Here is a 57,671-nt window from a genome sequence, read left to right as displayed (position 1 = left end):
ACCACCGACCAGGGCACCAGCACGAACGCGCGCTCGTGCACCCGGGGATGCGGCAGCGTCAGCTCGGGGTCGTCGGACACGGTCTCGCCGACGACGATCAGGTCGACGTCGAGCGTGCGCGGCCCCCACCGCTCCTCACGCACCCGCCCGTAGGCGTTCTCCACGCCCAGCGCCCGTTCGAGCAGCGTACGCGGCGGCAGCTCGGTCTCGGCGACCACGACCGCGTTGAGATACGGCTCCTGCCCGGCGGGCCCTCCGACCGGATCGGTCTCGTAGACCGGGGACACCTTGACGAACTCCAGGCCCGGGGCGTCGAACATCGTGTCGATGGCCCCCTGCAACGTCTGGAACCGCTCGCCCAGGTTGCTGCCGAGCGCGAGGACGGCCTTCATGTGCGGCTCCTCTCGATCGTCACGATCACATCGTCGAACGGCAGCGGGATCGGCGCCGCCGGTTTGTGCACACTCACCTCGACCTTGTCGACCAGCTCACTGGCCAGGCAGACGTCGGCCAGCCGCTGCGCCAGCGTCTCGATCAGCTCGACCGGCTCACCCTCGACCACCTCGACCAGCGCCTGAGCCAGCTCGCCGTAGTGGACGGTCTTGGTGAGATCGTCGCCGGCCGCCGCCGGGGCGGTGTCGAGGAACAACGTCGCGTCGACCACGAACTCCTGGCCGAGCTCACGCTCGGCGGGCAGGACGCCGTGCCTGCCCCTGGCCCGCAGGCCCTTGAGAGCGATGCGGTCAGACCTCAAGCTCGCCCTCCTCGTCCTCGTCGTCGTCTCCCTGGAGCACCGGGGAGCCGTGGTGCATCCACAACCGCCAGCCCTGTGAGGTGCGGATGTAGACGTTACTGGCCACCACCTTGCCCGCGGCGAAGCTGGACTCACCCTCCTCGCCCGCCGTCAGGATGTTCTCCACGCAGGTGAGCACGGCCACGTCGCCCAGCACGGTCGTGTTGACGTCGGTCAGCACGAACTGGATGTAGGTGGTGTTGGCCATGATCAGCGCCCACGACCGCAGCACCTCCGACCGGCCGGTCAGCAACGTCCAGCCCGGGTGGACGCAGCTCACCTGGTCGTCGGCGGTGTCCTCGGCCCAGATCTCGGTCATCTTGTCGAGATCGGCGCTCTCGATCGCGGTGTAGAACTCCTGGTTGACCGTCTCGATGGCGGCGGTGTCGACGCTCATGTGCCTGCTCCGGCTCTCTTCCATGCGGCCGCCACGCGCACGGCATCGGCATTGGGACCTACCTCGTGCACGCGCACGCACCAGGCCCCCGCCTGCGCCGCCAGCGCGGTCACCGCCAGCGTTGCGTCGTCGCTCCTGCTGAACGGGCGGGGTGCGCCGTCGGGGCCGGCCAGCAGCCGCCCGAGGAAGCGCTTGCGGGAGGCCCCGATCAGCAGCGGGTAGCCCAGCTCGGCGAGCTGCGGGATGCCGGCCAGCAACGCCCAGTTGTGCTCGGCGTTCTTGGCGAAGCCGAGGCCCGGGTCGAGCACGATCTGCTCCGGCGACACCCCCTCGGCCAGCACCAGGTCGACCCGCTTGCTCAGCTCCTCGCGCACCTCTGTCACGACGTCGGCGTAGACGGCGCGGCTGTCCATGTCATGGCTGTGGCCACGCCAGTGCATCACCACGTAGCGCGCCCCCGTGGCGGCGACCACGCGCGGCATCGCGGGATCGGCCAGGCCGCCGCTCACGTCGTTGACGAGCCTGGCGCCCGCCTCGACCGCGGCCCTGGCCACCTCGGCGCGCATCGTGTCGACGCTCACCGCGACGCCCTCGGCGTCGAGCGCCCGGATCACCGGGACGACCCTGGCCAGCTCCTCCTCCAGCGACACCCGGGCGGCGCCGGGACGGGTGGACTCACCGCCCACGTCGACGATGTCGGCCCCCTCCCGCACCAGGTCGAGACCGTGCTGGACGGCGGCCTCCTCGTCGAACCACAGGCCGCCGTCGGAGAAGGAGTCGGGGGTCACGTTGACCACGCCCATGACGAGGCACCGCTCCGTACCGCCCGGCACGTTGATGGGCACGCTAGTCATGGGGCAAGCCTAGGCGTTCCCCCACACCTGCCGACATCTCGGGTCCCCAGTTGTGGATAACGATCGTCACCTGCCGAGGATCAGCGCCATCGCCTCGGAGCGGGTCTTGTCGCTGGTACGGAAGTCGCCGCGGACCGCCGACGTGACCGTCTTGGCCCCCGGCTTGCGCACGCCGCGCATCGTCATGCACAGGTGCTCGGCCTCGACCACGACGATGACCCCGCGCGGCTCCAGCACCCGCATGAGGGCGTCGGCGATCTGCGAGGTCATGCGCTCCTGCACCTGCGGACGGCGGGCGAAGACGTCGACCAGCCGGGCCAGCTTGGACAGCCCGGTCACCTGGCCGCGCTCGTTGGGGATGTAGCCCACGTGGGCCACGCCGTGGAACGGGACCAGATGGTGCTCGCAGGTCGAGTAGACCTCGATGTCCCTGACCAGCACCATCTCGTCGTGGTCGACGTCGAAGACCTTGTTGAGCACGTCCTCGGGCGTCTGGCCGAGCCCGGAGAACTGCTCGGCCATCGCGCGGGCGACCCTGGCGGGCGTATCGAGCAGGCCGTCGCGGTCGGGATCCTCACCGATGCCGTAGAGGATCTCGCGGACGGCCTTCTCGATCCGCCCCAGGTCGACCTCGTGCTGGGTCACGCACTGTCCCCGGACTGGAAGGCGTCCTGGTGGCCGGAGGTGAGCGAGCCGTTGGCCGACTGCTCCTTCGGGGTCAGGATCGGCGGGCGGTCGGACGGGAGCCGCTTGCCGTAGCCCGCGTACGAGGGCCTGTGCTCCTTGACGACCACCGGGGCGAAGATCTGCAGGACCTGCTCGCGGGAGAGGGTCTCCTTCTCCATGAGCTCCAGCACCAGGTTGTCGAGCACGTCGCGGTATTCGACCAGGATGTCCCAGGCCTGGTCGTGCGCCGTCTCGATCATCCGGCGGACCTCCTCGTCGATGGAGGAGGCGATCTTCTCGGAGTAGTCGCGCTCGTGGCCCATCTCGCGGCCGAGGAAGACCTCGGCCTGGCCGGTGCCGAACTTACGGGCGCCGAGCTGCTCGCTCATGCCGTACTCGGTCACCATGCGGCGGGCGACCGCCGTGGCCTTCTCGATGTCGTTGGAGGCGCCGGTGGTGGGCTCGTGGAAGACGAGCTCCTCCGCCGCGCGGCCGCCGAGCAGCATCGCGAGCTGGTCCATCATCTCGGACCTGGTGGCCAGGAACTTGTCCTCCATCGGCAGCGTCATCGTGTAACCGAGGGCGCGACCGCGGGACAGGATGGTGATCTTGTGGACCGGGTCGGAGTTGGGCAGCGCGTGCGCCACCAACGCGTGACCGCCTTCGTGATAGGCGATCATCTTCTTCTCCTTGTCGGACATGACCCGCGACTTGCGCTCGGGCCCTGCCATGACACGGTCGATCGACTCCTCCAGGACCTCCATCGTGATCAGCTTCTGGTCGGCCCGCGCGGTGAGCAGGGCCGCCTCGTTGATCACGTTGGCCAGGTCGGCGCCGGTGAACCCGGGTGTGCGGCGCGCGATGACGTCGAGGTCGACGTCGGGCGCGAACGGCTTGCCGCGACCGTGGACCTTGAGGATGCCCTTACGGCCCTCCAGGTCGGGGCGGTCGACGGTGACCTGCCGGTCGAACCGGCCGGGACGCAGCAGCGCCGGGTCGAGGATGTCGGGCCGGTTGGTCGCGGCGATGAGGATCACGCCGCCCTTGACGTCGAAGCCGTCCATCTCGACGAGCAGCTGGTTGAGGGTCTGCTCGCGCTCGTCGTGACCGCCGCCCAGGCCGGCGCCGCGGTGGCGGCCGACGGCGTCGATCTCGTCGATGAAGATGATCGCGGGGGCGTTGGCCTTGGCCTGCTCGAACAGGTCACGCACTCGGGAGGCGCCGACGCCGACGAACATCTCGACGAAGTCGGAACCGGAGATCGAGTAGAAGGGCACGCCCGCCTCGCCCGCGACCGCGCGGGCCAGCAGGGTCTTGCCGGTGCCGGGCGGGCCGTAGAGCAGCACGCCCTTGGGGATCTTCGCGCCGATCGCCTGGAACTTGGCCGGGGCCTGCAGGAACTCCTTGATCTCCTGGAGCTCCTCGATGGCCTCGTCGGCGCCGGCGACGTCGGCGAACGTCGTCTTGGGGGTGTCTTTGGTGATGAGCTTGGCCTTCGACTTGCCGAAGTTCATCACCCGGGAGCCGCCGCCCTGCATCTGGTTCATGATGAACAGGAAGATCAGCACGATGATGACGATCGGCAGGAAGCTCACCAGGATGCTGAGCAGGAAGTTCTCCTGGGGCACCTCGGTGGTGAAGCTCTTCGTCTTGTCGGCGTCGACCTGAGCCTGCAGCTCGTCGGTCAGCTTCGCGCCGTAACCGCTGACCCAGTTGGACTGGATCAGCTTCGCCGGGGCGTCACCCGGCCGGACGACGATCGGCTTGGCGAGGGTGAGCTCGACCCGATTGTCCTTGTCGACGACCTTGGCGCTGGTGAAATTGCCGGCGCGAATCTGTTGGAGAACCGTGGACGTGTCGGCCTGCTTGAAATTGCCCCCGCCGCTCCAGAGCTGGGTGACGAGCAGGAGCAGCACGACGATGCCCAGGATCCACAGCAGTGGCCCACGTGTAAATCGCTTGAGATCCATCCGATGCGGAACCCCTTGCGGGCCCGTCCCTTCCTGACCATGGCCTGGAACCCCGGGCTGGCCCGGGGCCGCGGCATCCGACACCGCGACTTCTGACTACCCGAAGGGGACTTGCGGTCACCCTTCCGGAGTCTGAAGGTACACCGGCACGGCGAGCGGAGGGACCCGCCCGCTACACCGGTCTTGCCCTATCAACGTACGTCACGTTGCGCGATGTTCCCGGCCATGGCCGGGATTACTACTTATAAACGTGCGGCGCGAGCGTTCCGATGAACGGCAAATTGCGGTAGCGCTCCGCGTAGTCGAGCCCGTAGCCGATGACGAACTCGTTGGGAATGTCGAAGCCGACGTATTTCACGTCCATCGGCACCTTCACCGCGTCGGGCTTGCGCAGCGCCGCGCAGATCTCCAACGAGGCCGGGTTGCGCGACTTCAGGTTTTCCAGCAGCCAGTGAAGGGTGAGGCCGGAGTCGATGATGTCCTCGACGATCAGGACGTGGCGGTTCAAGATGTCGGTGTCGAGGTCTTTCAGCACCCGTACGACGCCGGAGGACTTGGTGCCCGCGCCGTAGGACGACACCGCCATCCAGTCCATCTGCACGGGCACGTGCAGCGCCCTGGCCAGGTCGGCCATCACCATGACCGCGCCCTTCAGCACGCCCACGAGCAGGACGTCCTTGCCCGCGTAGTCCTCGTCGATGCGCCCGGCAAGCTCTTTGATCTTGGCCTGGAGGTCGTCCTCGGGGATGAGGACCTTCTCCAGGTCTTTGCCCATGTCGGCAGCGTCCACCTGTGGTTCCTTAAACGATGGGACTGATGGCGACTATCAGGGTGCCATACCGCCGAACTGCGGACAGACCTCCGGGTAGATCGACCGCCTTCTGGCCGCGCCATTGTGTGACCAGCCGATCGACCGCCAGCACGTGGGTGGCGGAAAGCGCTCCGGACGGCGTGCCCGCCGCGATGGCCGCGCGCCTCAGCACCCTCCGTCGTACGGCGTCGGGCAGTTTCTCCAACTCCGGTACGGACAGTGTGACGGACGGCCCGATATCGCTTAGAGCGCAATTCGGGAACGCCGTTTCGGCCCACTGATCGAGGGCGTCGGCGTCCTCCCGAGCCATTCTGGCGGTCCGCGCGAGCGCTTCGGCCACCCCCGGGCCGAGCTCTTCGTCGAGCATCGGCAGGACGCGCTTCCTGACGCGGACGCGGGTGTAACGGGGGTCGTCGTTGTGGGGGTCGTCCCAAGGGTCGAGGGACATCGCACGGCAGGCGGCGACCGTCGTGGCCCTGGACAGGTCGAGGAAGGGCCGGCGGTAGCGGCCCGCCCGGGCGGCCATGCCGGAGATCGAGCGCAGGCCGCTCCCCCTGGCCAGGCCCAGCAGCACGGTCTCGGCCTGGTCGTCGCGGGTGTGGCCGAGCAGGACGGCGGCGGCCTGGAGGCGGTCGGCCGCCTCGGCCAACGCGGTGTACCTGGCGTCGCGGGCGGCGGCCTCAGGGCCGCCCTCGGTGCCGACGGTGACGGTGAGCACCTCCGCCGGGGCCAGGCCGAGCCCGGCGGCGATCCCGGTGACCTGCCGGGCCCGGTCGGCCGAGCCCGGCTGAAGCTGGTGGTCGACCGTGACCAGGCCCGCGCGCAGACCGGCGCGGGGGGCGACGAAGGCCAGCGCCGCCGCCAGGGCGAGGGAGTCGGCGCCGCCGCTGCACGCGGCCAGCACCAGCGCGCCGGTGCCGCCGAGGTCGGCCAGCGCCTCGCGCACGGCCCTGCGCACGTCGGCTACGGCTGGATGGGGACCCACGAGAGCCATTGTCCCGGCTGCCGGAACCCGCCGCACGCCGCGGCGGGTTCGATGGGGGTTGAGGTCAGGCGGGCAGGGCGGGGGTGCCGATGACGCGGTGGATCCAGGCGTCGGGGTCGGCGATCTCGGCGATCGTGGGCAGGGTCTCAGGGGACGTCCAGACCTTGTTGAAGCCGTCCATGCCGACCTGGTCGACCACCTTGCGGACGAACGCCGAGCCTTCGGCGTACTGCTTCATCTTGACCTCGATGCCCAGCAGGCGCCGCACCGTGCGGTCGACCCGTGAGCCGCCCTCGCGGCGCTGGGCGAACTTGGCGCGGATCTCCGAGACGGACGGGACCACCGACGGGCCCACGGCGTCCATGACGAAGTCGCCATGGCCCTCGACCAGGGTCATCACGGCCGTCAGCCGGTCGAGGATCTCCTTCTGGGCGGGCGACTGGATGGCGTCGATCAGGTTGCCCTCGCCGCCCCTGACGACGTCGGCCACCGTGTCGGCGGCGTTGCGCAGACGGTCGAGCAGCGTGGGCAGGTCGAGGTCGGAGGCGAGCAGGAACTCGGTCATCTGCGACCGGACGTACTCGCGCAGCCAGGTCACGCCGGTGAACTGCACCCGGTGGGTCTCCTCATGGAGGCACACCCACAGGCGGAAGTCGCGCGGCACGACGTTCATCTCGCGCTCGGCGTGGACGATGTTGGGCGCCACGAGCGTCAGGCGGCCGGTCGCCTCCTGGCCGGTCGGGTCGGGCGGCAGGAACAGCTCGTACTGGCCGAGCACCCGGGAGGCGAGGAAGGCGAGGACGGCCCCGACCTCCACGCCGGTGATGCGGGAGCCCACGGCGGTGACGATGGCGGGCGGCGGGTTGGAGCCACCGCTCATGCGCTGGGTCAGCGGTTCGAGGACCACGCGGAAGCCCTCGACGTTGGCCTTGATCCAGCCCGGACGGTCGACGATGGTCGCGGGCTGCGGCGCGGTCTCGGTGTGGATCTTCGTGAACTCGCGCACGTGGCCCTCGGCCTCACGTGACAGCGTGCGGAGCTCGGCGACGGCCTGCCTGGCCTCCTCCTTGCTCACCTGAGGACCGGGGCGCACCAGGCGCGTGCCGGTCGTGACGGCCAGATCCCAGTCGATCACCTGCATAGCGTCCACCGTACGTTGTTCTCGTCACGCCTGCGAAGAAGCGGCGTTCAGGATCGCGCGACGATCGCGGCGAGCTTGTCGAGCACGGGTTCGGCGTTCACCGGCACGTCGTCGGCGAGGAAGGCGAAGGTGACCAGCCGGCCGTCCTTGGTGGTGGCCAGGCCCGCCAGGGTGTTGACGTTGTTGAGCGTGCCGGTCTTGGCGCGTACGAGGCCGACCTGGCCCTTGCTGTCGGCGCGGGTGAAGCGCCGGCCGTTGCCCAGCGTGCCGGAGAAGCCGGCGATCGGCATGCCCGAGTCGACGGCCCGCAGCTCGGGGTGCTGGGCGGAGCCGGCGATGGCGATGACCCTGGCCATGGCGTCGGCGCTGACCCGGTTGCGGATGGACAGGCCGCTGCCGTCGGCGACGCTGACGCCCTTCGTGACGCCGAGCCGCCGCATCACGCCGACCACCGCCTGCGCGGCCCCCGCGAACGACGCCTCCTTGCCCTCCTTGATGGCGACGTGCCTGGCCAGGGCCTCGGCCATGTCGTTGTCGCTGTGGGTCAGGGTGTGCTCGACCAGGGCGTAGAGGGGGGCGGAGTCGACCTTGCCCAGCTCGGCGGCGCCCGCCGCGGCCTTCTCCTGGCGGACGTCCTTGGAGACGGTGACGCCGTACTTGGGGAGGAGCCGGGCGAAGGCGGCGGCGGCGGTCGCGGCCGGGTCGGCCACGCGGGGCCGGGCGCCGGGGCGCTGGCGTCCCTCGTCGATGGCCAGGGCGTGGACGGGAGCCGCCTCGCCGTCGGGCACGTAGTTCGGCTTCCAGCCGGGCGCGAGGGTCGGCCCGGTGAACAGGCTGTCGTCGTAGGCGAGCGTGACCTTCCTGACGCCCTTCGCCTTCAGCGTGGCGGCGGTGCGGGCGGCCAGGGTGGCGAGGGACGCCTGCTTGGGGTAGCCGGGCTTGGCCGTCGGCCCGGCGAGCAGCGGGTCGCCCCCGCCCACCAGGACGATCGCGCCGGGCGCGCGGCCCTGGACGACGCGGGTGGAGAAGCGGGTGTCGGGGCCCAGCGAGGCGAGCGCCGCGGCGGTCGTGACGACCTTGTTCGTGGAGGCCGGGGTGATGCCCAGGTCGGGGTTGGAGGCGAAGATCTGGGCCCCCGTCCTGGCGTCGAGCACGACCGCGCCGACCCGGCCGCCGAGCGCTTCGTCACCCAGCGCGTCGGTGAGCTGGCGGGTCAAAGTACTCTTAGTCGGGAGAGGTCCGTCTCCTGACGTCGCCGAAAGCTGGGCCAGCACAGGCCCCGAGGTGACCACGGGGGCGGGGGGGATTCCCCGGGGAGACGCCGTCGGCCCGATCGGTGACGGCTGCCTCGTCAGCGCGCTCAGGTTGAAGTCGCTGGTCATGGCGTAAACGCCGATGACGATCGTGACGATCTGGAGCACGGCGAGAGTGGCCAGCATCACCGTACGCTCGTGCCGCGCCACGTCGCCTGACCTCTCTCCTGGTGTTCGCCTACGAGACATTAACGCCCAGCCGGGACTTCCCGGGGGCCTTGAGCGGAGGAACCGCGGTGGAGTTCGACGTTGTCGTTGAGATTCCCAAGGGGCAACGGAACAAGTACGAAGTGGACCACGAGACCGGGAAGATCAGGCTTGACCGGCTCCTGTTCACCTCCACGCAGTACCCCGCAGACTACGGCTTCATCGAGCACACCCTCGGCGAGGACGGCGACCCGCTCGACGCCCTGGTGCTGCTCCAGGAGCCGACGTTCCCGGGCTGCTACATCACCTGCCGTGCGGTCGGCATGTTCCGGATGACCGACGAGAAGGGCGGCGACGACAAGGTCCTGTGCGTCCCCTCGACCGACCCCCGGATGCACCACATCCAGGACATCCACCACGTGTCGGAGTTCGACCGGCTGGAGATCCAGCACTTCTTCGAGGTCTACAAGGACCTTGAGCCCGGCAAGTCCGTCGAGGGCGCCAACTGGGTGGGGCGCATCGAGGCCGAGGCCGAGATCGAGCGCTCGTTCAACCGGGCTAAGGACGCGGGTCACCACCACTGATCCTCACTGGGGCCTGGTGGCGCCCACCAGGTCCCCTCGCCAGATCGGGGCCACGCGCACCACGTCGCCGGTCTGCGGCGCGTGCACCATCTGACCCTGGCCGACGTAGATGCCCACGTGGTGGATCGTCCCGGGGTCGTCGGTGATGCGGCCGAAGAACAGCAGGTCGCCGCGGCGGAGCTGGTCCAGCGGCACGTGCGGGCCGGACGTCCACTGGGTTCCGGTCCAGTGGTCCAGATGCACGCCCACCTGTTCCCAGGCGCGCATCACCAGGCCCGAGCAGTCATAGGTGTCGGGGCCGGCGGCGGCCCACACGTACGGCTTGCCGAGCTGGGTCAGTGCCCAGTTGGCGGCCAGGTTGCCGCCCGCCGACCCCGCCGCCCCGGCCGCCGACAGGGCCAGGGCCCGACGCCTGGCCAGCAGCTCGGCGTGGCTGCGGGCGGCGTTCACCCGGCGTTGGAGCTGTCGCCTCTCCACCCGGAGGGTGTGCGTCTCGCGGCGCTGCCGGGCGACGGCCGCCTCCGCGGCGAGCTTCGCCTGCCGGGCGCGCTCCGAGGCCGCCTGCTGGGCGTCGTAGGCGTTCTGCGCCTGCTCCCCGAGGATGGCGGCGACCTCCTGGGCGTCGCTCATCCTGCGCAGGATGCGGGCCCGCTCGTCGCCGAGCTGGCTGAGCAAGCTCGCCCGGTGCAGGAAGCCGTCCACGCCGCCCTCGTCGATGAGCATGCCGATGACGGGGTCCATGGGCGTCATGCCGCTGTAGCTCTCCGCCGCGAGCAACGCGACGGCCTGCCGGGCGCGCTCGGCCTCGACGTCGGCCGCCGCCTGACGTTCCCGGGCCTGCCCGTACGCCTGCTCGGCCTGCCGGAGCCGGACCAGCTCGCCGTTGTACGCCTCCACCTGCCGTTCCACGCCGGACGCCAGCTCGTCGAGCCTGGACTGGGCCGCCGCCAGCCCGGCGCTGGCCACCCCCAGCTCCTTCGAGCGGTGGCGGGCGGTCTCTCGCGCCTTCTTCACGTCCTTGGCCGACGGCATGGGGTCGGCCGCCACCGGCGGGCACGGAGTGAGCGGACACAGAGCGACTAGCAGGGCGCACGCCAGGAGCCTGGCCCGAATTGAGCGCATAGGTCCCCCTGAAAACAGATGGTTACTCTATGCACACAGTTCCCAGCGCTCTCATGCACGTAACGTCATCACCGCAGGCGGAAGAGGCGCTCTATCCACGGACGGATGCCGGCGACCACCGGCTGGGCGGCTCTCGGATAGGTGAAAACGGGGGTTTGGCCGCCGTACGCGGCGTGCAGTTCGGCGGCCTTGCACCAGTCTGCGGTCACCCGGGCCGTGGCCCACGCCGCCGCGATGGCCGGCCTGGCCTCCGGATGGCGGTCGTAGGTCTGGTAGAGGGTCATGGTGGCGTCGGCGGCGGCGTGACCGTCGCCCGGGTAGGCGGTGCCCGCCAGGTAGGGGGCGGTGACCCGGCCGCCGTGGCAGGTGTCGAGCACCCAGGTCCAGTTGGCCGTCACCAGCCCGAGCACCGGATCGGGGACGTCGGCGGCGGCGCCGTACATGCGTTCCTGGCGCGGGCCGGTCAGGCGGCGGGCGTCCCACAGCCAGTCGAGCTCGTCCGGCTGCGGGCCGCCGGCCAGCCAGGACAGCACGGCCAGGCCGCGCGCGGTGCGCAGACGGGACAGGTCGAGCACGTGGCGCAGCATGCGGGGGCCGCGGTCGAGCCAGGTCGGCCAGTCGACGCGATGACCTCTGGGCACCAGCTCGGCCACCCGCCGCGGGACGGGCAGCGGGCAGACCCGGCGGCCCAGGTGCGGGTCCTGGCGCAGCTCGAACGCCTCCACGGCCCGTTCAGCCGCTCTCGACGGGCGTGACGGGCTCCTCGGTGGGCGTGTGCGTGGGAGGGGGCGTGTGGGTGGGCGTGGCCGTCTCCGTGGGCGTGGTGGTCGGCGCGGGCGTCTCGGTGGGCGTCGGGGCGGGGGTGGGGGTCGGCACCGGCGGCGTGCGGGTCGGCGGACGCGTGCCCGGCTCGCCGTGCGGCGGACGGCCGGGCGGGCGGCTCGGCCATCCGGGACGGCCGGGCTGGCCGGGCTGGCCGGGCTGGCCGTACGTCGGGTCGCCGGGGTTCTGGTCCGGCGGATCGGCCTGTGGCGGATCGTCGGGCGTCGGCTGCGGGTCGCCGGGCTCGGGTTCGGTGGTCGGCGCGGTCGCGTGCGTGGGCACGAGCACGGCCGGCGGCACCGGCGTCGTCGAGCCGAGCATGCCGAACGGCTCGGGCGCCGCGCTGTCGAGGATGGGCTCTACGGTCAACTGGACGTCCTGCGGGTCGGGTTGCCAGGGCAGTCTGATGCCGGGCGGCTCGCCGGTGGCGGGGAACGCGGCCGTCGCCACCCCGGCGAGACCGCCCCTTTCCTTGCCGAACTGGTTGAAGATCACTGCTATCGCCACCACGGTCGCGACCGCCGCCAGCGCGCCCGCCACCGCTTGAGGCCACCTTCGAGCCGCCGTCTGGGTGGGAACGGGAAACCCGGCGGCGTCCAGGGAGGCCGTGCGCCGGGCGACGTAGCGGCGGTAGGGCAGCAGCTCGGGGTCGGCGAAGCAGCTCATGACCCTGATGCGCAGCGCGTCGGGGAGCGCGGCGGCGGGCAGCAGGGCGAAGACCTTGGCGGCCGAGGCCTGACGGGTGCGGTGGGGGGCGCAGACCTCGCAGCGGGCGACGTGCCCGACCAGGTGCTCGCGCATCTCCCTGGTGAGCTCCCCGGAGAATCCGTCGAGGATCCGGGCCCGGCGCGGGCAGTCGTAGGGGCCCTTGCGCGCCAGGATCTCGGCGGTGACGGCGTCGGTGAGGTGCTCGCGTGCCTGCTCCCTGGCCTGCTCGACCTCGCGCGGCGACATCGCGAGCACCTGGGACAGGCCGGCGGTGTCCAGCTCGTGCCTGGTCGCGAGCTCCAGCACCTCGCGGTCGGCGACGGGCAGGCTGACGACGGCGTTCCAGGCCATGAGCCGCAGGTCGGCGTCGGCCGGGTCGTCGAGAGGCGGCGCCTCGGCCAGCGCCTCGTCGGCGCCGGGCGGCGCGGCCATCCGGCGCCGCAGGCATTCGAGCCGGGCCAGGGCGAGCAGCCAGACCCGGAACCTGTCGGGCTGGGACAGCGCGCCCGCGTGCGCCTCGGCGGCGATCAGCGTGTCGCGCAGCGCCACCTGGGCGCTGTCGGTGTCGAGGAGGAGGGACCAGCAGTAGCGGTAGACGCTCTCCGCGTAGGTGTCGTAGAGCGCGGCGAGGGCTCCCGGGTCACGGGTGCGGAGTGCCTCCACCAGGACGCGGTCATTCATGTGACCGAAGGTAATGGATCGGTAACTAGTAGTTCTACCGGTTCCGCCGCTTGTCTACCGCGACCCCGTCATTCCTCGACCTATTTGTTCGGACTAATACCGATTACTGCTTTACCTGCCCCATGACCTGGCTCCCCCGGTCGACCGCGAACGGCTCGGAGGTGGGCTTGACCGTGTGCTCCGGGATCGCGCCGCCCATGGCCAGATCCTCGTAGGGACGGCCGGTGGAGCCCCAGGTCCTGGCGGTGACGTCGGTCTTGGCGACCTTGCTGTCCTTGGGCAGTCCGGCCACGGTGAGGATGAACCTGGGCGGGCTGCCGGCCTTGACGTCGTCCACGAACGTGCTGCCGCCGCCGAGCAGTTTGCCGGCCCCGTCGCGCAACAACGCGTTCACCACCAGGCTGCTCGCCGGCAATTGATACGGATTCCCGACATAGCCGGTAATTAGGTAAGAGCCGTCTTTTTGGCGCATTGTCTGGACGCGGCTGATCGGGAACGACTGGAACGACGACGGGATGCGCGCGGCGGTCCGCCACTGCGCCGGACGGTACTGGATGGTCACCTTGACCGGCTTCTCGGCGGTGGACGCCTGGCCGGTGAAGGCCAGGGAGCCGCCCGGCGGCACGGCGTCGAGCGGCTGGTCCATGCGCACCACCTCGGTGCCGGCGGCGTCGCGGCCCACGATGGTGGCCACCACGTGCTCGCCGAAGTGCCACGGGTTGGCGTTGCTGAGCACGCCCGCCCAGTTGACGGCGTAGCCGTCGGAGGACTTGGCGATGTTCGAGACCTGCTCCTTGAGAACGAGCGGCTTGAGCGATTGGGCTGGCTGGTCCTCACTTGAACAACCGGCGAGGCAGATCGCCCCGAGTGCGAGGAGGCTGACGGTTCGGCTACGCAGGATCACTTTGCCGTGATAACCCGTGCATGGGCACGGCTGTCAGATGACACGCGCCGGGCGTACCAACTCTTTAACGCCGCCGGACGACCCTGGACTCGTCCCATACCGGCTCGGACGACTCGTAGACCATGCCGTCGGAGCCGAAGACCAGGAAACGGTCGAAGTCGGCGGCGAACCAGCGGTCGTGGGTGACCGCCATGACCGTGCCGTCGAACGCGTCGAGGCCCACCTGGAGCGCTTCGGCGCTGGCCAGGTCGAGGTTGTCGGTCGGCTCGTCGAGCAGGAGCAGCGTGGCGCCCGACAGCTCCAGCAGCAGGATCTGCAGCCGCGCCTGCTGGCCCCCGGACAGCGTGTCGAACCGCTGCTCGGCGATCAGCCCGGCCAGCTCGTAGCGGGCCAGCGTCTTCATGGCCTCGTTCTTGAGCCTGGCGTGCTCGTTCATCACGATCTCGACCGGCGTGCGGCCGAGCAGGTCGGGCCTGGAGTGGGTCTGGGCGAAGTGCCCTGCGACGACCCGGGCGCCGAGCCTGGCCACGCCGTCGTGCGTGACGGGCTCGCCAGCCAGCAGGCGCAGGAAGTGGGACTTGCCCGAGCCGTTGGAGCCGAGGACGGCGACGCGCTCGCCGTACCAGATCTCCAGGTCGAACGGGCGCATGAGGCCGGTCAGCTCAAGGCCCTCGCAGATGACCGCGCGCTTGCCGGTGCGGCCGCCGCGCAGCCGCATCTTGATGTTCTGGTCGCCGGGGGCCTGCTCGGGCGGGCCCGCCTCGACGAACCTGCGCAGCCGCGTCTGGGCCGCGTGGTAGGGGGCGGCCATGCCGTCGTTGTACCTGGCCTTGTTCTTCAACATGTTGACCAGGGCCTTGAGCTTGGCGTGCTCTTCGTCCCAGCGCCTGCGCAGCTCGTCGAGGCGCTCGTTGCGGGCCTTGCGGGCCTCGCCGTAGCCGGCGAAGCCGCCGCCGTGGATCCAGATGTTGCCGCCCTCGACCGTGATGATGCGGTCGGCGGCGTTGGCCAGGAGCTGGCGGTCGTGGCTGACCAGCAGGACGGTCTTGGACGTCTCGCGGAGCTGCTGCTCCAGCCACTCCTTGCCGGGCACGTCGAGGTAGTTGTCGGGCTCGTCGAGCAGCAGGGTCTGGTCGGGGCCGCGCAGCAGCGCCTCCAGGACGAGCCGCTTCTGCTCGCCGCCGGACAGGGTGGCCACGTCGCGGTACTTGACCCGGTCGTACGGGACGCCGAGGGCGGCGACCGTGCAGGTGTCCCAGAGCACCTCGATCTCGTAGCCGCCCGCGTCGGTGTAGTCGCTGATGGCCTGCGCGTAGCGCATCTGCGCCTTCTCGTCGTCGCGCTCCATCATGACCAGCTCGGCCGCGTCGAGCCGCTCGGCCGCCTGCCGCACAGCCGGCGGGGCCACGCCCAGCAGCAGGTCGCGGACGTTGCTGCCGTCGCGCACGCTGCCGATGAACTGGCGCATCACGCCCAGCCCGCCGGAGCTGGTCACGTTGCCCTCGACGGGCTCCAGATCGCCGGCGACCAGGCGCATGAGCGTGGTCTTGCCCGCGCCGTTGGGCCCGACGAGCGCCGCCTTGACACCGTCGCCGATCCGGAAGGAGACGTCGTTGAGCAAGGGCCGGCCGTCGGGCAGCACGTACGTCAGATGTCCTACTTCAACGTGGCCCATCCGGGCAGGCTACCGGCCGTTCTGCACCACCGGCACCCGATTTTCGTGCGGCGATACCGGAGGACTCTGGACAGCAAGTGATCTAATGACTAGAACTGTACGGGACCCCCAGCCCTAGGAACCGGTGATGACGCGATTCCGCTCCTCCCTCGCCCCCCTCGCCGTCGCGGTGCTCGGTCTGATCGCCGTGCCGCAGCAGGCGTGGGCCGCGCCGCCCAAGCCCGTGCCGCCGTCGGTCGGCGCGACGCAGCAACAGCAGTCCGGCCCGGTCTCGGCCTGCGCGCCCACCGTGCGCGGCGCGTCCGTGGACGCCCGGCTGACCAGCCTGTTCACCTCGTACGGCAACGACAACAACCGCCTGGACGACTGGACGGGAGCCGACGGCACCTACTCGGTCAAACTGCCGAACGGCCGTGAGCTGTGGGTGTTCTCCGACACCTTCCTCGGCCGGGTCAACCCCGACGGCTCCCGGCCGCCGGTCGTCGAGGAGGGCGGCAGCACCGTCTTCCTGAACAACTCCTTCGCCGTCGAGCGGGACGGGCGGCTGTCCACCGTCCACGACGGCACGGCCGCCGAGCCCGAGGCCGTGATGCCGCCGCGCGACGACAAGCACTGGTACTGGGCCGGGGACGCCACGCTGGCGGGCGGCCTGGTGGAGGTCACGTACCAGGAGTACGAGCGGTTCGGCTCCGGCGCGTGGGACTGGCGCTGGCACCGGAACGTGGTGGCCAGGTTCGCGCCCGGCCGGCTCGACCAGCCGATCAGCGTGCACGACCTGCCCTCGGGCCACGGCGTCTCCTGGGCCTCCGGCCTGCTGAAGGACGGCGGCTACACCTACGTGTACGGCGTCGAGGACCTCGGCACGGCCAAGTACATGCACCTGGCCCGGGTCAGGGGCCAGAGCCTGCTGGGCACGTGGGAGTTCCGCACGGCCGACGGCTCGTGGTCGCCGGACGAGACCGACTCGGCCCGGATCATGGGCGGGGTGGCGAACGAGTACAGCGTCACCCGGGTCGGATCCGGATATGTCCTGATCACGCATGACACGACCGAGGTGCTCAGCCCCAACATCGTGGCCTACTCCTCGTGCTCCCCCACCGGCCCCTTCACCGGCAAGCAGCACGTCTACACCACCCCCGAGACCAGCGGGAACGTCTTCACCTACAACGCCCACGCCCACCCCGACGTCGCCGGGAACGGCCTGGTGGTCTCCTACAACGTCAACAGCTTCGTCAACACCGACCACTACCGGGACGTGTCCATCTACCGGCCCAGGTTCCTGGACGTGACGTTCGAGTGAGGCGCAACTGGGCGGCGCGCCTGCGGCGGCTCACCCTCGACGGGCTGCGGGCGGTCACGCTGGAGAACGAGCGGCTGCGCGTGACCGTCGTGCCGGACAAGGGCGGCGACGTGGTGGAGTTCCTGCACAAGCCCACCGACACCGACTTCGTCTGGCTCTCCCCGCAGGGTCTGCGCGATCCACGCGACCACCGTCACGGCGCGGCCGACGACGTCGCCCAGTTCGTCGACCACTACGAGGGCGGCTGGCAGGAGGTCTTCCCCAACGGCGGCGCGCCCAGCGAGTACCGGGGCGCGCGCCTGGCCCAGCACGGCGAGGTCGCCGGGTTGCCGTGGTCGTGCGAGGTGGTGGCCGACTCCGAGGAGGAGGTCGCGGTGCGGCTCGGCGTGCGCACGCGGCGGCTGCCGTACCGGGTGGAGAAGGTGTTCCGGCTCCGGGCGGGGACGGCCGCGCTGGAGGTCGAGGGCCGGGTGACCAACGAGTCGGACCTCGCGCTGCACGCGATGTGGGGGCAGCACATCGTCTTCGGCAGGCCGTTCCTGCGGGCGGGCGCGCGGATCCGGCTGCCCGAGGGGGTGCGGGTGATCCCGCACGCCGGCCCGATCGACCCGGCCGGGCGCCGGGTGCGTCCCGGCGGGCCGTGGCGGTGGCCGGTGGTGCCCGCCGACGGGGGCGGGGAGACGGATCTGAGCGTGGTGCCCGAGCGGGGCGGGCCGAGCGACATCGTCTACCTCACAGGCTTCCCTCAGGGTTGGTACGAAATTTCGGGGGATATCGGTATGCGGGTGGAGTGGGATGCGGCGCTCCTCCCCTACCTGTGGATGTGGCAGGAGCTCGGCGCGTCCACCGGCTATCCCTGGTGGGGACGGGCCTACACACTGGGGCTCGAACCGTTCGCCGGCATGCCGACCGACGGCCTGGCCGCCGCCGTGGCCAACGGGAGCGCCCTGCCGCTCGGACCGCAGGAGACCAAGGTGTTGAGGTGGCGCGCGGAGGTGCTGGCGTGAGTGAGTTTTCCGGCAAGGTGGCGCTGGTCACCGGCGGCTCGATGGGCATCGGACGGGCGGTGGTCGACCGGCTGGCCGACGGCGGCGCGAACGTGGTGTTCTGCGGCGTGGACAAGGACGCGGTGCTCGACAGCGAGCACGTCACCGGTGTCGTCGCCGACGTGCGCCGGGCCGGCGACATGCGCGACCTGGTGGACCTGGCCGTGACCAGGTACGGCGGCCTCGACGTCGTCGTCACCTGCGCCGGCGTCCAGCGCTACGGCACGGTCGAGGACACCCCCGAGGAGGTGTGGGACGAGGTCATGGACGTCAACCTCAAGGGCGTCTACCTCACGTGCAAAGCCGCCGTGCCGAGGCTCAGGGAGCGCGGCGGCGGCTCGATCGTGGTCATGTCGTCGGTGCAGGCGTTCTCCTCGCAGGCGCAGGTGGCCGCCTACACCGCGAGCAAGGCCGCCCTGAACGGCCTGACCAGGGCCATGGCACTCGACCACGCGCCCGACGGGATCAGGGTCAACGTGGTCTGCCCCGGCTCGGTGGACACCCCCATGCTGCGCTGGGCGGCCGACCTGTGGCGGGGCGGGCTGTCGCAGGAGGAGCAGGTCCAGCAGTGGGGCAAAGCCCATCCGCTGGGCCGCGTCGGCCGCCCCGAGGAGGTGGCCGAGCTGGTGGCGTTCCTGGCGGGGCCGCGCTCGTCGTTCATCACCGGCGCCGAGCACCGCGTGGACGGCGGTCTGCTGGCCCGAAACCCCGCGGCGCTCCCCGACTAGGTCGAGTAAGTCCCCAGTCGCCTCCCAATCCTGGCAATCGTTGCGTCAACGCGACGAAGTGCCAGGTGGTGAGCCTGGTAACCAGAGTCTCTGCGTGTAATCCGAGGGTGGGTCCCGAGCCCCCTCACGCACGTAGGTACGGGTTCCGAAACGACTCACCGATCTAGGAGAGACCTGTGAGGCTCACCAAGAAGGCCGCCGGCTTCGTCGCCGCCGCGGCCGCGCTGTTCACCGTGGTCGTCCCGGCCGCCGCGGCAGAGGCCAGCCCACGTTCCACGTGCTACGGCGGCCGCGTCTGCCTGTACGCCGGTTTCGACTACAACCGCGGCCAGAGCGACCACTGGCGCGACTTCACGGCCGACGATTCCGATCTGGCCGACAACAACTGGCTGAACTGGGACTTCAGCAACACCTGGCACAGCATGGACAACGAGACCAGCTCCGTCAGGAACCGCATCGGCTGCAGCGCCACCCTGTGGCAGCACGCCGACTACACCGGTGCCCACAGCACCTTCACCCACAACTCCAACGACGGTTACCTGTCGAACAACGCGATCGGCAACAACCGCACCAGCTCGATCGACATCTGGTGCCGCTGAGAAATAACGGGAGTGCCGGTTTCCGGGCTTGGCCGCCGGAAACCGGCTGTCGCGGCCTCCTCGCGGGCGCGCTGCTGCTGTCCGTCGCGGCCTGCGCCACCGCCGAGCCCGTACGCGAGCGGCCTCCGGCGGGCGTGACCTCGGTGTCGCAGCTCGTGTTGCCGTTCGACGCCTACAAGCCGACTCCCGAGCAACGGGCCGTCCTGGGCAATGCCCACAACCACCTGGTCGCGCAGTGCATGAGCCGCCGCGGCCTCACCGTCACCCCACCCGCCGAGGACGCCGCCGAGCTGGCGGTGGTCGATCCCGGCAACTCCCGCCGCTACGGCGTCGTGGACACCGCGGCCGCCCAGCGGTACGGCTACCACCTGGCCAGGCCACCGTCCCCGGACACCACGGCCTCCTGGGTCAACAAGCTGCCCAAGCGCACCCGCCACCGCCTGTACGGCACCGCGGCCGACCGCGGCTGCCTCGACCGGGCCTCCGCGGCGCTGGAGAGCGGCACCCGCAAGGCGGACTGGCCGTGGCTGGGCCTGCAGGACTCGCTCGCCCTGGAACAGGCCGCCAAGTACGGCGGCGTGACCGCGGCGAACAGGCGCTGGCAGTCGTGCATGACCCAGGCCGGACATCCCTACCCGGCGCCCGAGGCGGCCATCGCCGACTCCCGCTGGAACCTGGACAAGCCCGACGTGAGCGAGGAGGAGAAGCAGACGGCCGTGGCCGACACGACCTGCAAGTGGTCGTCGGGCCTGGTCGCCGCCTGGTTCAACGCCGACGCCGAGGTGCAGCGCGCGGTCATCCGGGACAACAAGGAACGCTTCGACGCGCTGGCCGCGAACCTGCGACAGCGGCTGGAGCGGGCCTCACGCCTGCTGTCCGAGGACGAAGGCCGCCAGGTCGGCTGACTGGGCGAGCCTGCTGGGCTCGTGCGCGTACATCATGTGGCCGGCCTCGTAGTACTTGAACTCCACGTTGGCGGCCAGCTCGGCGGGCACGGGCAGGTGGGCGAAGGCGTGCTCGGCCGCGTAGTAGGGCGTGGCGCCGTCGTGGTACCCGCAGGCCACGTGCACGCGCAGGTGCGGGTTGGTCCGCATGGCGGCGCCGAGCCGGTCGATCACGTTGACGTGCACGCCCTCGAACTCCTTGTACGACCACGGGTGCACCCGCGAGCTGAGGATCTCGTAGGGCAGGTCGTTGGCGTACTCCAGCTCGGTCCGCAGGTAGTGGTTGAGCGCGGCGCTGTAGGGGCCGGTGATGGCGTTCATGCTCGGGTCGGAGACGAAGTGCTCGCGCCCGCCGTCGGGGTCCCAGCCGGTGAAGCGGCCGTCGAGCCTGCCGACGGTCAGCCGGCGCTCGCGCAGCAGCTCGGTGAAGAAGCGGATGTGCTCGATGCGCAGGTCCACGCGGTCGACGTAGTCCTCGGAGAGGCCGGACAGCGCGGCGACCCTGGAGACGGCGGCGGCGCGCTCGTCGGCGGTGAGGCGGCTGCCGCGGGCCAGGGCCCACGGGTAGTCGCGGGCGGCGTACTCCTCGGCCTCGCGCAGCACGTCGGCCAGCGGGCGATCGCCGTGCAGGCCGTGATAGTGCGCAATAGCGGCATAAGTCGGTAGATAGAGGGCGTAGGCCGTGTCGTTGCCCTCGTTGAACTCCACGGTCGCGTAGTCGAGCACCGAGGAGATCAGCATCACGCCGTTGAGGTACATGCCGTACCGCGACTGGAGGTGGTCGGCCAGGCCGGCCGCCCTGACCGTGCCGTACGACTCGCCGGCCAGGAACTTCGGCGACATCCACCGCGCGTTCCTGGTCGTCCAGAGCCGGATCACCTCGCCGACCGACTCCAGGTCGCCGCTGAACCCGTGGTACGGGCCGGCCTTCTCGCCCTCGGCCGCCCGCGAGTAGCCGGTGGACATCGGGTCGATGACGACCAGGTCGCTCACCTTGAGCAGGGTCTCGTCGTTGTCGGCCAGCGCGTACGGGGGAGGCAGGAGCGCGCCCGCGTCCCCCATCACGACCCGGCGCGGGCCGAGGATGCCGAGGTGCAGCCACACGCTCGAGGACCCGGGCCCGCCGTTGAAGGCGAACGTGACCGGTCTGGTCAGCGGGTCGGCGTCGTCGAGCGTGTAGGAGGTGAGGAACACCTCGGCCTTCGGGCGGTGGCCGTCGAACGTCCCGTCCGTGAACACCTCCTCGCGCACCACCATGGTTCCGGTGGTGGCGGTGTACCCCTGGCCGGTCGGCAGGGTGTGCCGGGTGGTGACGAGGTTGTCAGCGGGCGTCTTTGTCTGTACTTCGTCGGACATAGCGGCCAATTATGGGGCAACGTCCACGGAGATCGCGGGGTCGGCGAAACGTTCGTTCGGGACGGTGGCGTACCAGCCCGGCCGGCCCGGGTCGCGGTCGTAGGGGTAGCCGCCGGTCTCCCGGTAGAACTCGGCGTAGCGGGCCACACGATCGGGGTCGAGGCGCACTCCGAGCCCCGGGCCGGAGGGCACGGCGATGGCGCCGTCCGCGTACGGCAGCTTGCCGCCCTCGATCACGTCGTCGCGCAGCTGGTGGTAGTGGGCGTCGGCGGCGTAGGTGAGGTTCGGCAGCACCGCGCCGAGGTGCAGCATGGTCGCGAGCTGGATCCCCAGCTCACCCGAGGAGTGCACGGCCACCCCGACCTGGAACGTGTCGCACACCCCCGCCGCCTTCACGCACGGCCGCACCCCGCCCCAGAACGTCGTGTCCAGCAGCACCACGTCGGCGGCCCTGCGCAGCACGTTGGAGGCGAGCTGCTCGAAGTTGACGACCACCGTGTTGGTGGCGAGGGGCACCCTGACCTGCTCCCGAACGGCCCTGAGCCCTTCCAGCCCCCAGACGGGGTCCTCCAGGTAGTCGTTGTTCAGCCCCTCGATGGCCCGGCCGAAGCGCAGCCCCTCGGCCACCGACAGCACGGCGTTGGGGTCGTACCTGAGCCGGTCGGCGGGGAACGCCTCGGCCAGCGCCCGGTAGCACTCCAGCTCGTGGTCCGGCGGGAACACGCCGCCCTTGAGCTTGTGCACGGTGAACCCGTGCGCCTCCTTGAGGTGGGCGGCGTGCTCGACGAGCTGGCCGGGGGTGCGGATCTCCGGGTGGCCTTCGGCGGCGTACCGGAAGAACAGGTAGGAGGCGAACGGGACGGCGTCCCGCAGCCGCCCGCCCAGCAGGTCGTGGGCGGGCACGCCGAGGTGCTGCCCGACGAGGTCGAGGCAAGCGAACTCGACGGCGGCCAGGAGCTGGGTGCGGTTGTTGTAGAGCGAGGCGGTCGGGTTGGCGATCTTGAAGCGGAGCGCCTCCAGCTCGAAGGGGTTGTGCCCCTTCAGGTACGGGACGAGCGCGCGGAAGGCCGACTCGGCGCTCTCGCCGCCGCCGCCCATCTCCCCCAGGCCGACCAGCCCGTTGTCGGCCTCGACCTCGACGATCGTGCGGACGAACCGCCCCCAGTGGGCGCCGTTGCTGTGCCGCAGCGGCGCCTCCAGCGGGACGGCGACCGTCGTGGCCCGGATGTCAACGATCTTCACGCGCGCTTCCCTCCGACGACGGCGACCCCGCAGGCGGGCAGCCGGACCTCGACCGCGTCCCGTCCCGGCATCGTGACCGTCGCCGTCACCGGCTCGGCGGCCAGCGACTGCAGCCGGACCACTTGCTCCCCGTCCAGCCGGCCGATCGAGGTGATCAGCACGTCGGGGTGGTCCACCGAGGCGTAGGTCTCGGTGGCGGCGGGTTCGCCGGTGATCAGCGCGCCGACGAACGGCTCGGTCAGCCCCGAGGCCGCCGCCGCGCCCAGCCTGCTGCCCTTGACGCCGGCCGCCGACGTGACGGCGTACCGGAAGGTGGTCTCGCCCTGCTGCTGGGCCGGGAAATTGGTGTCCCAGATGTTGTTGAGCGCCCAGGAGTAGACCGTGCCGTCCTCCTGGTCGAGCGTGGGCGGGAACGGCGCGTACGGCATGTGGATGGTGCCGAGCTGCACCAGCGGCGCTTCCAGGGTGGCCCAGGCGACGGTCAGCTCGGGGTCCTCGAAGGCGATCCAGTGCCTGATCGGCAGCATGTACTCGGCCGACCCCGGGACGCGCGGCACGTCGGGGCCGCCGACGCCGCCGGTCAGCTCCCAGGCGGTGGCCGGGCCCGTGGCGAACGGGAAGGCCAGGAAGACCGCCTCCTTGGCCGGGGTGCCCTGCTTGGCGAGCTGGTAGGTCAGGTCGAGCCTCGGGACGCCCCGGTGCAGCTCGATCGTGGTGCGCAGCCAGTCGACGCCCTTGCCCTGGAGCTCGACGACCAGCCTCTCGCCGACCGCCGTGCGCTGGGCCTTGACGATCGTGGCGTGGCGGGCGACGGCCCGGTCGCCGAGGAGCGTCCTGTCGTGCGCCCCGACGTGTCCCGACAGGTGGTTGAAGTGCGGGGCGGTGGCGTAGCGGTCGTAGACGTACTGGCCGAAACCGGCGGCGGCGTCACCGTTGACCAGCTCGCGGCCGGCGGACTTGTCGAAGATCGAGCTGATGTGGCCCTCACGGACGTCGTAGGCGACCCGGTAGAACTCGTTCTCGATGACGCCGTCCAGGTCCGGCTCGACCGGCTCGGGGGCCTGGCTCCGGCCCCGCACGACGTCGAGCCGCGCGTAGCCGAAGCCGGGTACGTCGGCCACGACCGCGTGGACGTGCCGGCCGATCGGGCGGGTCGGCCAGTCGTCGGGATCGACGTACTCCTCGTGGTGCGGCACGGTCTGCCCGGTCCGGGAGTCGACCAGCGCGATCGGCACGTCCACGGCCACCACGTCACGCGGCAGGAACGCGCGGACCACGTCGGTCCGCGCCCGGGTGCCGGGGTTGAAGACGGCGAAGGCTGCCAGGGCCGCGCCTTCCGCGTCCGCGTCAGGCAGGGCGGCGCCTTCCGCGTCCGGGGTCGAGAGGGCGGCGGCGAAGCGGCGGGTGGCGGCGTGCAGCAGGTCGGAGGCGTCGTCCTGGGCCTGGTAGGCACCCGACGACTTGCGGGTCCACTGCAGGCCGCCGGAGTCGCCGGCCTCCTCGGCGTCCTCCCACGGGTTGGCCGCGCCCCAGGTGTGCTCGTTGAACAGGGCGACCTTGTCGTACGCCTCGTCGATCTGGTCCGTGGCGTCCGCGCCGGCGATCGTGTGCAGGGTCTCGGCGACACGCAGGGCCGACTGCGCGCGGCGGACGTAGCCGAGCGGGCGGGCGCCCGAGCCGAGCCCGTCGGCCCACCAGTCGGTCCAGTCGCCCTCGTGCACGGCCAGGCGGTCGTGGTAGCGCTCCTCGACGTGCTCGAAGAAGTCGCTGTTGACCGCCGAGCGCAGGCGCGGCCAGGCCCACGTCTCGTTCCACTTGCGGGCGATCGAGGCGGGCACGATCGACGGCCCGGCGTTGTCGGCGTGCGCGCCCTGGACCCGCAGGTGCAGCACGTCCAGCTCGTACGGCTCGCGCGGCGCGTCCGGCCCCTGCCAGCCGAACGTGCCGGGCCCGTACGGGTAGCCCCGCGTGGCCAGCGCCGACAGGTAGCGCGGCAGCAGGTCGTCGGCCAGCTCGTAGGAGTCGGTCAGCCCGACCGTGTTGCCCTCCATGTACGCCATCCCGTGCGGCGTGTCGGTGAACCACACGAGCAGCTCGTTCCCGCTGGGCGCCCGCCACCGGAACGGCCTGGTCAGCTTGTCGCCCCCGTGCAGGTACGGCACCGACCGCCCGGCCCAGTTGTGCGCGGCGGCCAGGTAGCGCACGCCGGAGGCGTTGAGCGCGTCCACCAGGCCGACGACCGCGCCCGGCACGTCGGTGTGCATGGCCGACCTGGTGGCGAAGCCGTACCGGTCCTGGAGCTGCGCGGTGAAGCGGAGCTGGCGGTAGAGCTCCTCGGTCGAGCACGCCTCGGTGTGGAGCTGGAACGGCAGCGCGGTCACCTCGATCACGCCCGCCCTGGCCAGCGCGGCGAACGACTCGACCTGCCCGGCGGGCCGGGCGTCGAGCCATTTGAGCGCGGGCATCGACGACTCGACCGTCCAGCGGAACTTGGCGTCGTCCGGCCAGGAGGCGGTCTCCTCGGCCAGCCGCACGGCCGCGTCGAGGTAGTCGAGGTGGTGGCGGAGCACCGTGCCCTGCGGGTCGGTGTAGCCGATGTCCAGGTGCGAGTGGTGCACGACGAACACGCTCCACTTGCGCTGCGGGGTGACCGTGACCTGCGCGCTGCCGACCACGCCGGCGTCGTCGCGGCACTCCAGGGTGAGCGTGCGCGGCGCGTCCACCTCGGGCACCAGCAGCGTCACGTCCGTGCCCGAGGCGCTGTCGACGCCCACCAGCACGTGGGTCAGGGGTTGCGTGCTCGACACCCTGACCGCCTGGCGGCCGTCGTGCGTGAACAGCGGCAGCACCGCGACCCGCACCTCCAGCCCGCGCACACTGATCACCGGGGTCGAGGTGTCGTTGCGCAGCGCCTGCCTGATCCCGTCGTAGTCGGGGCTACCCAGGCTCCGCTGCAGCAACCGGCTCGTCATCTAAACACTCCCTAGGGACAGGCCCCGTGCGAAGAGGCGCTGGGTTGCCAGGAACAACACGACCGTCGGCAGCGAGACCACCAGGCCCGCCGCCAGGCCGACGGGGACCGGCGTGCCGGCGTAGACGTCGGTCATCAGTCCGGCCAGCGCGGTCATGACCGGCCGGACGCTCTCGGTCTGCGTCAACGTCAGGCCGAAGATGAGGTCGTTCCAGATGAAGGTGAACTCCAGGATGAACACCGCCGTCAGCGCGCTGAGCGAGATCGGCAGGTAGATGCGCCAGAAGACGCGCCACGTGGACGCGCCGTCCATGCGGGCCGCCTCGAAGATCGAGAACGCGACGCCCGTGTAGAAGTTGCGCAGCACGAACGCGGCCAGCGGCACGTTGACGGCGGTGTAGATGAGGATCATGCCGAGCCTGCTGTCGTACAGGCCGGCGTCGCTGTAGCCGACGAACAGCGGCACGAGCAGCATCTGCGACGGGAAGATCGTGCCGCCGAAGATCAGCAGGAACCACCAGAACCCGTGGCGCAGCCGCAGCACCACGATCGTGTAGCCGGCCAGCGCCCCGATCACCACGCCGAGCAGCGGCGAGACGACCGCGTAGAGGGCGGTGCTGCCCAGGCTGGCGGTCAGGTCGGCGCTGTCCAGGGCGCGGCCGAAGTTGTCCAGCAGCGCGAAGTCGCCGGACGGCACCCACGCGCTGCCCGGATCATACGAGGCCGCCGGCCTGGACGCGTTGACGAGGAGCAGGTAGGTCGGCCCGAGCCAGATCAGCCCGAGCACGATGAGCACGATCCGCCGGATCATCGCACCTGCCTCCTCAGGTAGAGGTAGGAGGCCAGCCCGGTGACCACGGTGAGCATCACCGCGACGGCCGAGCCGTAGCCGTAGTCACTGGCCACGAACGTGTCGCGGTACATGGTCACCGCCAGCGTCTCGGAGTTGCGTCCCGGGCCGCCCTGCGTCAGCACCCACACGATGTCGAACGTCTTCAGGCTCGCCACCAGCGCCAGCCCGACCACGACCGCCGTCAGCGGGCGCATCAGCGGCCAGATCACGTGCCGGAACAGCCGCCAGCCGGAGGCGCCGTCCAGGCGGGCGGCCTCGATCGGCTCCTTGGGGATGGACTGGAGGCCGACGACGAACAGCAGCGTGTTCACGCCGAGCTGCTGCCAGGTCCACACCAGCAGCATGGCCAGCGTGTTGTGCGGGGCGACCTGGAGGAACGCGGTGTCCACGCCGAGCAGCCGGTTGGCGATGCCGTCATGGGACAGCACCGGGCTCCACACCATGGCCAGGCCCGCGCCGCTCAGCGCGTACGGCAGCATGAACGGCACCCGGTACCAGGCGCCGCCCTTGAGGTCGTAGGACAGCACCGCGACCAGCAGGCCGAGCCCGACCGGGAGCACCATCGTGCCGGCCACCCAGATGAGGGTGTTGCGGGTCGAGGTGAGCAGCGCGGGGTCGTCCAGCAGCTTGACGAAGTTGCGCAGGCCGATCCACGCCGGGGACTCCAGGCCGTCGTACCGGGTGAGGCTCAGGTAGGCCGTCCACAGGAAGGGCGCGTAGAGCAGCCCCGCGACCAGCACGGCCGCGGGCGCCACGTAGCCGTGCCTGAACCGGCCGAGCATCGGCGCCCGCGCGCTCATGGCCTCGCTCCGCGCGACGGCGTTCCCCCGCTCACTGGTGGGTGCTCCAGTACTCGTCGGCGGCCTTCTGGATGGTCTCCAGCACTTCCTTGTACGTCCCGGGCTCGGTGACGAACTTGCCGAAGCCGTCGAGCGCGGCGGTCAGCACCGGGGGCGGCGTGGCCTCGAAGTAGCGGTTGACCAGGCGGTACTTGCCGCCGCCCGCGTCCTTGGTGACCGTGCCGAGCGCCTCGTCGGCGATCTCGACCTTCGGGTTGGCGCTCACGTCGCCCCTGGTGGAGGCCCACTTCTTCTGGGCGTCGGCGGTGGTCCACCACTTGAGGTACTTCAGGTTGGAGTCGGGGTCGTCCCCCTTGGCGAGCGAGCACAGCGGCCCGCTCTCGAAGATCATCGAGGTCTTCGGCAGCGCGGGGTTGACGTTGGGGATGACGAAGAATCCGTAGTCGGTGCCGGACTTCAGGTCGCGCTGCGTCATGCTGGTGTTGAACCAGGTGCCGAAGGAGACCATCGCCGCCTTGCCGTTCTTCAGGACGTCCCCGGGGTCGGTCTTGTCACCCGGGTTCATGAAATATCCGGCGTCGATGAGCGACTTCCACTTCTCCATCACCTGGACCACACCCGGGTCGGTGTACTTGGCCTGGCCCGTGGACAGGCGGTCGTACAGGTCGGGGTCGGAGCCGGCCATGAGCTGCTCGAACCAGACGAAGGAGAACAGCACGCTGGTGTGGTAGAAGGCCTTGACGCCGTTCTTCTTCAGGGTCTCGGCGCCCTGCACCAGCTCGTCCCAGGTCTGCGGGGGCTTCAGGCCGTACTTGTCGAAGATCTTCTTGTTGTAGAACATGCCCCAGTAGGCGACGTTCATCGGCACGCAGTACTGCTTGCCGCCGATCGTGTAATAGGGCGCGAGGTCCTGCGACAGGTCTCCCGCCTTGATCGCCTCCTGCCAGACGGCCGTGGTGTCGGCCACCTGCTTCTGCTTGACGATCTCCTCCAGCATCCCCCCGGTCTGCCAGGTGAACAGGTCGGGCTTCACGTTCGTGCGGAAGGACGCCTTGATGAAGGCCTGGTACTGGGCGGAGTCGGTGTACCCCGTCGGCTTCATGCCCAGGCCGATCTGCTGCTTGGACAGGGCGCCCATCTCGTCGAAGTATTTCGTCCAGGCGCCCTTGTCGTTGTAGAGCGACAGTTCGGTCTTCTTCTTCGGCACCTCGGCGCTGTTTCCGCCGCAGGCGGTCAGGACCAGCGCCGCCACGCCCAGCGTGGCCACACGTGACCGGAACATGGCCGGCCTCCTTGCTCTTTCGGGGGGACTTGCTCTATCTAGAGGGCAACCTCTGCTCGACGACGGTCCGCACGTCGACCAGATGGGCCCGCATGCGCGCCTGCGCCTCGGCGGCGTCGCGCGCTTCGATGGCCTCCAGGATGGCCAGGTGCTCCTCGTAGTCACGGCGCCGGTCGTCGAAGATCTGCAGGATCTCCCGCTGCTCCGCCCCGTGGACGGTGAGCAGCGAGTCGACCACCTCGTGCAGGACGCTGTTGCCCGCCATCCGCGCGGTCGCCCGGTGGAAGGACATGTTGGCCTCGTGCAGCTCGGCGTCCTCGCCGCGCAGGTGCCGGCCCGCCTGGTCGAGCACCTGCTTGAGCGCGGCCAGCTCCGCGCCCTCGGCCTGCTCGGCGGCCATGGCGGCCAGCGGCGGCTCGATCACGATCCGCGCGCCGAGCAGTTCGAGGAGCTGGGCGAGGTGCATGTCGCGCATGTTGGGGTTGGGCAGCACGAGCCGCTCGATGTCGGCGCCGACGTAGATGCCCGAGCCGTGCCGCAGCTCGATGGCCCCGGTGGCCTCCAGCCTGCGCAGCGCTTCGCGCAACGTCGGGGTGGTGACGGCGAAACGCTGGGAGAGCTCCCTGGTGGAGGGCAGCCTGTCGCCCGGCCGGTGCCCCCCACTACGGATGAGCTCCAGCATGCGCTCGGTCAGAGCGTCGGAAAGCGTCGGCCGCGCAACCTCGGACATATCAAGTGATCTAATCACTTAATCCGACGCGCGTCTATGCTGACCGGCGATTTCCCCGGCTCAGCGGTTGAGCAGGTCCTTCATCAGGTCGATCTGCGCCTTGCGGGACGCCTGGACCTGCGCCGCCCACTCCTTGACCGCCGGATCAGCCCCGGAGGCCACCTCGGTGTCCGCCATCTTGATCGCGGCGCCCTGGTGCGCGATCAGCAGGGTCATCAGGTCGTGCTCGAAGGACTTCGACTTCTTCAGCGCCCTGATCTGCTTGCGGTCGGTCTCCGGCATGCCGCCGTGGTGGTCGTGGGCGCCGGTGGCGGCCGTGAGCGGCTGCTCCCAGGCGTACAGCCAGCGCAGCATCATCTCGACCTCGTCCTGCTGCGTGCTGGCCACGGCGGCCACCAGGATGCGGAGCTGGTCGGTGGTGGCCCGTTCGCTGCCCAGCTTGGCGATCTCGATGCCCTGGCGGTGGTGCTGGACCATCATCTGCACGAACATCACGTCCTGGGCGTTCACCGGAGGAGCCTGGGCCCCGGCAGCCCCGCAGGCGGTGGCCAGCAGGAGGCCCAGGGCCGCCAGGACGAGCTTCAGGGCGCCGGATCGGGGGGTAGCGGCCACTCTGCGCGCCTTCCATTAAAAAGGAAACCTTCCTAAGAGTTAGACGATTTCCCCGGAGCGCGCAAGGGCCCCTGTCAAGGACGCGGGACGCCCGGCGCGGACGTCCCGCCTCCCCTCCTCAACGCTCACCCCGGACGGTCACCGGACGCCGGCGCGGTAGGTCAGGACCAGGCCGACGCCGCCGAGGGTCGTCCGGTCGCCCTCCACGGCGAGCGGCCACCCCGGCCCGCCCACCAGCAGGCCGGGGGTGGGCAGCAGCTTGCCGTCGTCGAGCGCCAGCCGCCGGTCGCCGTTGATCAGCAGCCGCGCGGACGTCCCCGGCGGGTACGCCGCGTAGACGCCGGTGATCTGCCGCCCGATCATGCCCGGGAACATGCCGGCCGTGAACGGCAGCGTCAGGACGTCCTCGGAGCCCTCCGTGAACGCCGCCCACCGCTCGGGGAACTCGGTGGCGACGTCCACGAACCGGGCCGCCGGGTACGGCTTGAGCATGCCCTTCACCGCGTTGGCGAACAGCTCGCCCCCTTGCTCGGCGGCGTACTTGACGGTGATCGTCACGTCCCGCAGGGCGGGCGCGCCGCCGGCCGGGAGCTCCAGCCGCCACCGGGACACCGCGCCCGTGCCCTCGAAGGGCAGGTAGCGGTCGTCGTCGAAGCGCAGCTCGAACAGGCCGTTGTTGTCCTTGTACTCCTCCAGGTCCGACAGCGCGATCTGCTGCCCGGCCCGCCAGTTGGCCCGCAGTGTGCCGGGCATCGGCCCCTTCGGGTCGATCAGGTACTTGACGGCCTTGGGGTCGGGGCTGAGCACGATCTTGCTGTCGAGCTGCGTGAGCGTGGCGTTGAGCCCGATCGGCGCCTGCGCCCCCTCGAAGGTGACCGACAACGTCCTGATGCGCCGCCGGTAGTGCCCCGGGAAGTCGCGGTCGAACAGCGGCTCGGTGAGCGCGAACTCGCACCGCCCGGTCGTGCGCAGGTTCAGCGCGGCCAGCGGGTCGAGGGCCAGCAGCGACACCTTCTTGGTGATCTCCAGGCCGCGTGCGTCGCTCTCCAGGTACGCCTGGCCGAGCCGTTCCAGGTCGACCGACAGGCTCTCGCCCGCCAGCAGCCCGTTGCGCCGGCTCTCCCAGTACGCCGGCCGGATGTGGTCGGCCTCGCCCTCCGGCACGCCGCGTTCGTACTGGAAGGCCCGCTGCGCGGCACGTGCCATCTCGTAGGCCAGGTTGTACGTCTGGAAGTACATCCCGGACAACCGCCCCGACATCCACTGGTAGAGCTGCGCGTTGGCGAACTTGTTCGTCATGAACGCGCCGACCGCCTCGGTGTCGGCGATCTCCTGCCTGAGCACCTCCAGCTCCCGCTGGGCCACCTTGACCTGGAGCTCGGCGCCGGCCACCTGGTGGTCGAGCTGCGCCACGTCGGCCCGCGCGACCGCGAGCTGGAAGGCCCAGTCCTGGGCCATGCGCTCCTGCTCGGCCCGGACGCCGAACAGCTCGCCGAGCACGCTGAGCCCCTCCGCCGTGGTCGTCGCGACGTCGGCGCCGGTGTTCAGCGCGTCGGCGACCTGGATGCCGCCCTCCTCGGTGCCGATGATGAACGGGCCGATCAGGACCTGCGGCAGGGCGGCGGCGACCGCCGCGCCGACCTTGAGCCCCGCCCCCACGAAGTGCGCGACCGCGGCCCTGGTCATGACGTCGATCTGGGCCTCCTGGAGCGGGGACATGCCGCCGGCGATCAGGCCCTCGTAGTAGCGCGCCCGCTCCTCGGCGCTCTTCCGGCCCACCTGGAGTTCGAGAAGGCCCTCGGTGGCGATCTGGACCTGCGCCTCCTTGATCGCGCGGGTGAGCCCGAGGATCGTGCCCTCCTGCCTGTTCTGCAGCAGCGCCAGCTCCTCGGCGTCGCGCCGCTCCAGCACGTTGAGCAGGTCGCCGGCGAACTGCCGCAGCTTGTCCACCAGCTCCTGCGCCCTGCGGAAGGTGAAGGAGAACCGGTAGTGCGGCACCGGCACGGCGGCGGCCAGGGCGAGCTGGTCGGGCGAAGCCCCGCCGGCCACGCCCCTGACCAGCGCCATCACGTCGGCGGGCGGCTCGAACAACGGCACGGGACGGCTGATCCCCATGATGTCGAGCGAGGCCCTGATCTTGCGCAGCCGGTCCTCGACCCGGGTCCAGTAGTCCAGGAACACGCTGTTGCCCGGGACGTGGAAGTAGGGGTTGCCGATGCCGCCGTGCACCTCGCCCGGCCCCTTCAGCAGCGCCCCGCCCGCCGTCAGCTCGGCGAGGACGCCGTTCCCGGCCGGCAGGGGCGGCTCGGCGGCGGTCAGCTCCTCGTAGCTGCGCGCCGGCGTGACCGCCCGCGGCCCGAGGTCCTCCGGCCGCGGGCCGAGCAGGTCGTGGGCGGAGATGTAGAGCATCCTGGCCTCGTCCAGGCTCTCGCCGGTGTACTGGCGGAAGAGCATGTCGCCCCAGTCGAGCAGGTTGTCGACGTAGGCCATCACGACCGCGCGCCGGTGGGCCGCCGGGCGCAGGTCCGCGATGGCGTGCGGGTCGAACGGGTCGTCCATGTACGTCCGGATCATCGTGTCCCAGTCGCCCGCCAGGTCGTACTGGCGGCGCAGCCGGCCGATCATGGCGACCTTCTCGCCGAGGCCGTCCAGCGCGCGGCGGGCCCGTGCCGGGACGCCGGTGGCGGCCAGCGCGCGCTCGACCTCCCGCAGCCCGTCCGAGGCGAGTCCGGTCAGGTAGCCCTCCTCGTCCGCGGACAGGTCGTGCGCCTGGTACGCCGGGGCCAGCGCCTCCAGCGCGCGCAGGATCGGGTTCAGCGCCCCGGCCACCTTGTCGGCCTCCGCGCCGATCTCCCGCAGGTCCTCGCGGCAGCCGGTGACCAGCGCCTTCACATCCGCCGAAAGGAACGGCAGGAAGCGCCAGTACCGCGGCTGGGTGGGGTCGAAGACGTACTCGTACCAGGTGCGGGCCTCGTCGAAGCGCTGGGCGCCGTTGAGCGCCTGGGCGATGAGCACGGTGGCGTGGAAGAAGACCTCCCAGTAGTAGATGCCGTTGCCGCTCTGGAAGTCCAGGTGCGAGCTGGTCGGGTAGCCCTGCGCGACCACCTGCGGGCCGACCTTGATCGTGGTCGGCCCGGAGACGGTCTCGCTGAAGGCGGGCAGCTCGTCGATCTCCTGGGTGCGCGGCGCGAGCAGCTCGGCCACCCCGCCGGTCAGCAGCGCCTTGTTCAGCCGGTACGCCGTGCTCGACGTGAGCCGGACGATCTCGTGCGGCAGCGAGGCGACCTCGTAGGGGCGCTCGGGGGCGTACCTGACGTACTCGGCGCCGAGGAACAGGAAGAGGTCCCGGCTGTCCAGGACGCCGGTCAGCCGGGCCTGCCAGCCGTCGGGCAGCCCGCCCCAGTTGCCGGCGACCGGGGAGAAGACCAGGTCGTCGCCCAGCTCCCGCCCGGACTCAAGGACGGCGTAGTCGGTGCCGGACAGGACGTACCGGCGGCCGGCGCGGGTGAAGACGGCCCGGACCGCCTGGTCCATGGGCTTGGGGTAGCCGCGGTCGGCCACGTCGGGGATCGTGCCGCCGTTCAGCGTGTAGCGGACGTACTCCAGGCCCCTGGCCAGGTACAACCGGCCGCCCACCACGTAGGCCGCGTCCACGCCCTGCCGGGTGACCAGCGTCCCGACCTTGCCCAGGTCCCTGGTCGGGTACGGGCCACTCTGCGTGTACTCCTTGCGGTCCTTGGAGGTGATGGAGACGTACGTCCTGGCCGCGTTGTCGAAGAACCAGGCGCCCTCGCCGAACACGAAGGCGGCCCCGACCCGGCCGGACTGCGGCAGGCCGTCGGTGTTCTTGGCCAGCGGGCGCGGATACCCCTTGTCCAGGCCGCCGTCCGGGGAGAAGCGGAAGTACTGGTCGCCGGAGAAGACGAACGCCTTGTCGCGCAGCAGGATCGTGTCCACCCTGGCCCCGCCGGGCGGCGTCCAGGGCAGCTTGCGCGGCGTGTCCAGCGAGGACGAGTCGACGTAGCCGAGGTCGCGGGAGAAGAAGTACTCCTTGCCGTCGGGCAGCGTCCCGGCCGCGTCCACCTTCGGCCAGCTGGGCAGGCGCTCGTCGTTGGTGGCGAGCTGCTTCGGGTAGCCCTCGTCCGGCAGGCCGAACGGCGGGCCCGAGTAGCGGTAGTAGACGGGCCCGGCGAACAGGTACGTCTGCTCGCCGCGCACCAGGGCCGCGTCCACGACGCCCGACTCGTACAGCTGGGTGGACACGTGGCCCCAGCGGCCGGCGACCGGCAGCCTGCTCAGCCGGGTGGCGTCCGGGCGGTCGGGGCCGACCTCGACGTAGAAGCGGTTGGCGTTGTTGAAGAAGTAGCGGGTGCCGTCGGGCAGCTCGAACGCGGCGTCGATCGGGTTCCAGCCGGTGGGCAGCCTGTCGGTGTTCGCACTGAGCGGCTGAGGTCTGACGTCGCCGCCGGGCGGGCTGACCGGACGGCACAGGAAGCTGCCGCCCTTGTGGTCCACGCTCAGCCAGGCGCCGCTTTCGAGCTCTTCGTGCGCCGGCATCGTGAGCCGCACGACCTTGGACTCCTGGACCGGCTCGTCGAAGATCCGGTCCAGCCGGGACGCCCGCAGCGGCTCGGGCACGCCCTCCACGCGGACGGCGTACAGCTCGGGGGTGAGCGCGAAGGAGGAGTGGGTCTCCTTGCCGTCCACCTTGTAGAAGCAGGTGATCACGATCGAGTCGTGCGCGTCGGCGCTCTCGCCGGGCACTGTGGTGGGCACTGTGGCGGACGCCTGGACGTAGAGGCGCACGTCCGTGATCGGCGCGTCCCGCCGCTCCTCGACCGGGAGCACCTGGGCGGCCACCCACTCGTGGTTGAGGTTGCGGAAGGAGTAGGAGATCCGCACCCGATGCGCCGGCGGCGGCGCGGTGACCTCCTGCGTCTCGCCCGTCCGCTTGGCGGTGATCTTGGTCCCGGACGGGTCCTCCGGCGTGACCGTCTCGACGACCGGCCAGAACACGAACACCCGGCCGAACGCGTGCACCGGGTACACCCGCTCGGACTCGATCTGCACGTCCGCCTTGAGCCACGGCTCCCAGGTGGCCGACAGCTTCGCGCCGTCCCTGAACTCGGCCTCTCGGCAGTAGTAGCGCCGCGGCTCGGTCCTGGTCCTGCCGAACAGGACCAGCCGCCGGACGCCCGCGTCCGCGCCGTCCTCGGCGTAGACGTAGCCGCCCGCGACGGCCAGCCTGGAGACCTCGGTGTACTCGTCGAGGTAGCGCTTGTAGGCGCGCTCGACCTTGTCCCGGGTGATCTCGCCCTGGAGCAGGTCGTCCTCCAGGGCCTCGAAGGCGGGGGTCTTCGCGGTGCGCAGCTCGGGGCGCAGGTAGTTCTCGGGGTAGAGGAAGACCTTCCTGTTGGCCTCCCAGACGCGGTAGTTCCGCATCCAGGCCCACCAGGTCTTCAGCCGTTGCCGGAGCCCGTCCGGGTCGTCGCCGTCGCGCGGGGTGACCTGTTCCAGGCCGAGCAGGTAGCGGTGCAGGTAGAGCTGGGCCGCCGCGATGGCCTCGCGCACGCGGGAGGTGCGGCCCTGGCCGCCCGTCTCCACGTCGATCAGGAAACGGTCGTAGAGGTCCTGCGGGGTTCCGGCCCCGGCCGCGACCGTGACCAGGGCGTCGCGTTTGAGCACGTTGAGCTCGTCGTGGATCGCCGCCGACAGCGCCGTCCACTCCTCCGGGCCGTGCAGGTGCTCGACGAGGCCGTACAGGGCCGTGGCGGCCGCGTCCAGGTCGCCGCCGAACGCGTTGCGCCAGACGTCGGCGTACAGCGTGGACGGCGCGCCGCCCAGCCGGTCGGTGACCGCGAACAGGTCGACCAGCCTGAGCAGGAACTCGACCTCGAAGCGCTCCTCCTCGGGGGTGACGGGCGTGAGCAGCGCCGCGTTGCGCCTGGCCCACCTGATCTCGTCGGGGTCCCAGCCGAACAGCTCGGCCAGGCGGCGGTACGGGTCCTCCACCGAGGCCGGGCCGTCCAGCAGGAACGCGGCCAGGCCGTCGGGCCGCGACCGGACGAGGTCCACGAACCTGGTGATCGTGTGCACGTCGCTCAGCCGGTACTCGGCCGTGTCCGACCAGCGGTGGGCGAAGCGCTGCGGGAAGGTGCGGTCCACGGCGTCGTACCCGGCGGAGTAGCGCGCGTACTCCGGGCCCTGGCACAGGTAGGTGCGGCCCTCGAAGACGAAGGCGCCGTCGGGGCCGGTCTCGAAGCGGGCCGGCAGGTCGCCCCAGTCGTCCTTGACCGTACGGGGGTAGCCCTCCTCGACGTGTTCCAGCTCGCCGGGACGGTAGCGGACGTACTGGCCGGACCTGAAGGCGTACAGCTCGCCGGTGGGGGCGGCGAAGGCGGCGTCCACGACCTTGCCCTCGGCGAAGGCGTTGCGCACCTTGCCCCACTGCTCGGTGATCGGCCGGGGGGCGGCCGTGCCGTCGGCGCGCAGGTACTCCGCGCCCTTGAACAGGTACGTCGTGCCGTCCGGCGTGCGGAAGGCCGCGTCGAGGCCGTCGGCGAACGCGTCGGGCAGGGGCCTGCGGATGCCCAGCTCGTCGGCCAGCGTGCCGTCGATCGTGCGGGGGTAGCCGTCGTCGGCGAACTCGTACTCGGTGCCGGTGTAACGCAGGTACTGGTCGCCGCAGAACAGGTACGTGTACGGGCCCTTGACCAGGGTCGCGTCCACCTTCTCCCGTTCGGCGACGGTGTTCCTGACCAGGCCGAGCGCCGCCAGCTCCACGACCCCGGCCGCCGCCCGGGAGACGACGTGGCAGATGCCGCCGGCCAGGACGTGCACCGTCCGGTCGTTGCCCACGACGGCGTCGATCATCCGCGTCCCCACCCGGTCCTGCATGGCGTCGTCGAACGACTCCGGCAGGTTGGCGAACGCCTCCTCGTGCCGCAGGTTGCCGATGATCTTCTTGGGGTAGCCGGGATCGACGTAGCGGTACTCCGGGCCGCTGTAACGCACGTAGTGGTCGCCCGAGAACAGGAACGTCGTCTCGCCCCGGTGCACGTAGGCGGCGTCCACCCGGGCGGTGGCGTCGTCGGCGACGAACGGGTTGGGCGACCTGCCCCACCGCTCGCGGACGGCTTCCAGCGGCCCGAAGGCCCGGTCGGCGTACCTGGCGTACCGCTCGGCGAAGAAGAAGTACGTGGAGCCGTCCGGCGCGGTGAAGGCCGTGCGCAGGGCGTCGCCCGGCTCCAGGCCGTGGCCGAACCCGCGCCAGACGCGCTCGGCGGGCCGCGGGTAGGACCATTCACGGGTCCTCTCGTCGAACTGCACGAACCGCTCGCCGAACAGCAGGAGCATGGTGTCGCCCTCGAACAGCACCGCGTCCGGCACGGGACGGCCGGGCACGCGGTAGGGCTCGGGGACGTCCCAGAAGCTCTCGTCGGCGGTCGCCGGGTAGCCGTCGTCGGGCCGGGTGTAGTCGGCGCCCGAGTAGACGACGTACCGCAGGGCGCCGTCGGCGTCCGGGCGTTCGAACAGGTAGGTCCTGCCTGCCCGCACGTAGGCGAGCGTGACGTTCTCCAGGCCGCCCCAGTGGGCGGCGATCGGGCGCGGCTCGCCGTCGATGGCGAGGTTCACGTCGGTGTAGGCGACGAACTGGTCGCCGCTGAACAGGTACGTCTTCCCGTCCCGGCCAACGAAGGCCGCATCCACCGTGTTGTCCTGATAAATCGTGTTACGTGGTCGTCCCCACTCCTCCGCGAGCGGGTACTCCCTGTTCAGCCGGGTGTTGTAGCAGGACGCCCCCTTGAACAGGTACGCGTGCCCGTCCGGGCCGCTCAGCACCGCGTCGAGCCCCGTCCTGAACTCCTCCGGCACCGTCCGCAGCAGTCGCGGCCTGGCCCGCACCGGGGCGGCCCGCGGCCCCTCCAGCGCCGGACGCCTGCTCCAGCCGTTCGCGTCCTGCGTGAGCACCGTGCCGTCCTCGACGAAGGCGCAGGTCACGCCGCCGATCGCCAGGTCGTCGTAGCGGCGGTACAGGGTGTCGGAGACGACATGGCAGCTCGTGCCGCGGAACAGGTACACGTTGCGGCGGTCGGCGAAGGCCGCGTCCACGCCGTCCAGCGTGACGTCGAGGCCGGCCAGCCGCGGCTCCCGCGACAGGGCCGACAGGGCCCGCGGGTAACCGTCCTGGACGTGGGTGAGGTCGTCGCCCGCGTAGCGGACGTACTGGTCGCCGGAGAACAGATAGGTGTAGCGGCTGGTCACCTCGGCGCCGTCCACGCGCTCGGTCGCGTCCATGACCAGGGCGGCGTCCACGCGTCCCGTCCTGGCGATCCGGCTGACCACGTTGCCCCAGAACGTCTGGACGTTCGCCGGGTAACGGTCGTCGATCTCGGTGTAGTCGCCGGTCGAGTAGCGGACGTACCGGCCGCCGGAGAACACGTACGTCCTGCCGTCCTTGCCGACGAAGGCCGCGTCCACCCTGCCGAACGGAAGGCTGTCCCAGTGCTCGGCCAGCGTGCGCGGCTCCGACCACCAGCGGTGCCTGCTGTCGAACACGACGAACCGGTCACCGGAGAACAGGTACGTCCGCCCGTCCGGCCCGGTGAACACCGCGTCGATCACCGCGAAGCGCGGGTCGGCCGCCAGCGTGGCGGGCAGGTTCCACCAGTTGTCGGACACCGGCCTGGGGTAGCCGGCGTCGGGCACGGTGTAGTCCCTGGTGGAGTAGCGGACGTAGAAGTCGCCGCCGTCCGCGTGCGCCTCGATGTGCAGCGGATCGCTCCTGAGGGTCACCTCGACGCCCTGCTCGGTGCTCACGTGCCACTCCGGGGCGGCGCCGCGCGCCCGCGCGTCCTCGGCGAAGGACAGGCCGTGCTCCAGGAACCGGCGGCGCAGCGCGGGCGACAGCCGCCCGGCGTCCAGCTCGGGCACCTGGGCCAGGGGCAGGTCGAACAGCCGCCCGCCGACGCCGAACAGGTACGTCCCGCCGTCCATGACGAAGGAGGCGTTCACCCGGCGCAGGCCGCCCCAGTCGCCGGCGATGCGGCGCGGGTAGCCGAGGTCCACGACCGAGTAGTCCGCGCCGGAGTACCTGATGTACCGCTCGCCGCTGAACAGGTAGGTCCGGCCGTCGAGCCCGGTCAGCCCCGAGTCCACCACGCCGCCGGGCAGCGCGTCGGCGACCTTGCCCCAGCGCTCGGCCGTCGGTTCCGGCACGCCCACGCCGGAGTCGCCGGCGGCGATCGTCCGGCCGTCCTTGAACAGGTGGACGAGCCCGCCGGAGTCGGTGAAGGCCGCCTCGATCCCCGTCTCGAACTCGCCGGGCAGGCCGGGGAAGCGGGACTCGATGCGCCTCGGGTAGCCGTCGTCCACCCGTACGCCGTCGTTCTCCAGGCTGTCGGAGTAGGCGACCACCTGGTTGCCGCGCAGCAGGTGGACCAGGCCGTCGCCGCCGACGAACGCGCTGTCCAGGCGCTCGGCGCCGTCGAAAGCGTTGCGTACGCGCCCCCAGCGGGCGGAGACGGGCTGCTCGCCACGCTCGGTGTCGAGGTGACGGCCGCCGGTGAACAGGTGCGTGCGGCCGTCCACGTCCTGGAAGGCCGCGTCCAGCGAGGCCCGGAAGTCCGCGGGCAGCGGGGTGTCGTGGCCCTCCGCCGACCACCACTCCGCGAGGCCGCGCGGGTAGCCCTCGTCCACGGCCGAGTAGTCCGAGCCCGAGTAGCGGACGTACTGGTCGCCGCAGAACAAATAGGTCCGGCCGTCCTCGTCCACGAAGGCGCTGTCGATCCGCCTCGGGGCGTCGAAGTTGTTCCTGACCTTGCCCCACACCTGGTCGCGCGGGGCCCAGCGGATGCTGCCGGGCTCCTTGACGTACAGGTGGGAGGCGCCGTCGAGGCCGCGGCCGATGATCCACTCGGCGCCGCCGGGATGCGCGAAGGCGGCGTCCACGCCGGTCAGCTCCGCGAACCTGGGCGCCAGCTCGATCAGCGGCTTCGGCCGCGGGTCGGCCAGTTCGTACGTGGTCCCCGAGTACACCCAGTAGCCGCCGGGCGCGAACAGGTAGATGTTCCCGTCGCCGCTCCTGAGCACGGCGTCGATGGTCTCGACGTTCGGCGGCAGCGCCAGCGGCTCGGGGTACTTTCCGGTCAGGTCCTGGTCCTGGAAGGCGACGGCGACCTCGGTGGGGTCCATGCCGAGCTTCCCGGCCAGCGCCGCGAAGCGCCGGACGCGCCGGTAGACGGCCCGCAGGTGCGGGTCGGCGGGCACGGCGGTGACCTCGCCACTCTCGTCCCCGGCCGCGAGGACCGGCGGGACCAGCACCTCCAGCGCCTCGGGCAGGCTGCCGGCCACCCCGGCGCAGATCGCTGCGACCGTCGCCTCCGGCACGCCGAACCCGTCGGCGAGCACCGAGGTCAGCGCCGTCTCCTGCGCCCGCGCCCCGCGCTCCAGCGCGGCGGTGATCTCCGTGACCGCCTCCGCGGTCCGCACCGCCACCGGGTGCAGCAGGAAGAAGACGTCCTTGGCGAAGTCCTCCAGGCCCGGCAGCGTGAACTCCAGCGCGTTCCCGACGTTGCGGAAGCGGTCCAGGGCCTCGCGGCGCACCGCGTGCGCGCCGTCGAGGTGCCCGGCCGCGACCAGCATCGCGGCCACCCGCCCCTGCTCCTCCTCGTCGAACCCGAGCTCCCCGAGCGCCTCCATGTCCAGCCTGTACGGCTTCTCGTCCCGTACGCACTCCTCGATCCGGGCCGCCACGACGGCCGTCTCCGCCGCCGTGAACCCGTCGCCCAGCGTCAGGCCGTCCAGGTCGGCGGCCACCCGGCCGTCGCGGAGGTAGGCGCCGTCGAGCGCGTCCAGCACCCGCTGCGCGACGGCCTCGTCCGCGACGTCGGCGAAGTCGTCGGCGGTGAAGGTGTACAGCTCCTCCTCCAGCGCCGCGAGCTGCTGCCTGATCGCGTCCAGGACGAACCGCCGGTGCGGGTAGAACTCCGGCGCGAGCGCGAAGTCGTCGATCCTGAGCCCGGCCAGCGCCACTTTGTCCAGGTAGTTCCCGTCCGCGTCCAGGTAGCCGTTGAAGCGCAGGCTCTCGGCCAGCCGGACGGCGTTCAGCCGGCGCCCGGCGAAGATCTCGGGGTCGAGCGCCAGCGGCTCCCGGCCGAACTGCTCGATCCGGGCGCGCAGCTCATCGAGCACGGCCGGGGCGACGTCGGTCAGGCCGGCGTTCAGCAGGAGGCGGCCGACGTTCTCCTCGTCGGCGAAGAAGCCGGGCGAGGACACCGCGCCGTCGGCGTCGATGTAGCCGTGGTGGATCAGGTTGTCGTACAGCTCGGCCTGCTGCTCCTCCGTCAGGCCGCCGAGCGTGGCCAGGTCCGACGGGTAGAACGACGAGGTGCCGTTCGACACGCTGTTGATCAGCTTGAACAGCGGCTCCCTGAAGGACTCGAAGTCCCGCTCCAGCCGCAGCCCGTGGTCGCTCACCGGCATGTCCTCGGTGACCAGCCGTCCGTCGGCGCGCAGCCGTCCGCAGAAGACGAGCTGGGCGTAGATCTTCCCGGCTGTCCGCTCGCCGAGCCCGAGCCCGGTGAAGTCGTCGGCGACGATCACCCCCAGCCCGGTCACCGCGTCGTACGCGGCCGCCTCGGCCTCGGCCGGGTCGAGCCGGAGCAGCCGGTCGTCCCTGGCCGAGACGACCCCGCGCCCATGGCCGCCCAGGATGTCGTGGACGGCCTGCGCCGCCCGCTCCCCGAACCGGTCGCCGGCGAACAGGGCGGGCGCGCGGGTGACCGTCCCGAACCGCTGGTTGAGGCTCTCCAGGACGCCGACCTGGTCCGCGTCGTCGCGCGCCGCCGACCGGCCGCCCAGGATCTCGACCAGCTCGCGGCTGCCGAACCCGGCGGCCTGCGTCCAGCGGGCCAGGGCCTGCAACGTCTGCGCCAGCCACAGGCAGGAGCCCGGATCCGCACCCTCCAGGATGCGGTGGCAGTCGCCGGTGCCCGGCTCGACCGTGCCCAGCACGGAGAACGTGGAGTGGCGCAGCACCGACGGGTCGCTCTCCAGGACCTCCATCAGGTCGAACAGCTCGCCGGCCGAGATCCCGAGCGTCGAGACGAACCGCCCGGCCCGCTGGAGCAGCACGATCGCGGGCAGCCCGATCTCGCCCCGGTCGAACGGGCTCGGCTCCAGCGCGTCGTAACGTTCCCGGTAGCGCCGTACGACCTCGGCCAGGTCGCTCTCCGTCGTGCCGATGGAACGTGCCAGCCTGCGCCGGTACTCCTTGTTGTGCGGGGCCATGATGTCGCCCGAGACGCGCGGCAGGTCCTCCAGCCCGGCCGGGCGGATCGGCACGACGAGCCCGCACACGTCGTCGACGGCGAGGTCGTGGCCGCGCGCCAGGTGGACCACCACCGCGAGGGTCCGCAGCGCGGCCGCGTCCAGGACGCCGCCGCAGCAGGAGGTGAGCACGCGGTCGAGGTCGGTGGTGCTCAGGCCGGTCCTGCGGGCCAGCCGGACGAGCCTGCTCACCCGGTCGAACCAGTACGGCGGGACCGGCCCCGGCCTGCCGTCCACGACGGTGCCCAGCTTGGCGCCGTCCTCGGACATCGTCACCGGTGAGCCGCCGAGGTTGACGAAGAACTTCGCCGGCGGCCGGTCCGGGTCCTCCGCCTGCACGAGCAGTTCCCGCAGCTCCAGCGCGGTCAGCCCGGTGGCCTCGCGGAAGCGCCCGACGTTCTCCAGCACGTTCAGCCGGTCCTGGTCCGGCAGCCCGTAGAGGCGTTTGACCTGCGTCTCGCTCGTCGCGGCCGTCGTCGCGTTGGTGACGTCCTCCGGGGACAGGCCGAGATACAGCCGGGCCACCGTGCCGGGGTCGGCGTCCGGGGCGAAGAGGCGGTAGAGCTCGTCCGGGCCCAGCCGCAACCGGCCCAGGTGGTTCCTGAACCGCTCCTCCCGCAGCGAGAACGGCATCGAGAACGGGAAGGCCAGCCCGCGCATCACCTCGTACGGGTCCTGCCCGACGAGCTTCTCCAGCACCTCCACGACGATGTCGAGGTAGGGCGACTCCGTGAACGTGTTCTCGGCGTCGAGCAGGATCTTCCGCAGATCCGGCCGGCGCTCCCGGTCGAGCAGGGACGGCTGCCGGAAGACGTTCTCGATGAGCCCCAGCAGGTCCACGAGGTAGGCGCCCGGCGAGAACACCGTACGGGCCTCGTCCTCTTGCCGGTGGTCGAGTTCGACGTCGAACAGCTGCTCGTAGTTCGGTATGGATTCGCCCCTGGCCACGTGTCCTCCTCTGAGGAGCTCCTGTGTTCCCGCCGGTCCTCGGACTCAGAGGCACGCGACCCTCCAGGAATACGCCTGCCGGGCGGCAGGTCCACCTCCGTGTCCGGAACCGGACAGTCGATCACCTGCCACCCGGGCTTGGGGGTCGTCCTCGGGGGGCTAGTCGGCCGCTCCCCCGCCGAAGACCTCCTCGACCAGCCGCTGCACGGCCGTCTGGAACGCCGCCGCCTGGGACATCGCGGCATCGTCCACGTAGGTCACCGAGGCGGTCAGGGTCGTGCCGCCGTCGGGCGTGCTGTACATCAGCGCCGCCGAGCCCGCGATGCCGCCGTTGTGGGTGATGACGGTGCCGCCTCCGGTCCCCGTGTCCTGGACGAACAGCCCCAGGCCGTAGCCGACCTTGGGGTGGACGTCACGCATCTCGGCCAGCAGGTGGGACGGCAGCAGCCTGCCGCCCAGCAGGCCGGAGATGAAGGCGTGCAGGTCCTTGGTGGTCGAGATCATGTCGCCGCCGGTGGAGATCCAGGAGGGGTTCTGACGGGTGACGTCGACCGTCTTCTCCTGGCCATCCTCCTCGTACCGGTAGTAGGCGTGGGCGTGCGGCCCGGCGATCTCCGTGTCGGTGCCCGGCACGACGGTGTCCTTCAGCCCGAGCGGCTCCAGGACGCGCCGCCGCATCTCCTCGGCGAACGGCCGGCCGGTGACCTTCTCGATCAGCAGCCTGACCAGCACGTAGTTGGTGTTGGAGTAGCTCCAGTCCGTCCCCGGCTCGAAGCGGGCGGGCTTGGACAGCGCGAGCCGTACCAGTTCCTCCGGCTGGTAGGTCCTGAAGCGGTCGTCCACCCACTCCTTGCCCGACCAGACGATGCCCGGCACGACGGTCCCGTCCTCGTAGTACTCGCCGGTGAAGTTGAACACGCCGCTGGTGTGCTGGAGCAGCATCCGCACGGTGATCCGGCGGTCCAGGCCGTACTCGGGCAGGTGGTCGTCCACGAGGTCGTCCAGCGCGATCGTGCCGTCGGCCACGAGGCTCAGGGCGAGGGCGGCGGTGAAGGTCTTGGTGACGCTGCCGACCCGGAACCGGCCATTCGTGGGCGGCTCGGCGAGATCGCCCAGCTCGCGCACCCCCGCGCTGCCGACCCACTCACCCCGCTCGTCGTTCACGCGCAACTGCATCCCGACAAAGCCGGAGTCCACGATCTCCTGGATGATCTTCTGCAGCTCCGGGCGCTCGGCCTGGCTGTTCACGGAAACGCCGTCGTTCGTCATGATTTATACGCCTTTCAGAGCTGTCGGGCCGCAATCCCCGAACCGGTGATGAACCAACCATCCCGGACCGCCCTGACGCCGGACCGTCATCGCCCTGACATGCGCGCTGACATGGCATTTTCCGGGCGGCGGCTAGCGATGGCTCCGGTGCGCGGTCTCCGGACCCACCACCCGCAGCAGCTCCAACGCCTCGAACGTCTTCGACCCCGGCGGCGGCGCGAAGATCAGCAGCCGCTGGTCCTCGTCCGGGGCCAGCAGCACCTCGTAGTCGAACTCCATCGCGCCGATGGCCGGATGCCGGATCCGCATGCGGCTGCTGCGGCGTACCGCGACCTCGTGACGCTCCCACAGCGAGACGAACTCCGGGCTGGCCCGGCGCAGACGCTCGACCAGCGCCCGGGCCGGCTCGTCGTTGCCACGGCGGACCACCGCCGCGCGCAGGTCGGCCACGTGCACACGGGAGCGCTCGGCGTGCTCCTCCTCCGGATACGCCTCGCGCCTGAGCGGATCGCTGAACCAGCGCCACACGATGTTGCGGTCGGGCTGCTCGACCGTGCAACTGCACCCGAACAACGACTCGGCCATGGCGTTCTGCGCCAGCACGTCACCGAGGTCGCTCAGCACCTGCGCCGGGGTGCCGACGAGGCGGTCGAGCAGGTAGAGCAGGCTCGGCTTGACGTGCTCGCCCGCCCGCGGCCCGGCCGGTGGACGGTGCCCGGCCAGCAGGTAGAGGTGGTCGCGTTCGTCGCCCGTCAGCCGCAGCGCCCGCGCCAGCGCGCCCAGCAACTGGGTGGACGGCTGCGGGCTGCGTGCCTGCTCCAACCGCATCAGGTAGTCGGCCGACATGCCCGCGAGCTGAGCCACCTCCTCCCGCCGCAGCCCAGGGGTACGGCGGCGCGGCCCCGACGGCAGCCCCACCTCGCCGGGCAGCAGCCGCTCCCGCGAGCGGCGAAGGAAATCGGCAAGCTCCTCGCGATCCATGCACCCCATCCTGCAACATCACGAAATATCGCAGTCTAGGACTCCTTGTCCTAGGGAGTCCGGTCCGCTCCTCATCCGGCACGCCGGCTGGCACGGTGACGTCCATGACCCACCACCTGACCGTCTCCGGAACCCGCGTCGCCTACCGCACCCTCGGCGACGGCCCCGCCCTGGTGCTCCTGCACGGCACCGGCCCGGGGTCGGTGACCTGGGACGGCGTCGCCGGCCACTTCACCGACCGCAACACCGTGATCCTCCCGGACCTCGGCGGCAGCGACCTCGCCGAGGACGACGGCGCCCCCCTGACCGTCGAGGACCTGACCCGGCAGCTCGCAGCCGTCATCGAGCACTCCGGCAAGGCGCCCGTGGACCTGCTCGGCTTCTCCCTGGGCGCGGTGGTCGCGCTGTCCCTCGCCGCCACCCGTCCCGAACTGGTCCGCCGCCTGATCCCGATCTCAGGCTGGGCCCACACCGAGGACGCCTACCTCCGCACCGCCCTGCAGATCTGGCTGAGCCTGGCCGGCACCCCGGACGCCTTCGCCCGCTTCTCCATGCTGACCGCCTTCAGCCGCCGCCACCTCAACTCCCTCAGCCCCGAGGACCTGGAGAGCCGGGCGACGTACTTCCAGCCGCACCCCGGCCGCCTGCGCCAGATCGACCTCGGCCGCCGCGTGGACCTGCGCCACCTGCTCCCCCGCATCCAGGCCCCCACGCTGGTCGTCGGCGCCGCCCATGACGGCCTGATCCCGGTGGAGAACTCCCGCGAGCTCCACGCCGCCATCCCCGGCAGCTCCTACCTCGAACTCGACACCGGCCACGTCTCCAGCGCCGAACGCCTCGACGACTTCGTCAAGCTCGTCCGCGACTTCACCGCCTGACCCGGTTCCCCCGGCGAAGACAGCGGGGGCCGGTCCGCACGCGCAGACCCAGCCCCCGCCGCCGACCCGTTCGCTCAGGCCAGCGTGTCCTTGATCTTGATCTGACCGCCGTCGATCACGAACCTCTGGTTGTCGTTGCCGGCCTGACACTCCCACTGGTAGATCCGGACCCCGTTGCCGCGGTCGTTGGTGACGTCGATGCACTTCGGCCGCGACGTCCCCAGCGTGTCCTTGATCTTGATCTGGCCCCCGTCGATCACGAACCTCTGGTTGTCGTTGTCGGCCTGACACTCCCACTGGTAGATCCGGACCCCGTTGCCGCGGTGGTTGGTGGCGTCCACACACATCGGCCGCGACGTCCCCAGCGTGTCCTTGATCTTGATCTGGCCTCCGTCGATCACGAACTTCTGGTTGTTGTTGCCGGACTGACATTCCCATTGGTAGATCCGGACCCCGTTGCCACGATCGTTGGTGACGTCGATACACAAGGGGTTCGGAGCGGAGGCCGCAGCAGGCAGGACGAGACCCGCACTGACGGTGGTGACGAGAACGGCTCCGGACAGAAGACGGCGAACAAGCTGCATGATTGTCCCTCCGAGGGTGCGTTGAACAGGGCTAGAGCACCATGCCGCAACTCACCGTGTTGGATCAATCACCTTCCGTTGACAGTCTCCTATCCCCGTTCAACCAGGGAGCCGCCCAGTGCCGGGCGATGCCATCGACGGGCCTTGCCCGCTGCCTCGCAACGGCACCGCTGTACGGCCACGCAAAAGGCCCTCCCGGAACATCCGAGAGGGCCTTCAGAACTGGGAGCCGCCTTGGGGATTCGAACCCCAGACCCCTTCATTACGAGTGAAGTGCTCTGGCCGACTGAGCTAAGGCGGCGTGCCGTACGGCTTGAAGGAGTCTACAGGAGATCGAGGGGTTCTTGCTCCTCCTGATCACCGGATGCCGGGACAGATCACGCCATCTCCCGGCGGCACCCCCTCCACCAGATACCGATCGACGGCATCGTCCACGCACGGCGAGCCGCCCCCGTACGCGGTGTGCCCGTCGCCGTCGTAACCGAGCAGCACGCCGGACCGGAGTTCCCCCGCCAATGCCCGAGCCCATCCGTACGGCGTCGCCGGGTCGCGTTTCGTGCCGACGACCAGGATCGGAGGAGCGCCCTCGGCGGTCAGGGGATGCGGCGAGAAGGTCGGCCGAGCCGGCCAGAAGGCACACGGCAGCGACGACCACACGATGTACGGCCCGAACCGGGGCGCCTCCCTGGACGTCTCCGCCGCGTCCGCCGCGAAGGCCGCGGCCGTCGTCGGATACGGGCCGTCGACGCAGTTGACCGCCAGGCCGGCCTCCAGCTGGTTGGAGTAGGTGCCGTCGTCCTGCCTGCCCGCGAGCTGGTCGGCGTTCCGCAGCAGGAGGGAGCCGTCGCCCTTCAGCGCCCGGCGCAGCGCCTCGGTGAGCTCCGGCCAGGAGGCGCGGTCGTAGAGCGGCGTCAGCGCTCCGAGCGTGGCCAGCGCCTCGGTGACCGGCCGCCCACCCCCTTCCAAGGGCCGGACGTCGGCACGGCGGAGCAGGGCCCCGACCTCGTCCATCGCTGCTTCGACATCGCGTCCGGCGAACGGGCAGTCCCGGCCGCTCAGGCAGTCCTCGACGTACGCGCGCAGCGCCTTCTCGAACCCCACCGCCTGCTCCGCGTTCATCCGCACCCGCGAGCCGGCCGGATCGAGGGCGCCGTCCAGCACGAGCGCCCGCACCTTGTCAGGGAACAGATCGGCATAGACAGCCCCGAGGAAGGTCCCGTACGACTTGCCGAGATAGGTGAGCTTCCGGTCGCCCAGGGCCTGACGCAGCCGGTCCAGGTCGCGGGCGACGTCCACGGTCCCGAGGTGGGGCAGCAGCCGGGCGGCGTGCTGCCGGCAGCCTGCCGCGAACCTCCGCGCCGCGGCCTCCAGTTCCCCTTGCTCCGCGGCGGTGTCGGGCGTGGTCTCCATGGCCACGAACGCGTCGAGCCGCTCGTCGTCGAGGCATTCGACCGGCGCCGACCGTCCCACCCCGCGGGGATCGAACCCCACGACGTCGAACCGCTCCCGCACCTTCGCGCTCACCGCGAGCCGGGCGGCCCTGGCGTACTCGACCCCGGAGGCCCCCGGCCCGCCGGGGTTCACCACCAGGGAGCCGAGCCGCGGCCCGCTCGCGGGCAGCCGGACGACCGCGAGCTCAAGCTGCTCACCGTCGGGCTCCCCGTGATCGAGCGGCACCCGCAACGTCGCGCACTCGAAGCCGTCACCGCAATCGGACCAGCGGAGCCCTCGCACCGCCCGCTCCTCCCTGCCGCACCCGCCGGCGAGGAGCACCGCCGACACCGTGACCCCGGCCGCGACACCACGCGACACCGGCGCCCACCACGAACCGGACATAGGCAGCAGGGCGGAGGCCCGCCACGAGCGGTAGTCACGCACCCCACCACCCAACCACCGCCGGCACGGGACACGCCGCGGAACCCCCGGCGCTCACCAGGACGAGAAGGAACGGCCCTCCCCCGGATGACTTCACGTCAAGTCAGGAGTTAGCCTGAAAAGACTGCTCCGTTCCCCCCGGGCACGGTCGCTCAGGCGACACGTCCGGAGGCAGTCGTCCGGTATGTCCGGCGAACAACGGAGGCATCCATGAACGGCTACCCGCAGATCGCGGACCACGGCATGATCGGAGACCTGCAGACCGCCGCGCTCGTCTCCGGCGACGGCACCATCGACTGGTGGTGCACGCCCCGGTTCGACTCCCCGAGCCTCTTCGCGTCCATCCTCGACAGCGGGCGCGGTGGGCACTGCCGGCTGGCCGCCGACGTGGACCGGGCCGACGAGACGACCGTCCGGCAGCTCTACCTGCCGGACACCGCCATCCTCGTCACCCGTTTCATGGGCCCCGGCGGCGTCGGCGAGGTCGCCGACTACATGGAGCCGAACACCTCCGCCATGCCTTCCGGCCGGCACCGCCTGGTGCGGCTCGCCCGGGTGGTCCGCGGGAGCCTGCCCTTCACCTTCACCTGCCGTCCCCGCTTCGACTACGGGCGGGCACCGCACACGCTCGCCCTCCACGACGACCGATCAGCGGTCTTCCAGGGCGCTGGCACGAACCTGCACCTGCAGGCCGCCGGCCCCATCACCCTGCGCCCCGACGGCGAGGACGTCGTGGCGGACTTCACCCTCCAGGCCGGCCAGACGGCCGCGATCGTCCTGACCAGCGACAGCGACGGCGACCAGCCCGTGCCGCCCGTGACCCCCGACAGCGCGCGCGACAGCTTCGAGACCTGCCGTGACTTCTGGCACGACTGGCTGCGCGCGTCCCGGTACCGGGGTCGCTGGCGTGACATGGTGAACCGTTCGGCGATCACGCTCAAGCTCCTGACGTACGCGCCCACCGGCGCCCCGATCGCCGCCGCCACGATGGGACTGCCGGAGCAGATCGGCGGCGAGCGCAACTGGGACTACCGCTACACCTGGGTCCGCGACGCCTCCCTGTCCGTCCGCGCCCTGATCGACCTCGGTTTCGTCGAGGAGGCCCAGGCTTTCCGTACGTGGCTGCGTGAACGCCTGATCGTCGGCCGCGCCTCGGGTGAGCCGCTGCAGATCATGTACCGGATCGACGGAGATCCCCTGTTGACCGAGGAAGTGCTCGGCCACCTGGAGGGATACCGGCAGTCCCGGCCGGTACGGGCCGGGAACGCCGCCGCCGACCAACTCCAGCTCGACATCTATGGTGAGGCCGCCGACGCCCTGGCCCAGGCCCAGGAGGTCGGCGGCATCCGCGGCTGGCGGTCCTTCGCCAAGCTGCTCGACTGGCTGGCCGACACCTGGGACCGTCCCGACGAAGGCATCTGGGAGACCCGTGGCGGGCGCCAGGAGTTCACCTACAGCCGCCTGATGACCTGGGTCGCCTTCGACCGCGGCATCCGGATGGCCACCGCCTACTCCCGTCCCGCCGACCTCGTCCGCTGGAGGAGTGTCCGGGACGCCGTCTTCGACCAGATCGTCGACCGTGGGTGGAACTCCGAGCGGCAGGCGTTCGTCCAGCACTACGGCACCGACGTGCTGGACGCGTCGCTGCTGCTCATGCCCCGGGTCGGGTTCATCTCCCCCCGCGACCCGGCCTGGCTGAGCACCCTGGACGCCATCGACAAGGAACTGGTCAGCGACAGCCTCGTCTACCGCTACGACCCGGCCGCGTCCCCCGACGGCCTGCGCGGGTCGGAGGGGACCTTCAACCTGTGCAGCTTCCTCTACGTCGAGGCCCTGGCCCGCGCCGGACGGCTCCAGCAGGCCCGGTACGCCTTCGACAAGATGCTCACCTACGCCAACCACGTCGGCCTGTTCGCCGAGGAGATCGGCCCGTCGGGCGAGCAGCTCGGCAACTTCCCGCAGGCGTTCACCCATCTGGCGCTCATTGCGGCGGCCATCGCCCTCGACGAACAACTTGAGGGCGCCGCCCCGGACGGGCGGTGAACCTCATGGCCTACCGAGCGGGCAGTCGGATCGCGGCGCCCAGCCCCACCAGGGCGAAGATCGCAAGAGCGATCATGGCGAGCGCATAGGACCGGTTCCCCTCGGCCAGCCCGGAGATGAGGATCGTGCCCGCGATCGCCGTGCCGAACGACGAGCCGAGGTTGGACACGCTGCGCGACAGCCCGGAGATCTCGCCCTGTTGCTCCTCGGGAAAGCTGGACTGCACGACGTTGACCGACGGGGTCAGCATCACGCCCACGCCCAGCCCGATGAGCAGCAGCCCCGGCACGAAGGCGACGACCCTCGACGACGCCCCGACCAGGGCGAGCAGGACCGCGATCCCGGTCACGGTCATGGCGAAACCCGCCGAGATCAGGTTCTTCTGGGAGTGCTTCCTGGTGAGCCGCTCCGCCGCCAGCGACGTCAGCAGGACCCCCACGGTCGCCGACGTGAAGATGACGCCCGTCTGGATCGCGTTGTACCCGCGGACCTTCTGCAGGAAGACCGCGACGACGAAGGACGTCCCCATGAGCACCAGCCACTGCATGTTCTGGGTGACGAGGCCGAGATTGGACGTGCGGTTCCGGAAGAGCCGGGTCGAGAGCAGCGGCTCCTTCCCCGCGCGTTCCCGAGCGCGGATGTGCAGGAGGAACCAGACCAGGAACCCGGCCCCGACGACGAGGAACGCCACCATCAGCACGGCGTTCTTGCTCGCCTGGAGGATCCCGAACACCACGAAGAACATGCCGACGGCCGACAGGACCGCCCCGGCGCCGTCGAAGGGACGGGTCGGATCCGGCGCCACCGGGTCGGCGATCCGGCGGCTGAGGAAGACGATCACCGCGACGACCACCGCCTGGAAGACGAACGCGGCCCGCCAGGTGATCGCCGTGGCGATGAACCCGCCGATCAGCGGGCCCGCCGCCGCTCCGACCCCGCCCAGCCCGCTGATCAGGCCGAAGGCCCTGGCCCGCGACCGCAGATCGTCGAACGCCATCGTCGCGAGGATGTAGACGGGCGGGATCAGCAATGCGGTCCCGACGCCCTCAAGGACCGAGTTGCCGACGATCAGCACTGCCAGGCTGGGTGAAAAGGCGCTGGTCAGAGCGCCGATCCCGTACAGGGTGAGCCCTGCGAGGAAACACCTCTTGCGTCCCCAGCGGTCGGTCAGCTTGCTGCACGGGATCATCAGCACGGCCATGATCAACAGGAACAGCGTGATCGTGCTCTGCACGCCCTCCACCGTGGTGTCCAGGTCCCGGCCGATGTCGTTGATCATCACGTTCATGTTCGAGCCGGCGAAGCTGCAGATGAACTGGGCCAGCGCCAGAGGGGCCAGAGGGCTCTTCGCGAAGGCGTCCGGGCCGGTGCCGGTCACGTTCCACCCCGCCGGCGCAGCCCACCGCCCGGACCGGCGCGGAAACCCTCACGGACGGGATCGCCGCGGCACATCGTCCACCTCCCTCGATCCGAAACTCACTGGGACTTCCGCCCCGGGAAGCTTCCGGCACGCCGCGCGGACCGGCCACCCCGGCTCAATGCTGGAACGCGGCCTTCAGCACCACGATGACCAGCCCGAGCAGCAGATTGACCACGCTCGTGACCAGGACCATCCGAGACGAGGCACCGATCCCCACGGCCGCCGCAGCCGACCAGCCGACCTGCCCGGCCACCGCCACCGCGATGGCCAGCCACGCCGTGCCCTGCGGTTCGAGACCCAGCAGCGGTCCGACGGCCACGGCGACGGCCGGCGGCACGGCCGCAGTGACGATCGGCCATTCCTCGGCGCAGGCCCGGCGGATGTCGGCCACGCTCATGCTCTGGAAGACCGCACGGGCGCCGAACAGGCGGGCGTGCACATGAGCGGCCCAGAACACCACGCTGGTCCCCAACAGCAAGACGATCATCTCCAGGCGCGGGAACCTGCCGAGCGACGCGGTGCCCGCCACCACCGAGGCGGCGAGCAGTGATCCGTAGACGGCACCGGTGTAGTCCTTGTGGGCGCCGCCGTCCGGCGACCGATGACCGTCGGCCGGATCGGGCACCTTCCCCATGGCGACCTCTTTCGGTGGTGGCCGCGCGGTCAGCGAGGCGTGGCCGTGCGCGCCGCGGATCCGTGGTGGCGCGAGACGGTTCCGTTCACCGGGCGCCGGTCCCCTCCATCATCTCGCGCAGCTGCGCTTCCTCCTCGCGGTTGAGCGAGGTCTGGATGACATGCCCGCCGTACGACTGGATCTGCGGGATCACCTTGTCCGGGGTGCTCTGCACGACCAGGACGAACAGCGCGGCGGTGCCGGGTTCCAGCGTGTCGGCGAGCTCCCTCATGAACTCGTCGTTGACGCCGGCGTCGGTCAGCGCTCCGGCGGCCGCTCCGGTGGCGGCGCCCAGCGCCATGCCGAACAGCGGCATGAAGAACAACAGCCCGATCAGGCCACCCCACACCGCTCCGCCGGCCGCCCCCATGCCGGTCGTCCCCTTGGTCTGGAGCAGCTTGATCGTGCCGTCGGCCCGGCGTTCGACGATGGCCATGTCCTCCATCGTGATCAGGTTCTGCCGTTGCAGGTCGGCGAGGCGATCACGTACGGCGATGGCGGTGGCGACGTCCGGGTAGGAGATCGCGATGAGGTGGCTCATGGGGCTGTTTCCTTCTGATCGGTTGCGTCGACGAACAGGTGGTCCAGAGGGCAGCACCCCACATCACGGCACGTACGGGGGCAACCTCTGCCAGACCCGCCCTCCCTGCTTCTGATCCCCCCTTTCCGATCGGGCGGCCACCGCGAGGAGGCAAAAGATTTCCATGGGGCAAATCTGTGCAGCCTTTCGGATTCGGCCCCCAGCACGCCGAGAAGGCATCGGCCAGGCAAACGGAAGCAGGGCCTTTTCATGCCCGTCGTCGAGGGTGAGCGGCCGTGGTCACGGGGACCATCCACTTCGCCCTCTTTCTGGTGAGGCGTGATGGAGAGGCGGGGGCTGCCATGGGCTGTTTGTTCGCGGTTTTTGCGGGGCTGTTTCCACGACTCGCCGTCTTCATCATCTGGGTGGCGCGGCCCGCGCTGGTGAGCGCCGCCTTCGACACCTGGATCTGGCCCCTGCTCGGCCTGATCTTCCTGCCGTTCACCACGTTGATGTACGTGATCCTCTACATCCCCGGTGTCGGACTCAGAGGAGCGGACTGGTTCTGGATCGCCGTGGCGGTCGTGCTGGACCTCGTCCACTGGGTCGGCACCGCGACCCAGCGTCGCCGGATCCCCGGCTATCCCCAGGGCTGACCGCCCCCGCTCCACCCGCCGGAGGGCACGTCACTTCGGCGGCGGCGCACCGTGCCCGCCCTTCGGCGGCGGCGCTTCCCCGGGTCCGCCCTTCGGCGGCGCCGCTTCGGCGGCCATGACCTCCCGGAACTCCTGACGCGTGGCGAACGTGTCGACCAGCGACAGCAGCATGGCCACCACCGGGATGGCCAGCAGCGCACCCATCGCGCCGAACAGCGACGCCCCCAGGATCACGGCGGCGAAGGACACCCCGGGATGGATGTCCACCGCCCGCGAACTGATCTTCGGCTCCAGCGTCAGGTTCTCCACCTGCTGGTACACGATGCCCCAGGCCAACGCGGCCACGCCGATCCAGGGCCGGGACGAGACCAGCCCCACCACCACCGGCAGGGCGATGGAGATGTAGGTGCCGATGGTGGGCACGAGCTGGGCGACCAGCCCCGTCCACGCCCCGAGCGCCAGCCAGGAGGGCATGCCGAGCAGCAGGAACACCAGGGCCGAGGCCGTGCCGTTGATGGTGGCCAGAATGAGCCGGGAGGAGACGTAGCCGCCGGTCTTGATCATGGACACGTCCCAGACGCTGATGAAGACCTGCTGGACCCGGCCGGGCAGCAGCTGCGCGAGCCACCGGCGCAGCCTCGGCCCGTCGGCCGAGAAGTAGAACGTCAGCAGCGCCAGGGTGAACAGGTTGAACACCGTTCCGGTCACCGTGCCCAGCAGGCCCAGGATCCCGCCGAGCGCACCCTGCGCGTACTCGGCCGCCTGCTGCGGGGTGAGGTTGATGGAGTGGAGGATGTCGGAGATCTCGTAACGGGTGCCGAAACGGGTGTTGACCCACTCGACGACGCCGGTGATGACCTCGGGCAGGGCCTTCAGCAAGACCGCGACCTGTTGCACGAACATGCTGCCGAACAGCACGAGGAAGATCACGAAGGCCAGGATGAACAACGTCATCACCAGCAGTGTCGCCCTGCCCCGTGGCATGCGCCGCGACATGCGGCGCACGGCGGGCTCCATGGCCAGCGAGAGGAACCACGCCATCACCAGCATGGCGATCAGCGGACCCGCGTCGGTGAGCACGAACCGGAGGAAGAACGCCACCGCGACGACGGCCGCCACGGCGAGCCCGGCCCGCCAGACGTTGGCAGGCGACAGCAGCACCTGCACCGCGGGCACGCCGCCGCTCGGCTCCACCGGCTTCTTCATGGCTGGCTCTCCAGGCTCTGGAACCCACCTCCCGTGACCGCGCGCGGACGGCGGCCCTCGGCGCGTCCAGCCAGTGGCTTGAGCTGCGTCGTACACGGAAGCGACGCACCCAACGTACGACGGCCGACCGCTCCAGCCCGGCATCTACCGCCTGCTCGGCTTGTCCGCGGACGAGCCGAGCCGAGCATCACCTGGACCAGAACGGGATGAGTTGTCTAGCTTTCCTCCCCTTCGCCGGAAGGCTGCTGATCGGCTGGTTCCTCCTGGGTGCCGTACATCGTGTCGTGCTGGATGCGAGGCGAACACACCGACGCGGACGGGCACGCGCAGCGCCTCCCGCCGTCGTCCAGGCGCACCGTCACCGTGTCGCCCGGGACGTTGTGCCCCGTCACGACCCCGTCGCCCTGCGGCGTGCTCACCCGGCTTCCCGCGCGAGGCATTCTGTACCGGCTCTCGACGTACAGCGGGTGCTCGTACTTCAGGCAGCACATGAGCCGCCCGCAAGCTCCCGCGATGCGCAGTGGATTGACCGGAAGGTCCTGGTCCTTCGCCATGCGCACGGACACCGGCTCGAAGTCCTTCAGGAAGGTGGCGCAGCACAGGTCACGGCCGCAGGGACCGATGCCGCCCTGCAACCGCGCCTCGTCCCGGGGGCCGATCTGCCGCAACTCGACCCTGGCCCGCAGGTTACGGGCCAGGTCGCGGACCAGGGCCCGGAAGTCGACCCGATGAGGGGCCGAGAAATAGACGGTGTAGACGTTGTCCTGGTCGAGATAGTCGATGCCGACGACCTTCATCGGCAGCCCATGTCGTTTGATCAGCTTCTTGGACACGCTGCGGGCCTCGGCCCTGCGGCGTTTGTTGGACTCGTCGCGCGAGAGGTGTTCCTCTTCCGCCGGCCCCGCGCACACGGGCAGACCGTCGATGTCCTCGCTCGTGTACTGCGGCGCCCACACACACTCCGCCACCTCGGGACCCGAGTCGGTCGGCACCAGCACCTTGTCGCCGACCTTGGGGGCGTGCCCGCCCGGATCGAGGTAGTAGAGCCTCCCGTAGCGCGTGAAGCTCACGGCCATGATCATTCCCATGGGCTAGAGCTCGCCTCCCTGACGGCCTCGGGGGTTGTTACGGCCTTCCGTTGCCACACTACGTGGGTCCACCCGGCGAACGTGAGGGGCACCGAGCCCGATCTTGAATCAGCCGCCCTCCCGGCACCACTTGTCCTTCGGCAGACTCACCCGGTAGCCGGTCAGGGCCAGCCTCTCGATCAGGCAACGCTGCACGACGACGGATGCGACACCCCGCTGATGTCTCAGGGTCTTGACCAGCCCGCTCCAGTCGTCGAGCTCCGACCTCATGCGCAACCGGTACGACTCCGGCATGTCCTCGACCCTGGTGGCGGCGACCAGGGCCTTGTTGTCCTCGTACTCGCGCTTGAAGTTCTCGTACGCCGACGTCTGGTCCTCGTAGAGGATGGACTTCACCTGCTTGGACGCCTTCAGCAGCGCGAGGACCTTGTCCTTCTGTCTCGTCGTGATCCCCTTTCCCTCCTTGCTGACCTGCTCGCCGTCCGATGCTCGTTCGGCACCGCAGGTGGGCAGCGCCGTGCCGTCCTTGCAGAGGAAGACGCTGATCTGATCCTTCGATGGCCGAAGGGAGACAGCAGCGGGCACCAGGTCGATGTCCTCGATCCCGGGGAGCCGGGCGAGTGCCTGCTTCACCTTCACCGGATCCGTGCCGGGCTCAAGTCGCAGCCGGAACGACGCATGCAGGTCGTCGGCCGTCACCGCGTCGAGCACCTGCTGATTGTGCGCGAAATCCTGTCGGAAGGCGGCGAGGACCGCCTCCCGGTCGAGGAACGTCACCGAGACGACGCCGGGCACCTCCTTCGCCGCCACCTCGATCGACTTCGCCTGCTCGGGTGTGACGTCCTGCCCCTTGCAGGACGGCGCCTTCCCACTGGCCGTCCTCGAACAGAGATAGATCGTCAACTCCGACGAATCGGACCGCCCATCGGTGGGAGCGGCCAGCGTCACCACGTGCTCGTCTCCTCGAACCCCCAGCCAGACGGCGGTCGTCGCCCCCGCGAGCACCACCGCCACGGCCGCGCCCACCAGCCGCAGATCTACCCGGCTCCGGCGCCGCTCGGGCGCCCGCAGCGGCTTGAGCGCACCGGTGTCGACCGTCGCGCCCGCCTCGACGAGCGCCTCCCGCAGTCTGTCTTCCATCGGGCTGTTCATGATTCCTCCCCA

At 70.7% G+C, this 57,671-nt stretch carries 44 protein-coding genes and 1 tRNA gene (2 of these 45 only partly in view); 9 read left to right on the top strand and 36 right to left on the bottom strand.

Features of this window, described 5'->3' with window-relative positions; all coding sequences use genetic code 11:
- From folK to dacB, 10 genes are all read right to left on the bottom strand, one after another.
- Window positions 1-392 carry the 5' portion of a 2-amino-4-hydroxy-6-hydroxymethyldihydropteridine diphosphokinase gene (gene folK / locus ABZ815_RS26105; protein WP_357702225.1) on the bottom strand. The gene continues 112 nt to the left of window position 1, outside the view, so 392 of the gene's 504 nt are visible here — the first part of the coding sequence; the start codon lies at window positions 390-392; the stop codon falls past the left edge of the window.
- Window positions 389-754, bottom strand: coding sequence for a dihydroneopterin aldolase (gene folB / locus ABZ815_RS26100; RefSeq protein ID WP_357702223.1), 366 nt, complete (start codon window positions 752-754; stop codon window positions 389-391). Before folB ends, folK begins: the two co-directional genes overlap by 4 nt.
- Entirely contained in the window at window positions 744-1,190 is a 447-nt protein-coding gene (locus ABZ815_RS26095) for a nuclear transport factor 2 family protein (RefSeq protein ID WP_352318611.1), read from the bottom strand. The genes folB and ABZ815_RS26095 overlap by 11 nt, the downstream gene beginning before the upstream one ends.
- Window positions 1,187-1,993, bottom strand: a complete 807-nt coding sequence (folP, locus tag ABZ815_RS26090) for a dihydropteroate synthase (protein ID WP_357702379.1) — start codon at window positions 1,991-1,993, stop codon at window positions 1,187-1,189. The genes ABZ815_RS26095 and folP overlap by 4 nt, the downstream gene beginning before the upstream one ends.
- 117 nt (window positions 1,994-2,110) lie before the next feature.
- On the bottom strand, window positions 2,111-2,689 hold the full coding sequence (folE, locus tag ABZ815_RS26085) for a GTP cyclohydrolase I FolE (protein ID WP_357702221.1): 579 nt from the start codon (window positions 2,687-2,689) through the stop codon (window positions 2,111-2,113).
- Window positions 2,686-4,680 carry an ATP-dependent zinc metalloprotease FtsH gene (gene ftsH / locus ABZ815_RS26080; RefSeq protein ID WP_357702219.1) on the bottom strand — a complete coding sequence of 665 codons (1,995 nt, stop codon included), beginning with the start codon at window positions 4,678-4,680 and terminating at the stop codon, window positions 2,686-2,688. The genes folE and ftsH overlap by 4 nt, the downstream gene beginning before the upstream one ends.
- 238 nt (window positions 4,681-4,918) lie before the next feature.
- A complete protein-coding gene (hpt, locus tag ABZ815_RS26075) occupies window positions 4,919-5,470 on the bottom strand; it encodes a hypoxanthine phosphoribosyltransferase (protein WP_357702217.1) in 552 nt (183 codons plus the stop codon).
- Window positions 5,471-5,480: 10 nt separating this feature from the next.
- Window positions 5,481-6,485 (bottom strand): tRNA lysidine(34) synthetase TilS, encoded by a 1,005-nt coding sequence (gene tilS / locus ABZ815_RS26070; protein WP_357702215.1) that lies wholly within the window; start codon window positions 6,483-6,485, stop codon window positions 5,481-5,483.
- 55 nt (window positions 6,486-6,540) lie between these two features.
- Window positions 6,541-7,617, bottom strand: a complete 1,077-nt coding sequence (locus ABZ815_RS26065) for a zinc-dependent metalloprotease (protein ID WP_357702213.1) — start codon at window positions 7,615-7,617, stop codon at window positions 6,541-6,543.
- Window positions 7,618-7,664: 47 nt separating this feature from the next.
- On the bottom strand, window positions 7,665-9,080 hold the full coding sequence (gene dacB / locus ABZ815_RS26060; protein WP_357702211.1) for a D-alanyl-D-alanine carboxypeptidase/D-alanyl-D-alanine-endopeptidase: 1,416 nt from the start codon (window positions 9,078-9,080) through the stop codon (window positions 7,665-7,667).
- Window positions 9,081-9,166: 86 nt separating this feature from the next.
- Between dacB and ABZ815_RS26055 the strand changes: the two genes are divergently transcribed.
- A complete protein-coding gene (locus tag ABZ815_RS26055; protein WP_357702209.1) occupies window positions 9,167-9,661 on the top strand; it encodes an inorganic diphosphatase in 495 nt (164 codons plus the stop codon).
- 3 nt (window positions 9,662-9,664) lie between these two features.
- Here the strand turns inward: ABZ815_RS26055 and ABZ815_RS26050 are convergent, their stop codons facing one another.
- The 5 genes from ABZ815_RS26050 to ABZ815_RS26030 form a co-directional block, all read right to left on the bottom strand.
- A complete protein-coding gene (locus ABZ815_RS26050) occupies window positions 9,665-10,708 on the bottom strand; it encodes an NlpC/P60 family protein (RefSeq protein WP_357702207.1) in 1,044 nt (347 codons plus the stop codon).
- A gap of 143 nt (window positions 10,709-10,851) precedes the next feature.
- Window positions 10,852-11,508 (bottom strand): hypothetical protein, encoded by a 657-nt coding sequence (locus tag ABZ815_RS26045; RefSeq protein WP_357702205.1) that lies wholly within the window; start codon window positions 11,506-11,508, stop codon window positions 10,852-10,854.
- A 7-nt stretch (window positions 11,509-11,515) separates the two neighbouring features.
- Entirely contained in the window at window positions 11,516-12,994 is a 1,479-nt protein-coding gene (locus ABZ815_RS26040) for a sigma-70 family RNA polymerase sigma factor (RefSeq protein ID WP_357702203.1), read from the bottom strand.
- A 103-nt stretch (window positions 12,995-13,097) separates the two neighbouring features.
- Complete coding sequence (locus tag ABZ815_RS26035) at window positions 13,098-13,898, bottom strand: hypothetical protein (protein ID WP_357702201.1); 801 nt, start codon at window positions 13,896-13,898, stop codon at window positions 13,098-13,100.
- A gap of 64 nt (window positions 13,899-13,962) precedes the next feature.
- Window positions 13,963-15,573: an ATP-binding cassette domain-containing protein gene (locus tag ABZ815_RS26030; RefSeq protein WP_357702199.1), complete on the bottom strand. Its 1,611-nt coding sequence runs from the start codon at window positions 15,571-15,573 to the stop codon at window positions 13,963-13,965.
- A gap of 127 nt (window positions 15,574-15,700) precedes the next feature.
- On the opposite strand from ABZ815_RS26030, the gene ABZ815_RS26025 reads away from it, so the two are divergent.
- From ABZ815_RS26025 to ABZ815_RS26005, 5 genes are all read left to right on the top strand, one after another.
- Window positions 15,701-16,873, top strand: coding sequence for a DUF4185 domain-containing protein (locus tag ABZ815_RS26025; protein WP_357702197.1), 1,173 nt, complete (start codon window positions 15,701-15,703; stop codon window positions 16,871-16,873).
- On the top strand, window positions 16,870-17,880 hold the full coding sequence (locus ABZ815_RS26020; RefSeq protein WP_357702195.1) for a DUF4432 family protein: 1,011 nt from the start codon (window positions 16,870-16,872) through the stop codon (window positions 17,878-17,880). Before ABZ815_RS26025 ends, ABZ815_RS26020 begins: the two co-directional genes overlap by 4 nt.
- Window positions 17,877-18,647 (top strand): glucose 1-dehydrogenase, encoded by a 771-nt coding sequence (locus ABZ815_RS26015; protein ID WP_357702193.1) that lies wholly within the window; start codon window positions 17,877-17,879, stop codon window positions 18,645-18,647. The genes ABZ815_RS26020 and ABZ815_RS26015 overlap by 4 nt, the downstream gene beginning before the upstream one ends.
- A 176-nt stretch (window positions 18,648-18,823) precedes the next feature.
- Window positions 18,824-19,246, top strand: coding sequence for a peptidase inhibitor family I36 protein (locus tag ABZ815_RS26010; protein ID WP_357702191.1), 423 nt, complete (start codon window positions 18,824-18,826; stop codon window positions 19,244-19,246).
- Window positions 19,237-20,151 (top strand): hypothetical protein, encoded by a 915-nt coding sequence (locus tag ABZ815_RS26005; RefSeq protein ID WP_357702189.1) that lies wholly within the window; start codon window positions 19,237-19,239, stop codon window positions 20,149-20,151. Before ABZ815_RS26010 ends, ABZ815_RS26005 begins: the two co-directional genes overlap by 10 nt.
- Here ABZ815_RS26005 and ABZ815_RS26000 read toward each other — a convergent pair.
- The 11 genes from ABZ815_RS26000 to ABZ815_RS25950 form a co-directional block, all read right to left on the bottom strand.
- Window positions 20,110-21,546, bottom strand: coding sequence for a peptidase S10 (locus ABZ815_RS26000; RefSeq protein ID WP_357702187.1), 1,437 nt, complete (start codon window positions 21,544-21,546; stop codon window positions 20,110-20,112). The genes ABZ815_RS26005 and ABZ815_RS26000 overlap by 42 nt on opposite strands.
- 9 nt (window positions 21,547-21,555) lie before the next feature.
- Complete coding sequence (locus ABZ815_RS25995) at window positions 21,556-22,788, bottom strand: enolase C-terminal domain-like protein (protein WP_357702185.1); 1,233 nt, start codon at window positions 22,786-22,788, stop codon at window positions 21,556-21,558.
- Window positions 22,785-25,760 (bottom strand): glycoside hydrolase family 38 C-terminal domain-containing protein, encoded by a 2,976-nt coding sequence (locus ABZ815_RS25990; RefSeq protein ID WP_357702183.1) that lies wholly within the window; start codon window positions 25,758-25,760, stop codon window positions 22,785-22,787. The genes ABZ815_RS25995 and ABZ815_RS25990 overlap by 4 nt, the downstream gene beginning before the upstream one ends.
- A complete protein-coding gene (locus tag ABZ815_RS25985) occupies window positions 25,761-26,570 on the bottom strand; it encodes a carbohydrate ABC transporter permease (protein WP_357702181.1) in 810 nt (269 codons plus the stop codon).
- The gene (locus ABZ815_RS25980; protein ID WP_357702179.1) at window positions 26,567-27,412 is read right to left on the bottom strand and encodes a sugar ABC transporter permease; all 846 of its coding nucleotides are present in this window, start codon (window positions 27,410-27,412) and stop codon (window positions 26,567-26,569) included. Before ABZ815_RS25980 ends, ABZ815_RS25985 begins: the two co-directional genes overlap by 4 nt.
- Window positions 27,413-27,443: 31 nt before the next feature.
- A complete protein-coding gene (locus ABZ815_RS25975; RefSeq protein ID WP_357702177.1) occupies window positions 27,444-28,694 on the bottom strand; it encodes an extracellular solute-binding protein in 1,251 nt (416 codons plus the stop codon).
- Window positions 28,695-28,728: 34 nt separating this feature from the next.
- Window positions 28,729-29,424 carry a FadR/GntR family transcriptional regulator gene (locus ABZ815_RS25970; RefSeq protein ID WP_357702175.1) on the bottom strand — a complete coding sequence of 232 codons (696 nt, stop codon included), beginning with the start codon at window positions 29,422-29,424 and terminating at the stop codon, window positions 28,729-28,731.
- A gap of 60 nt (window positions 29,425-29,484) precedes the next feature.
- On the bottom strand, window positions 29,485-30,036 hold the full coding sequence (locus ABZ815_RS25965; protein ID WP_357702173.1) for a DUF305 domain-containing protein: 552 nt from the start codon (window positions 30,034-30,036) through the stop codon (window positions 29,485-29,487).
- A gap of 138 nt (window positions 30,037-30,174) precedes the next feature.
- Window positions 30,175-43,314 carry a hemopexin repeat-containing protein gene (locus ABZ815_RS25960; protein ID WP_357702171.1) on the bottom strand — a complete coding sequence of 4,380 codons (13,140 nt, stop codon included), beginning with the start codon at window positions 43,312-43,314 and terminating at the stop codon, window positions 30,175-30,177.
- Between the two features lie 159 nt (window positions 43,315-43,473).
- Complete coding sequence (locus ABZ815_RS25955; RefSeq protein ID WP_357702169.1) at window positions 43,474-44,583, bottom strand: serine hydrolase domain-containing protein; 1,110 nt, start codon at window positions 44,581-44,583, stop codon at window positions 43,474-43,476.
- A 132-nt stretch (window positions 44,584-44,715) separates the two neighbouring features.
- A complete protein-coding gene (locus ABZ815_RS25950) occupies window positions 44,716-45,564 on the bottom strand; it encodes a helix-turn-helix transcriptional regulator (protein WP_357702167.1) in 849 nt (282 codons plus the stop codon).
- A 104-nt stretch (window positions 45,565-45,668) separates the two neighbouring features.
- Between ABZ815_RS25950 and ABZ815_RS25945 the strand changes: the two genes are divergently transcribed.
- Window positions 45,669-46,442, top strand: coding sequence for an alpha/beta hydrolase (locus ABZ815_RS25945; protein WP_357702165.1), 774 nt, complete (start codon window positions 45,669-45,671; stop codon window positions 46,440-46,442).
- A 74-nt stretch (window positions 46,443-46,516) separates the two neighbouring features.
- Here ABZ815_RS25945 and ABZ815_RS25940 read toward each other — a convergent pair whose 3' ends face one another.
- The 3 genes from ABZ815_RS25940 to ABZ815_RS25930 form a co-directional block, all read right to left on the bottom strand.
- Window positions 46,517-47,026 carry an RICIN domain-containing protein gene (locus ABZ815_RS25940; RefSeq protein WP_357702164.1) on the bottom strand — a complete coding sequence of 170 codons (510 nt, stop codon included), beginning with the start codon at window positions 47,024-47,026 and terminating at the stop codon, window positions 46,517-46,519.
- 227 nt (window positions 47,027-47,253) lie between these two features.
- Window positions 47,254-47,327, bottom strand: a tRNA-Thr gene (locus tag ABZ815_RS25935).
- A gap of 56 nt (window positions 47,328-47,383) precedes the next feature.
- On the bottom strand, window positions 47,384-48,904 hold the full coding sequence (locus ABZ815_RS25930) for an alpha/beta hydrolase (protein WP_357702162.1): 1,521 nt from the start codon (window positions 48,902-48,904) through the stop codon (window positions 47,384-47,386).
- A 207-nt stretch (window positions 48,905-49,111) separates the two neighbouring features.
- On the opposite strand from ABZ815_RS25930, the gene ABZ815_RS25925 reads away from it, so the two are divergent.
- Window positions 49,112-50,944 (top strand): glycoside hydrolase family 15 protein, encoded by a 1,833-nt coding sequence (locus ABZ815_RS25925; protein ID WP_357702160.1) that lies wholly within the window; start codon window positions 49,112-49,114, stop codon window positions 50,942-50,944.
- Window positions 50,945-50,954: 10 nt separating this feature from the next.
- On the opposite strand, the gene ABZ815_RS25920 is transcribed toward ABZ815_RS25925, so the two are convergent.
- The 3 genes from ABZ815_RS25920 to ABZ815_RS25910 all read right to left on the bottom strand — a co-directional run bounded on the left by ABZ815_RS25920 (window position 50,955) and on the right by ABZ815_RS25910 (window position 53,578).
- Entirely contained in the window at window positions 50,955-52,322 is a 1,368-nt protein-coding gene (locus ABZ815_RS25920; protein ID WP_357702158.1) for an MFS transporter, read from the bottom strand.
- A gap of 157 nt (window positions 52,323-52,479) precedes the next feature.
- Window positions 52,480-52,998, bottom strand: coding sequence for a hypothetical protein (locus ABZ815_RS25915; RefSeq protein ID WP_357702156.1), 519 nt, complete (start codon window positions 52,996-52,998; stop codon window positions 52,480-52,482).
- Window positions 52,999-53,083: 85 nt separating this feature from the next.
- A complete protein-coding gene (locus tag ABZ815_RS25910) occupies window positions 53,084-53,578 on the bottom strand; it encodes a DUF1269 domain-containing protein (RefSeq protein ID WP_357702154.1) in 495 nt (164 codons plus the stop codon).
- Window positions 53,579-53,853: 275 nt separating this feature from the next.
- Between ABZ815_RS25910 and ABZ815_RS25905 the strand changes: the two genes are divergently transcribed.
- A complete protein-coding gene (locus tag ABZ815_RS25905) occupies window positions 53,854-54,213 on the top strand; it encodes a hypothetical protein (protein WP_357702152.1) in 360 nt (119 codons plus the stop codon).
- 30 nt (window positions 54,214-54,243) lie between these two features.
- Here the strand turns inward: ABZ815_RS25905 and ABZ815_RS25900 are convergent, their stop codons facing one another.
- The 4 genes from ABZ815_RS25900 to ABZ815_RS25885 form a co-directional block, all read right to left on the bottom strand.
- Window positions 54,244-55,419: an AI-2E family transporter gene (locus ABZ815_RS25900; protein WP_357702150.1), complete on the bottom strand. Its 1,176-nt coding sequence runs from the start codon at window positions 55,417-55,419 to the stop codon at window positions 54,244-54,246.
- 215 nt (window positions 55,420-55,634) lie between these two features.
- The gene (gene ricT, locus ABZ815_RS25895; protein ID WP_357702377.1) at window positions 55,635-56,501 is read right to left on the bottom strand and encodes a regulatory iron-sulfur-containing complex subunit RicT; all 867 of its coding nucleotides are present in this window, start codon (window positions 56,499-56,501) and stop codon (window positions 55,635-55,637) included.
- A 114-nt stretch (window positions 56,502-56,615) separates the two neighbouring features.
- Window positions 56,616-57,647, bottom strand: coding sequence for a permease-like cell division protein FtsX (locus ABZ815_RS25890; protein ID WP_357702148.1), 1,032 nt, complete (start codon window positions 57,645-57,647; stop codon window positions 56,616-56,618).
- 8 nt (window positions 57,648-57,655) lie between these two features.
- Window positions 57,656-57,671 carry the end of a SigE family RNA polymerase sigma factor gene (locus ABZ815_RS25885; RefSeq protein WP_357702146.1) on the bottom strand. It continues 512 nt past the right edge of the window, so only the last 16 of its 528 coding nucleotides appear in the window; its start codon lies off the right edge, out of view; the stop codon is at window positions 57,656-57,658.

The organism is Nonomuraea sp. NPDC047529 (assembly GCF_040642995.1).
Lineage (GTDB): Bacteria > Actinomycetota > Actinomycetes > Streptosporangiales > Streptosporangiaceae > Nonomuraea.
The sequence above is the reverse complement of the archived record's forward strand: the minus strand, read 5'-3'. Positions and strand labels throughout refer to the sequence as shown.

Bases quoted from the DNA above. Each gene is read 5' to 3' on its own strand.
- ABZ815_RS26095 (WP_352318611.1), bottom strand. From the start codon at position 1,190: ATGAGCGTCGACACCGCCGCCATCGAGACGGTCAACCAGGAGTTCTAC.
- folP (WP_357702379.1), bottom strand. From the start codon at position 1,993: ATGGGCGTGGTCAACGTGACCCCCGACTCCTTCTCCGACGGCGGCCTG.
- ftsH (WP_357702219.1), bottom strand. From the start codon at position 4,680: ATGGATCTCAAGCGATTTACACGTGGGCCACTGCTGTGGATCCTGGGC.
- tilS (WP_357702215.1), bottom strand. From the start codon at position 6,485: ATGGCTCTCGTGGGTCCCCATCCAGCCGTAGCCGACGTGCGCAGGGCC.
- ABZ815_RS26065 (WP_357702213.1), bottom strand. From the start codon at position 7,617: ATGCAGGTGATCGACTGGGATCTGGCCGTCACGACCGGCACGCGCCTG.
- ABZ815_RS26040 (WP_357702203.1), bottom strand. From the start codon at position 12,994: ATGAATGACCGCGTCCTGGTGGAGGCACTCCGCACCCGTGACCCGGGA.
- ABZ815_RS26030 (WP_357702199.1), bottom strand. From the start codon at position 15,573: ATGGGCCACGTTGAAGTAGGACATCTGACGTACGTGCTGCCCGACGGC.
- ABZ815_RS26025 (WP_357702197.1), top strand. From the start codon at position 15,701: ATGACGCGATTCCGCTCCTCCCTCGCCCCCCTCGCCGTCGCGGTGCTC.
- ABZ815_RS26000 (WP_357702187.1), bottom strand. From the start codon at position 21,546: ATGTCCGACGAAGTACAGACAAAGACGCCCGCTGACAACCTCGTCACC.
- ABZ815_RS25990 (WP_357702183.1), bottom strand. From the start codon at position 25,760: ATGACGAGCCGGTTGCTGCAGCGGAGCCTGGGTAGCCCCGACTACGAC.
- ABZ815_RS25985 (WP_357702181.1), bottom strand. From the start codon at position 26,570: ATGATCCGGCGGATCGTGCTCATCGTGCTCGGGCTGATCTGGCTCGGG.
- ABZ815_RS25980 (WP_357702179.1), bottom strand. From the start codon at position 27,412: ATGAGCGCGCGGGCGCCGATGCTCGGCCGGTTCAGGCACGGCTACGTG.
- ABZ815_RS25975 (WP_357702177.1), bottom strand. From the start codon at position 28,694: ATGTTCCGGTCACGTGTGGCCACGCTGGGCGTGGCGGCGCTGGTCCTG.
- ABZ815_RS25970 (WP_357702175.1), bottom strand. From the start codon at position 29,424: ATGTCCGAGGTTGCGCGGCCGACGCTTTCCGACGCTCTGACCGAGCGC.
- ABZ815_RS25955 (WP_357702169.1), bottom strand. From the start codon at position 44,583: ATGACGAACGACGGCGTTTCCGTGAACAGCCAGGCCGAGCGCCCGGAG.
- ABZ815_RS25950 (WP_357702167.1), bottom strand. From the start codon at position 45,564: ATGGATCGCGAGGAGCTTGCCGATTTCCTTCGCCGCTCGCGGGAGCGG.
- ABZ815_RS25945 (WP_357702165.1), top strand. From the start codon at position 45,669: ATGACCCACCACCTGACCGTCTCCGGAACCCGCGTCGCCTACCGCACC.
- ABZ815_RS25940 (WP_357702164.1), bottom strand. From the start codon at position 47,026: ATGCAGCTTGTTCGCCGTCTTCTGTCCGGAGCCGTTCTCGTCACCACC.
- ABZ815_RS25925 (WP_357702160.1), top strand. From the start codon at position 49,112: ATGAACGGCTACCCGCAGATCGCGGACCACGGCATGATCGGAGACCTG.
- ABZ815_RS25915 (WP_357702156.1), bottom strand. From the start codon at position 52,998: ATGGGGAAGGTGCCCGATCCGGCCGACGGTCATCGGTCGCCGGACGGC.
- ABZ815_RS25910 (WP_357702154.1), bottom strand. From the start codon at position 53,578: ATGAGCCACCTCATCGCGATCTCCTACCCGGACGTCGCCACCGCCATC.
- ABZ815_RS25900 (WP_357702150.1), bottom strand. From the start codon at position 55,419: ATGAAGAAGCCGGTGGAGCCGAGCGGCGGCGTGCCCGCGGTGCAGGTG.
- ricT (WP_357702377.1), bottom strand. From the start codon at position 56,501: ATGATCATGGCCGTGAGCTTCACGCGCTACGGGAGGCTCTACTACCTC.
- ABZ815_RS25890 (WP_357702148.1), bottom strand. From the start codon at position 57,647: ATGGAAGACAGACTGCGGGAGGCGCTCGTCGAGGCGGGCGCGACGGTC.